The following is a 57671-nucleotide window of genomic DNA, read 5'->3' on the forward strand; positions in this document are numbered from 1 at the left end:
ACGATTGGACGTCCTACCTGGTCGATGATTTTCTGGACTAGCGGTTCAAGCATATTACTATCGTGAACATTTCCTGGAGTGACGATGTTTGCGAGTACAAATCCCTTCTCGTCCGTAGCAGCGTGAAAAGAATAGGCAAATTGCTTTGTCCGTTCATCCTTAACGTAATAACCACTCTCAGGGTCCGTTGTCGATTCTTTAATCTCCTTGTACTCTTCTGTTTCAAACTTTTCCGGTGGGAATGGTTTCTTCCCGTTCTTTTCACGATCAAGGTTGAGCTCCTCCTGGAGCCTCTTCTCATAAGCTCGCGTCTCTTTACGAACAACCTTCTTCTCGAACTTTCTCTTATTCGCACTCGCTTTAACATGGGTCGAATCAATGAAGACATGATCTGGGCTGAGAAGCCCACGATTTGTCACTTCGTTTAGAACTTTATAGAAAATCTGCTCGAACAGATCAGTATCTGCAAATCGACGGACATAGTTTTTCCCAAACGTGGAGAAGTGAGGAACCTCGGTATGAAAGCCAAAGCCTAGAAACCAGCGATATGCCACGTTCGTTTCAATTTCCTTGATTGTCTGGCGCATGGAGCGGATGCCGAAGGTATACTGAATGAATGTCATCTTGATCAGCACTACAGGATCTATGCTGGGTCTACCGATGGTCGAGTAAAGATCTTCAACTAATGGATAGATGAAGGAGAAATCAATAGCCGCATCTAGTTTGCGAACTAGATGATTTTGAGGAACCAACTGCTCTATGGTCAGCATTTCCAACTGTTCGCGCTCATTGATTTGATTCTTCGTCATCATATCCATCACCTCCTATTTTTAATAAGAAATACCGTTGATTGGAGCGTAGGGCGGCGACTCCTGCGGGAACAGCGCGAGCTGAAGACCCTGGACTGAGCACAGCGAGGGAAGCGGCTGAAGCCGTGCCCGCGGAACGCGTCCGCCCGAAGCGGAAATCAACTTTCCTAGGTTACCACTATTTTAAAAGAAAAAAGACCGTAGGCAAACACCTAAATTTCTGTGTTTGTCTACAGTCTGAGTCTCCAATTATTCATTGGAGACTTTTTGCTTTCGACAAAATTCGCAAATGGTTCCTAAGAAGATAGACAAAAAATGCCTTGACTGTTTTAAGAAAATTGATTACAATTCAATTCAAAGTGAATCAATCTGAATTATAAAAAGTGAATAGCGTTTCTTATCCAGAGAGGTGGAGGGACTGACCCGACGAATCCTCAGCAACCAGCAATACGAATTGTATGGTGCTAATTTCAGAAGAATACCGATGTATTCTAAAGATGAGACTGCTTTAACCGGTGAAAACCGTATTTTTAAAGCCCTTCTCATCATATGAGAGGGGCTTTTTGTGATTAGAAAGGAGGATATGGAGGATGAACCATGAGCAAGCGACGTTTGATTATATAAAAGAGGAATTGAAAAATATTGATTATGGTTCAATTGTCATTACGATCCATGATGGGAAAGTAACGCAAATTGATACGAACGAAAAAAAGCGATTTCCATTTGAAAAGAAAGCAACGAAGAAAAAGTAAAAGGAAGTGAATCAATTGGGTGTAGAATTGCATTTCCCAGATCTTGAATTTGTAAGAAAGACGAAAGAAAGATTTAATGTGAATAGAGGGATTTACAATACGATTGATGCTTGGTTTTATACAAACGGTTTTGATCATATTGTAGATCGAAGACGCCATATCATTATGTTCCTTGTGTATGCACAGAAAACAGCTAAAAATCAACTGCTGTTTCCTAACGGCTTAACGGCCAAGCTTGAGGAATATGTATATTCGCAAAAAAAGAATAGGGTTGGCCTACTAGACAACTAGCGGCCCTCGTGTGATGGAGAGTATTTTAATCATTACATGAGGGCTTTTTTATGGAAAATAGGTGGTGCTAAGACCACCACCTATTATTTGCGTCCTTTTACCACGAAAATAATGTATAAGGCAATTGAGCAAAGAATGGATAGCGCTGCGACCTTATAAATGGAACTGTAGCCAAATAAATAAGCAATTTGTCCGAAAAGAATCGCCCCAATTCCAATTCCTAAATCAAAAAAGGAGAAAAACGTAGCGTTCGCCATTCCTCTTCGGTTCGGAGGAGATTCTTTGACAGACCATGCTTGCAGCGCAGGCTGCACAGTTCCAAAGCCTAAACCATACAAAATAGCTGCAATGTAAAGCGTCAAACTATTTGGCAGCCACGCTAATAGAATCATAGTAATAAAGATTAATAACGTTCCAGGAATAAAAACGAGCCCGTGTCCATGTTGGTCATATATTTTCCCTGCGAACGTACGTGAAACCATTAAGGCAATTGCATAAAGAAGAAAATACCATTCAATTCCCATAATTCCTTTTTGCGCCGAATAGGCCGGTAAAAAGGCGGCAATACCTCCGAAAGTAAAGGTAATGAAAAATACAAGCATAGACGGTGGAATGGCTGTTTTCTCATATACATCCCATTTTTTTAAAGCAACCGTCTGTTTTTCTACCTTTTTATAACGAACTCTTGTCGCCAATAAAAGTGCAGTAAGTCCCAGAACGGCACTAATTAAAAATAGTTGCGGAAATGAAATGACTCCTACTAAAGCGAGGCCCAATGTTGGACCAAAAGCTAACGCCAAATTCCCTGATAGGCCAAAGTAGCCCATACCTTCCCCGCGCCGATTGGCTGGAATAAGATCTGTGGCAATCGTTCCAGACGCTGTCGTTGAAAAGCCAAACCCAATCCCTTGAACAAACCGAAGCATTAATAAAAAAGCTAGGCCTGTAACGAAACCAAACGTTCCGATGGAAACTACAAAGATCCCAAGACCGAGCAAATAAACAAAGCCTCTTCCTCTTGTTTCCAATATTCGCCCGGCATAAGGTCGAAAGAGAAGGGCTGAAAAAGTGAACATCCCAACAACGATTCCAATGACTTGTTCATTTCCACCAAGCTCCCCAACAAACAAGGGGATCGTCGGTAGGGTCATTTGGAATCCAAGAAAAACAAAAAAGTTGGACAGAACGACTAATGTAAAGTCTCTCGTCCAAATCTTTTCGGACGTCTCCGAATGCGGAGCTCCCTTTATGAGCTGCTGACTCAATCAGATCCTCTCCCTTCATCGTAAATTGTTCGATACACTAAATATTATTTTACACGAATTCAGGTAACAAATCTAAAAGAAACACTTTCTATTAATTCGGAATCTTGGGCGAATGGGTTTTTGCTTCCTAGCGAGCGGATTTGTCTATTTTACGAGCCACATTCCCATTTTTATAAGCCGGTTCTCCTATTTTACAAGTCGCTTTCCCATTTTTACAAGCCAGTTTGTCTATTTTACGGGCCACATTCGTATTTTTACACTCCGGTTCTACTTTACAAGCTGCATTCCTATTTTTATAAGCCGGTTCTCCTATTTAACAAGCCGCTTTCCCATTTTTACAAGCGAGTTCTCCTATTTTACGAGCCACATTCGTATTTTTACACTCCGGTTCTACTTTACAAGCTGCTTTCCCATTTTTATAAGCCGGTTCTCCTATTTTACAAGCCGCTTTCCCATTTTTACAAGCCAGTTCATCCATTCAACGAACTACCTCGATGCTCCAACGACGGTTTTGCACCTCACCGCATCGTCCCATCAATAAAGGGATATCTGCCAGCAGATATCCCTCAATCATTAAACCATCACTTTACACATATCATTCGTAAATTCGACTGGATCTTCAATTGGCAATCCTTCGATTAATAACGCTTGATTGTATAAAAGATTTGTATATAAATTTAATTTCTCACGGTCTTGCTCAAATGCGGATTTTAATGATTGGAACACATCGTGGTTCATGTTAATTTCCAATACTTTTTCCGCTTGGACATTTTGATTATCAGGCATGGCCCGTAAGATTTTTTCCATCTCGATCGTTACTTCGCCATCTGCGGACAAGCAAACAGGGTGGGAGCGCAATCGTTTCGATGCACGTACATCCTTTACTTTATCAGCTAAAAGTTCCTTCATATAATCAAAAAGCTCTTTGCTTTCTTCCGCTTTATCAACATCTTTTTCCTCGTCGCTATCCTTCTTTTCAATGCCTAGATCGCCGCTGGAAACGGATCTAAATTCCTTTTCCTTGTAAGACATAAGCATTTTAATCGCGAACTCATCGATTTCGTCTGTGAAGTATAAAATTTCATATCCTTCATCAGCGACAAGCTCTGTTTGCGGTAATTTATCAATTCTTTCAATTGATTCTCCAGAAGCGTAGTAAATGTACTTTTGCTCTTCAGGCATTCTTGACACATATTCATTTAAGCTTACAAGTTTCTTCTCTTTAGAAGAGTAGAACAATAGTAAATCTTGCAATGCATCTTTATTCGCACCAAAATCGCTATACACACCGTATTTCAGCTGTCTGCCAAATGCTTCGTAAAACTTCTCATATTTTTCCCGGTCATTTTTTAACATGCTTTGCAGTTCGCTATTGATCTTCTTATTAATATTATTTGCGATTCGCTTTAACTGACGGTCTTGCTGTAAAATTTCCCGTGAAATATTTAATGATAAATCTTCGGAATCAACCATCCCTTTTACAAAGCTAAAATAATCAGGAAGGAGATCCGCGCATTTACTCATAATTAAGACGCCGTTTGAATAGAGCTCCAAGCCTTTTTCATATTCCTTCGAATAATAATCGAATGGAGTCTTTTCAGGGATAAATAAAATCGCGTTGTAGCGAATCGCTCCATCAACACTCGTATGAATATGGGCAAGTGGTTTATCAAAGCCATAATGCTTTTCCGCATAAAAATTCTCGTAATCTTCGTCTTTTAATTCTGAGCGATTCTTTTTCCAAATCGGCACCATGCTATTGATGATTTCTTCTTCTGTATATTCTTCGAATTCATCTTCGCTGCCATCTTTTAAGCGGCTTTTTGATACATCCATTTTAATCGGATAACGAATAAAATCTGAGTATTTTTTAATAATCGAACGGAGGCGATATTCTTCTAAATACTCGTCATATTGCTCGTCTTCCGTATTTTCTTTAATTGTTAAAATAATTTCCGTTCCGACGGATTCTTTTTCCGCAGGCTCAATCGTATAGCCCTCTGCGCCTGTCGATTCCCATTTAAATGCCTCGTCGCTTCCTAACGCTTTACTAATTACTGTTACTTTATCAGCAACCATAAAAGCGGAATAAAAACCAACACCGAATTGGCCAATAATTTCGTGACCATCCTTTAATTCGTTCTCCGTCTTAAAGGCTAAGGAACCACTTTTAGCAATGACACCAAGATTTGTTTCTAACTCATCCTTCGTCATCCCAATTCCTGTATCAACCAAAGTTAATCTTCGATTCTCTTTATCCGCTGCAATTTTTATGTAATAGCTATCACGATCAAATGTGAGTGAATCATCCGTTAATGCTTTGTAATAAATTTTATCAATCGCATCGCTCGCATTGGAAATTAACTCTCGTAAAAAGATTTCTTTCTGCGAGTAAATGGAATTGATCATCATTTCCAACAATCTCTTCGATTCCGCTTCAAACAATTTTTTCTCCATCATTGTTCTCCTTTCAAATCGTTTAGCACTCATCAACGAAGAGTGCTAATTACTAAATATCACATATAAGAGATGATGTCAATGCATCATTAACATTGAGTGTCTAGTGAAAAAGCTTTTAGATCATTGTTTTAAATGGAAAAGCAATCTGATTAAAAAACATGGATATTTTCATCAAGCAGTTATACGGATCATTTGGGAGGAATTTGTAAGGATTGCTTTATTTTTTAAGATGTAATTCATGCTGAGTCGATCATATGTACAATTTTGCTAAAATATTGGATTTTACAGACAATTTATAAAGCGGTATGGTTGATATACACATGTGATGAAATGTAGCGCTCGGATCCGACGTGCAACGGACTGAAAACAAATAAGGAGTGTTTCGATGCCTTCCGATCAGAAAAAAGCATCACTACGTTATTCAATATTGATTTTGTTAATTGTGGTTACGATGATTTCCATTGGTATGCTCGTTTTTCATGCATCCATACAGCTTATGTTGTTTATGACGATTTTAACGATGATTCCCTTTGTCATGAGGTTAGGATATACGTATGAAACGTTAGAGAAGAAGATTTTTTCTTCCATGCTTAGTGCATTACAACCCGCACTTATCCTTCTGGCGGTCGGAATGCTCATCGGTTCATGGATGGCATCTGGAACCGTTCCGGCGCTAATCTATTATGGGATTCAAGCAATATCTCCACAGTTCTTCTTATTAACTACTCTTATTTTTTGTTCGATTGTATCTCTAGCAACAGGTTCCTCCTGGGCTACTCTTGGAACGGCGGGGATCGCGATGATGGGAGTGAGCCAAAGCTTAGGAATTCCAGCAGGTGTGACAGCGGGAGCGATTATTAGTGGCGCTTATTTTGGGGATAAAATGTCGCCATTATCCGATAGCACCAATTTATCCGCTGCTGTTGTCGGTGCAGACTTGATGACACATATAAAACATATGTTATGGACAACAGTACCCGCCTATACAATTACAGCGATCATTTTTACAGTGATGGGCTTTAAATATGGGAACCAAACGGTAAATTCAGCAGAAGTCAGCACATTAACAGGTTATTTAGGGGAGCATTTTCACTTAGGAGCTATCCCGTTCATTCCAATTGTGATCCTTTTTCTACTTCTTATTTCCAAGAAACCAGCGATTACCTCGATTTTTATTGGCTCTCTGGCAGGAGCGCTTGTCGCTATTTTTTACCAAGGTGTGGATGTAAGAGAAATACTAAATATCCTATATAACGGTTTTTATGTGGAATCAGGCATTGAAGTTGTCGATACGTTGCTACAACGAGGCGGGCTCATTAGTATGGTTGAATTAGTGATTCTATTCCTCTTTGCCCTTGGTCTAGGTGGACTGCTTCAAACATCTGGAGTACTTGAAACGATTGTCCAATCGATTACAAGTAAGATTAAAAGTAAGGGCATGCTAGTATTTGTCACGATTCTGACTGCCTATTTCACATTGGGAATGGGAGGGGCTTTTTCCTTTTCAGCGGTTATGACAGGGACATTAATGAAGCCATTATTTGAAAAATTTAACCTATGCCCTGAAAATTTATCAAGAATTATTGAGGATACAGCTACGCAAAGTTGTGCGTTGCCGCCATGGACAGCGAGCGGATTATTTACGGCGGCAGCATTAGGTGTGTCACCATTGGTATATATCCCGTTTTGCTTCCTAGCGATGATTACCCCATTATTCAGCTTGGCATACGGAATTATTGATTTTACGATAAAAGAAAAGCCGGAGAAAGTGAGCGGAAGCTATGCGTTAGAGGTATAAAAATAGAAGAGGAGTTCTGTCTAGAACTCCTCTTCAACCTTATCGAATGGCCGCAATGATTCCTTGTTCATCATCGAGAATTAATTCAATTCCCGCATACGGGTCTTCGTTTATAAATTCAGCAAGCCAAATGCGCAGCGCTTCAATTAGATTGGCGGTAATTAACACTTGCTTGCGCTCATCTACATATACTTCCGCAGAAAAACCATAATCATCATGAATTAGCTCCACTTCAACCTCTTCAGGCTTGACCTGTTTTTTGCGGGCAATATAGACACAAACCGCATTAATAATATCTTGTTCAGGAATGATTAGCCTCTCCATGGATTTGTATCCTCACGTTTCTTTTCCTTGAAAAAGTGAAAGATTTTACGAATGATTGAAATTAAAACAACGATCGCTAACACATTAACGAGAAGACCAAGGAAAGAACCGAGTGCTCCCATGTTTGCAAATAAGCTACCGAATAGCAATCCAGCAATCCCACCCATGAGCAAGCCTTTCATTAACCCACCAGATGCCATTCCGCCAGGCGTATTCGTTTTCGTTGTAGATGCTTTTGTTGTTGTCGCATCGTCTTGTTTCTTTTGTGTATTAGTTTGATTCGTTTTACTATTATTCATGTTAAAGCTTCTTTTTCCTGACTTATATCCTCGCGCTTCAACCGTTGTTGAATGATCTTGAGAAAGAATGTCACCAACAGGTGAGAAGATAAGTGTGAGTGCAAATAAAGCAGCAAAGATTTTTTTCAAAATATTATTCCCCCATGCAATTCATTTCTTTTAATTTTACTATTTTTACTTAGAATAGCAACAATCGTGAACAATGGTTGAATAATTGTCATATATGGAATATAATTTGAATAATTTCATAGTTATCTAGAGTGACCGAGAGACCTGGTTCGATGACGTCACAGCAACCTGCTAATAGTAAGGTGCTCCTACCAGCAAGGCATATTGCTTTGGATGATAAAACGGCTCTCCCCTTTTGTATCCATTGCAAAAGGGGATTTTTGTGTTTCACGAAACGGTCGATTCCGAGCAGATGCAAAAATAGTCGCATTAGGAGGAAATGCAGTTGGAACACTTCATTAATCAAAACAAAGTAGTGAAAAGATTCACAAGAAAAAAGTTATCACAATTTAGTGGAGAGGATGATGCGGAATCTACAATCAACGCCAAGGAATCAGGAATTTGGAAAAAACAATGGTATGAAAGATGCATTAAACCGCTGCTAGTGGATGAATATCGGGATGAATAGATAAGGGGGATTGGATTCGCTGAAAAGCCCGAATCGTAGCGAAATCTTTCCCCCACCTCTAATGGTTATGTGCATTAAGAAGATTAAACAACTCCTATTTTCTTCTCGTGTCTAACACCGGGAAGGGATAAATGTACGGTGTCCCCATGCTGGTAGCGCTTGGATGAGATTTGGTCGTGAACGGTAATTGTGTCTGCACCGACTTGGATTGTATAATGAATTTCTTTTCCTTGATATTGCACCGTTGTAACTGTACCTGTGATTCCATGCCCAAATGAAGAGAGCTGCCATTGTTCAGGGCGGACAGGACAAATATTTTTCTTTTTCAAGGAATCTGCAACGTCTAAATGCGTCCAATTTTCTCCTGGTGCATGATTTGGGGTAAAGCTATCATTTATCCACTTTCCTTTAATAAGGTTATTTTTTCCAACAAACGTGGCGACAAATTCTGTCTCTGGTTTTGTATAAATGGTTTCTGGGCTTCCTACTTGCTCAATTTTTCCATTGTTCATAACAACGATCCGATTCGCCATAGCAAGGGCTTCGCTTTGATCATGGGTCACATACATGATTGTCGCCTTTGTCTTGCGATGGATATGTTGAATTTCCTTTCTCATATCCATGCGCAGCTCGGCATCAAGGGCACTCAGTGGCTCATCCATTAATAATAGACCTGGTTCTGGTGCAAGTGCCCGGGCAAGAGCAACTCGTTGTTTCTGTCCTCCAGAAAGTTCAGTTGGAAAACGGTTTGCGAAATTTTCTAATCCGACGAGCTGTAAAATAGCAGATACTCTTTGCTCAGGCTGAATTTTTAATTCCTTTCTTACGTATCGATGATGTTTTAAAGGAAAGAGTACATGGTCCCGAATATTTAGATGCGGCCAAAGGGCAAAGGATTGGAAAACCATGCCGATGTTTCGTTTTTCAGGCGGAATCATTTTTTTATGTGTGGCCATTGGTTTTCCATCCATGATGATTCTTCCTGATGAAGGAGACATAAAGCCAGCAAGCAATTTTAATAAAGTCGTTTTCCCGCAACCGGAAGGACCAAGGATGGCGATGAATTCGCCCGGATGAATGGAAAGCTCAATCGAATGAAGTGCCTGATAATCGCCATATGATTTCGATATATTTTCTAAAGTAATCATCGTGCTTTTAACACTCTCCTTGCCCATGTTTTTTCTAATTGCATGAATGAAATTCCTCCAGCAAAGATGGCAAACACGATGATGCTCGACAATGCTGAGGAGTAGCTCGTATAGCCGGCTTGTTCAAAATTAAAGATCATGACGCCAATCGTTTCATTGCCGCTTGACCAAAGCAGACTGGAAACAGTTAATTCTGTTAAAGCGGTTAAGAAGACTAATAAAGCACCGCTAATCAATCCAGGGAAGAGAAGGGGCAGCAGGATTTTTCTCCATTTCACCATTCCACTTGCTCCAGAAGTTTGGGCAGCCTCTTCAATCGATGGATCGATTTGAGAAAATGCAGTTAAGCTTGAACGAACTTGAAGGATTAAAAATCTCGTTAAATAAGCGATGACCATGATCCAAATCGTTCCATAAATTCCTGGGTTCCACCCTTGAATCGGCTGCATCCAAGTGAAAATCATGCTTAAAGCAAAGATCGTTCCTGGCAAAGCGTATGGAACGGTAACCATGCCTTCCATCCATTTAGTTATGCTATTCGGATGTTTATGGCGAATATAGGCAATCGCTGTTCCAATAAATAAACAAACGGCTGTTGTGATCAAGGCTAGCTTCACACTTGTACTCATTGCAGAATAGGTCCTTGGATCATTGAATAGTAAATAGTGATAACTTTTCAGCGACAAATTATCTGGGTGAAAAGGAAGCCCATATGCTTTTATGAAGGAAGAAGCTGCCATTGAGATAAATGGAATGAAGCTTGTAAACAGTAAAAAGATCCAAATGGCTGCCTCAACAGCTCTTCTTTTCATCGGAGATAAGAGGATGCGTGGCTCCGAATCAATGGTTGTTGTTTCTGTAATTTTTCCTTTTCTCATAATAAACCATTGTGCCAACATGCCGAATCCCGCGATGACGGCTAGGATAACCGATAAAACAGCAGCCCGTGAAAAAGCGCTTGGTCCAAAGCCAACAACTTGTTCATAAATATACGTGCTTAAGACGCGAATGTTTGCGGGAATACCAAGAAAAGCCGGAATACCGAAATTATCAAGGTTCGATAAAAAAGCTAAAAATCCGCCGCCAACGATTCCAGGTAAAGCAAGTGGTAAAACAAGCTTAAATAAAATATGTTTTTTATTCGCTCCACTTACTTGAGCAGCCTGTTCAAGTTCACGCGGAATTTTTCGAAAGACATTAACGGTGAGCAAATAAACAAGTGGATAATGAGATATACCTAATACAAAAATAATCCCGCCGACACTATACAAATTCGGTGCTGACAGCTCATGGGAAATAAACTGTAACACAGATTGGACGATCCCATTTTTACTAAACAATTGCACCCAAGCAAGAGTAGTAATATAAGAGGGAATAATAAAAGGGAAAAAGATAAAAATCTGCATCCATTTCTTATGTTTAATGTTCACGTATGCCATGAGCCACGCCGTTAATACACCTAGAAATAGCGAAATAAATGTTGATCCGCCAACAATTATTAATGTGTTTTTAACGGTGATCCATGTGCTTTTTTCAGACAAAACGGTCGTATAATGAGCGAGTGATAAGCTGCCATCCTGCTTGAAGCTGATGAAGATCAAGCGCAGGACAGGCGTAATAAATAATAGAAACAGCAAGATAAAGCCGATCAAGTAAATGATTCGTTTATTTTGAAAAAGAAGAGATAAAGGGGTGGGAGTCCCTGATCTCTCTTTTCTTGAAATATGTGCAGCATTCATATGTCTAAGTCACCTACAATCTTAATGTTGGCCGAAAATCTCACCGAATTTCGCTTTATCATCCTCTTTTTGATTCAATAATTCTTTCATATCAGCTTCCAAAACGGTCATTTCCTCGATTGTTTTCAAGCCTTCAGGAGCATCAATTCCTTTTCTGGCAGGTGTATAGCCAAGCTCAGCGGCTAATTCTTGTCCTTCTTCAGATAAAACAAAATCGATAAAAGCCTTCGCTGCCGCTTCGTTTTTTGTGTTCTTCATAATACCGATCGGCTCAGTGATCACTGGAACACCGTCAGCAGGGTAGATTAACTCTACGGGTGAGCCTTCTTTTTTCGCCTTGGCAACGATGTAATCAACGACCATTCCGTATGATTGTTCACCTGAAGCCACATCTTTAAGAACCGCGCCATTCCCTTTTGTTACAGTCATTCCGTTTTCCTTTAACTCTTTGTAAAAATCCCAACCGAGTGAATCCTCTCTTGTAAGTACGCCTAAATTATAAGCGGCTGCACCTGAATAAAAAGGGCTCGGCATAATCGTCTGATCTTTTGCATCAGTTGTTAAGAGATCTTCCCATTTTTCTGGCAAAGTTTTAACATTATTTGTATTGATAACGATGGCAGTAGCCATTACTTTTGTGCCGTTATACGTTCCATCAGGATCAACAAGTGTTTCCGGCATATTTTTGGCTTCAGGAGAGTGATAAGATAACAATAAATCGTCCTTTTTCAAGCTTTCAAATGTAATGGCATCGGCTACAAGCAGTACATCAGCTTGGATGTCTCCTGCTTCTTTTTCCGCCATCAGCTTAGCAATAACTTCCTCCGTTCCTGAACGATACGTAGAAACCTTCACATCTGGATAGCGTTTATTAAACTCACTAACTAGCTTTTGAGCATCTTCGTCAGGCTGTGAAGTGTAAAACTGAAGTGAGCCTGAAATCCCTTCGTCCTCATTTGCTTTGACTCCGGCGTTTTCACTTGCTCCCGACTTCGTATTTCCGCAAGCGGCTAAAAGAAGTATAGTGATGACTGCAAAAATAAGTGTAAATGTTCTTTTCATAATAGATCCTTCCTTCTCTAGTAATTTGATGTATGTTCTAACCTATTTAATGGATGATTGTGAAACCAGCGGCTGACTCTTTCTGATTTTCTTTTATTTTCAAATTGATATTCAATCGGTGAAATCGTTACAAACCCATCTTTTAAAAGTTGATAATCACTTTGATGATCGAGATCGGTTAATTGGACCCACTTATCCTTAAGCCAAAAATAAACATGACCATGCGGATCATTCAGACAAACATGCTCGTAACGGGAGACCTTCATATCTAAAGATGTGACGGCAACTCCTTTACATTCCTCTTTTGAGACATTTGGAAGATTAATATTTAAGAACACACCTTTAGGAATTTTATTATGTAAAATGGTTTCAATGATTTCGTATAAAAGCTGTTTCGTATGATTGAAATGGATATCGTCTTCATGAAAGGCATTTAGGGAAATAGCAACTGCTGGGATTTGAAACATGGAAGCCTCAACTGCGCCCGCTATCGTCCCTGAATAAAAGAGATCCCTGCCGACATTTGGCCCGAAATTAATTCCGGAAAAGACAATATCTGGCGGCTCTTCCATAAGCACATCAATCGCCACCTTCACGCAGTCTGAAGGGGTACCATTTAAGCACCATGCAGCCTTAACCTTCGGAAACATAGTAACCGGTTTTGCTTTTAAAGGATTTCTCAATGTAATCGAATGTCCGATCGCACTTCGTTCTTGATCGGGACAGCATACGTACACATTGCCAAAATGCTGTAAAACTTCTGTTAATATCTCGATACTTGGGGAAAAAATCCCATCGTCATTTGTAATTAATATATTCAAATAATTGCCTCCTCCTTCCTTATTAGAACTGCCTCGATGTATTGAAGATTTCTTCTCAAGCAAATGAAAGCAACACTGCGATCAAATCCTTCAATAACGACCGGAGCATCTTTTATTTGTAAAAAATGTTTCAACGTGTTTGCCCCTAATAAGCCATCACCAAGCGGAATATGAAGCTGCTGCTCATTCACATCACTAATATGAATTTTGTTGATGTGCAACGTTTGACGAAATTGTTGAAATGGATCTTGTTTTAAAGAAATATGAGCAACATCAAAGGTTGTTTGTAAATAGGGATGGAATCCTTCCGTAATCCGATTGATTGCATTCGGAGAAATGATAAATTCTTTCGGAATGGCTTCCATTAGCTCTAATGAGAGAGTGGCACCCTTTTCTTTTGCATAGTTGCTTAGCACTTGTAAAGACTCTAATAAGAGGTCGATAAAAATCGACTTTTCAAGTGTTGTGAGAGTCATTTTTCCAGGATGGAGCGTAATATTATTTGCACCAATTTCACTAGCCAAATCGATCGACCTTTTTATTTCCCCGATCGATTGCCTGCGAATGCCATCATTCAAGGCGGTAATATTTATATCCCAGCTTGCTGCATGCATTGTTAAATCAAGCCCCAGATTTTCCCGAATTTGATTGACTTGTCGCGGATCTGAACCATGGTGCCAAAAATGATCAGCCCATACCTCAACACCAGCAAACTTAAATCGCTTGGCAATTTGCAGCACATCCTCCATCTTGTAGGACCAGCATAATGTGGATGCCATATAAAGATGATTCATCGCTTCCTCCTTCATTCACATTTATTTACTCCATAGCCTTATCATAGTTGAGCGATATTAAGGACAAATCAATTTATCTTGTAAAGGTTGTAAATACTTTGTTAATTTCAAAACAGCGTGTTTACGGGGGAAAATGCTTACAAATGGTTGAGAAGTGTTAATAATTTACAAAATGTTAATATACATTTTTGATTGCTTGAAACAGAAGACGGAGAGTGTAGGCCAAAATTTAATTAAAGGATTATTAGGAATCTCTTTCGCTCATACTACTAATGGTGATGATTATGCCCTGCAAATCGAGTGATGAATTAAAGGCATTAGTAAGAGAAGCGAAGACCTACACGAAAAATGGCAAGGTTGCGGATTATATCCCTGCACTTGGAAAAGCAAATCGAAATGATTTGTCCATTGCTATTTACTATCCTGACGGACAATGTATTTCGGCAGGAGAGATCGAAAAAAAGATCACACTCCAAAGTGTCTCAAAAGTGATAAGTTTAGCCCTTGTTTTGATGGATAGGGGACAAGACTATGTATTTGAACGTGTTGGAATGGAGCCGACCGGAGACCCATTTAATTCGATCGTTAAATTAGAAACGATGACTCCCGGGAAACCGTTAAATCCGATGATCAACGCGGGGGCACTTGTTGTGACGCATATGATTAAAGGCAAATCTGTTCATGAGCGATTTCAACGGCTTTTATCCTTTATTCAGGAAATGACCAATGATCCAACCGTAGGTTATAACGAAGAAGTGGCGCGTTCAGAATTTGAAACAGCTTATTTAAACCGAGCATTATGTTATTTTCTAAAGCAGCATCAACTGATCGATGAGGACGTCGAACAACTAATGGATTTATATACGAAGCAATGCGCCATAGAGATGAATTGTTTGGACTTAGCCAGGATGGGCATGGTGTTTGCGATGGATGGAGTCGATCCGCAAAGCGGAAAACAAATCATGCCGGCAGATGTCGCCCGTATATGTAAAACATTTATGGTCACATGCGGAATGTACAATGCATCTGGAGAGTTTGCGATTAAAATTGGTGTGCCAGCAAAAAGTGGGGTTTCTGGCGGGATTATGGGAACGGTTTCCGGGAGATTCGGGATCGGTATTTTCGGTCCTGCATTAGATGAGAAGGGAAACAGTATCGGCGGAATGAAATTATTGGAATTGTTATCGAAGAAATATAAGTTAAGTTTGTTTTAAAAAAGAAAACGGGGAGCCTATTCTTTATAGAGGAGACGGGCTCCCTGTTTACTATACAGAGGAGTTATAAGTTAATGTTATTGGCATTTATAAATATAATTAAATTTACTTATGAGAATTCATATTATACATTTAAATATAAGGTTGCTAAAAGGGGGATCCGAAATGAATTATATCAACCTTATTTTTCTAAATGTTATATTACCTATTTTGATTTTAATGGCAATTGGAGTGTTTGCGCAGAAAAAACTTCGCCTTCAATTGGGGCCCATTTCCAAACTTCTTACATACTGCTTTATGCCTGCAACGGTTTTCTTAAATATGTATCAGGCTCAATTTGATTATCGATTATTGAGTCAGCTATTTTTTTATTTATTGCTCTTTTCTTCTAGTTTGATAGTTCTAAGCAGGCTACTATCAAAAGTTTTAAAGATTGAGCGAGAGGAAAGCATCACTTTAAAAAATAGCATTTCTTTAATGAATTCGGGAAACTATGGTCTCCCTGTCAGTCAGCTTATTTTTAGTGCAAATCCTCTAGGTGTTTCCATTCAAATCATTGTTCTCATTTTCCAGAATCTCCTTACATACACCTATGGAATTTATAATCTATTATCGGCTACAAAATCAGCAGCAGATATATTGAATTCATTTATCAGACTACCGATTATTCATGCGCTACTTTTAGGAATTATCTTTCGACTTTTTAATCTTTCGCTTCCAACTTTTGCGCTTGTGCCAATTGAACACCTCTCAAATGGGTTTGTCGCATTGGCATTATTTCTGCTTGGAGCCCAGTTTGCCGATATTAAGCTCAATTTATTTCACCGTGTCATTGCCTGGAGCCTAGTTGGCAGATTAATTGCCGGTCCCGCATTGGCATTCCTGTTTATTACTCTGCTTCGCATTGACGGCGTCATGGCTCAATCGCTGCTTATAGCGAGCTCATTTCCAACATCAAGAAAAACAGCCACATTGGCTCTTGAACACGACGTTGCACCAGAACTAGCCGCACAGGTTGTGCTATATTCCACCCTATTAAGTGGTGTAACGGTGACGGTTGTTATATATTTGTCGAAACTTTTATTCTAAGCATTTCGCTTTTAAATACCTCAGCATAAAGAAACCCAAACTTTTGGCTCACTTTATGCTGAAGGTCTATTAAAATAGAGAAGATATTGTTAGAATATAATTAACGGATGGAATATTCAGAATTTTGTCGAATCACGTCATTTATTAGGAAAGAAGGTAAGTAATATGAGAACTAATTTTTTTGCCAACTACAAAGAGTTCATTATTTACCCGAAGGAAAAAGAGAAAGAAAAAGAATTTGATCCGAAAGACTATGCCACACATTATATTCTTACATTATCATTAAATGACCCATCCATATCAAATTGGGAGGAAGCAAATAAATACGAAATCGAAATAGAAAAAAGTATTGAACAAGTATTAGAAGCATTTAATACATCACAAAAAGGAATCTACCACCTGTTATTACTTGAAATTGAGGATGATCAATCATACTTTGTTTTGTCCTTATCTTGCAAAACAAAAATTGAAAGTCAGGAAGCAAATGATCATGTTTCTTACATAATGGATAGAATCGTTTCAAACCCTTTTTATGTGGGCCAATCGTGGTTCCGGCTTGTCGGCGATAAAGCGAGAGGTGAACGTAGACTATTCAACTATTCATTCAAAGAATATACAGTTTCGGAGAGTGAGAAACATACATGATAAAAGTCGCAATAATATTATGAAGACGCATACATAATTAATCTCGTACTAAAATAGGAAAACACCTTTACTTTGATTTGGAAATCCCGTATAGGAAGGATTTCTTTTTTTGCTGGATTATATACTTTTTAGCATTGATAAATTACCAAGTATTGTTTTACTTCATATCAGGTAGAATTCGCCACTTTACTATTATCCCAGTTCTTTATATCTTAGCCAATCACACCTGCTTTTTCCTACCATTGTTTTATTCTCTTTATCTCGGGTAATAAGCTAACATGCACCATGATTATTAAATCTTAGGAGGAAATAATACAATGGCTGACAAGATTTTTGTAGGTACCTTTCAATCACAGAATCAAGTATTAAATAAAATTAATGAGTTGAAAAGACAAGGATATTCCGAAGAAGATATGTATGTTGTTGCCGATCATGCAGATTCATTATCTATCGTGCGGGGACGGACAGATGTTACAGTGAAGGACTCAGAGGGAAATTGGCTAAATCGTTTCGTTGCCTTCCTTAGCGGAGATGAACCGGTTAAAGGTGCATTTAAGCAAATGGGTTTTACGGAAGAAGAATCCTCCCGTTTTTACAGTGAGATGAAAAGAGGAAACATCCTTCTATATGTGAATGAAAATTTTACCAACGTATTTTTAAATGACGGCAATGCAGAAAGTGAAAACCGGGATATTGACCCGAATCTAGCATCCTATGTACCGTTCGTCGGATCAGATTCCCCGTCGAGGGGTCAAGAAGGAGGAAATATCGAACCGGAAGATGAAGTGCATTTTAACCTCCCAGACATTAACAATAAAGACCATGTGCAGAATAAGCATACTGTAGAGGATGAGTAAACGATAAATGAAAACGTCCTTCGCGAAGAAGCAGATATTGACTGGACCGATGATGCTGTGAATGAAAAAGCGGATAAAGCAGTGAAAAAAATCCTAAACAACTTAAAGCTGTTCTGATTTTGCATCAGAAGATGCTTTTTTTAAAAGCTTCCCTACTTATGGGAGGCTTTTTTGATCGGAAATACTTCCCTAGCAAAAACATTCGATAAGAAAATAGTCGTTGGGGAATTTAAAATAAAGCGATTTAAGTTCTGAACGAAAAGCTTAAAAGGAAAAAATAAAAACCATCATTTCCTTTTTGGAAGTCATGGTTTTTGTGTTTCTTCATATAAAGTCTATCTTTTTTCGTTTTCGCCCTTCTCGTTCCCATATCAGCAAACGCGAATGGGCTTCTATTTTCTTCAGGATTTCTTCGACCTTCACGAGTTATTTTTTGTCTATGCTTTTTTGCCTTTGAAGATGACAAATTAACCACTCCTTTTTCGTAGTATACAGTGATTATACATGAATGGCCAAAAATAGTGAGGCATTTTTAGTAGAAAAGCATTCGTTGATAAGTGCCTTGCTTGAAAGCCTCATTTCTCAAAGCAAGCCACTTCATAAAATAGGGTTGATCATTTTTTTGAGGCGTTTGCATTAGAAATAACGGGCACTTGTAACAATCATAGTTGTTTTACTAAATAATGATAAAAATGTTGCTTGATCGTTATTGTTTTCTTATATGAAAAACCAAGCCGCTCATAAAGTTTACGCGCCTTATGATTGGACTCCTCCACATTTAACGAAACAGAGGGATAACCATGTTCCTTTGCATATGTAATGAATGACTGTAAAAGCTCCGTTCCGAACCCTTGCCCGCCAAATTGTGGATTCACACTTAAAGTATCTAAATAAAAATCCGTCTCATCTGCTTCCTGATCAATTATCGGCATCTCCCCAGTGATTTCCTTAACATGTGCACGGATAGGTTCATCGAGCTCATAAGAAACCTTTCCATGATAGGCTACAATGATGCCAACAGGGACATGATCAACAGTTTTGACTAGGCAATTACGATAACTTAAACGATTATCTTCCTGGCAAAAATAACGCCCCAATTGTTCAAGCACTTTTACCTTCTCTTTTTCCCCAGTCAATGCATAGGCAATATCATGAATGGCATCAAGTATAAGCACTGATGCTTCTTTATAATCGCTTTTTTTTGCTTGTCTAATCATTATGTAAACTCCATTTCATACTTCTTTCTGTTTAATTCCTCCATGATATCACAGATCCTATAGATTCAATAGGCGATCAAATCGATGAAAAGGCTGCCTGCAATGCATTCACATTCTTGGAATCCAAAAATGATATAATAAAGTTAAGAATACGTAGTAGTATGTAGAAAGCGAGATTAATATGAAAACAACGCAATCCTATTTTTATACATTTTTAGAGTCAATATCGAGGGAGCTGGCATATTTAGCTCGCGAACTCGAAAATAGTATATATTCCAGTCCACGCACAATGTTGACGCATGCACGTACGTTTGTTGAAGTCATTCTTCAAAGGGTCATTCGTGCGGAACATTTGAACGATGACTCCTTTATGACATTGAAAGAACGGATCGACACATTAAATGATAAAGGTTATCTGACAACTGAAATAAGAAATGCGCTGCATCACGTTAGACTTAGCGGTAACAAGGCTGCACACGATATAAGAAGATTTCGATATTCAGAGGCATTACTTTCTTGGGAAGCGATCTATATGATTGTTAAGTGGTATATCGAAGTGTATGGTCCAGTCGACATGAATGTGCCAGAATATCAGGACCCTGAACTGGATATAGGTGATCAATATGATATGGCAGAGCTTGAGGTGAGGCTTAAGAATCTTGAAGAATTATTAAAAATTTCTTTAGGGCAGGAGATAGTGGTCCCCGAACATGCAGAAACAGCGGCAACGGTTGAGGATGAAACTCAAGAAGCACCGGGTTTTACTTCTATAAGGAAAATTATATATAAAGATAGACAGCTTGACATCCCTTATTTTTTGCGCGACGCATTCTTATTGCCCCAGCGATTTTCTAAATCGGAAAGATTTCTTATTAAGCTTGGTGCGGAACAACAGGCGAGACTCATGAGTGAATTACCCAATAATCTTGAAGGATTGTACAAACATGTAAAACGTTACAACGATAAGAATGATGAAAATCTTTTCAATGAACTAAAAATTTATATTGAAGAGGAAAAGGTGAGAAGAAAATTAGCACTCGAACGCCCGGGAGAGCTTTTTCTTTTTTATAAATCGGACTATATCGTCGTTACAGAGAACTTATCCCAAATACCACTCACAACAGCCGAATTTACAGGAAGTCCTAGTCTTTTCAGGCAGCTGAGTGAAGACCAAATTAAAACGGTAGGACAATTACCTAGAGAGTTAGTTATCTTAGCAAAATACGAAAATGTAGGGATTGGAACGATTGAAAAATTGTTTGAACAGTTGAAGGTAAAGCAGGAGATTTGGGTTTAATCAAATGAACAATGCGAATTTTGGTTATCGAAAAAGGGTTTATGCGATTACCGAATACCTTGAGCAAGCCTTAATTGGTGATTAAAGGCTTATATACCTATCAGCAAAAATTCAAAAGTAGCACAAATAAGTTTTTAAGTTTTGATTTAAAAGCATAAGGGGAAAAAATAAAAACCATCATTTTCTTTTTGGAAGTCATGGTTTTTGTGTTTTTTCATATAAAGTCTGTCTTTTTTCGTTTTCGTTCTTCGCGTTCTCATATTAGCAAACGCGAAGGGGCTTCTATTTTCTTCAGGATTTCTTCGACCTTCACGAGCTAATTTTTGTCTATGCTTTTTTGCCTTTGAGGATGACAAATGACTCACTCCTTTTTCGTATTATACAGTGATTATACATGAATAATCTAAAATGTTGTGGTATTTTGGCGGATAAGGCACACACGATATTCACCCAAAATGAAAAGAATTACGATTGCTGTCATCATTTTATTAAATGCCGCTAGGTAAACGCAGGTAATATGTATGAACTAGATGCCATTGCCGCCTGTGTAATTGGCAGAAGAGTGAAAATTGGTGTTTTAATTATGCCAAGTACTGATAAATGGTATGTGCATGAAGAACATCGAAACATTTTGGCAAAATATCTTTGAAGGTTTAATTTTATTCGTAGCCATCAAAAAGTAGTTATGTAAGTTAAGGTTTGGTACGTTGTATGTGCCCTTACTATTTTATAATTATTAAACTTAAGTGAACTCCATTGACTATTATTAAATTTATCAGTATAGCATGTAAATATAATTTAATAAAAAGATTTCTTATCAAGAAAGGCGGAGGGACTGGCCCTGTGAAGCCTTAGCAACAGACTTTTAATAAGTACTGTGCTAATTCCAGAAGCGTAATGCTTGAAGATAAGAAGAGTGCTAGATTGCATATGACTATGTGAAACCTCTTCTTACCGGAAGAGGTTTTTTACTTTTTGATAAGAACTCTGTGGAAAATTAGGGGGAAATGATGATGGAGAGAAAGAGTGGTTATGTTCAAACTGTGATTCGAAGTTTTACAGTTTTGACGTTTGTATTCATTATTTTGGCGGGTTGTGCAACCGACAGTAAGGTTGTACCTGCCAAGAACGAGGGAACGTCTCAACAAAAAGTCGCAAATGAAGTTGAAAATAATGCCATACGGGTTACACAATATGGAAAAGTCAAGGGGGATGTAGATGAAGCCGGTGAAACGATCATTTGGAAGGGAATTCCTTATGGTAAGGCACCTGAAGGAGAGTTAAGATGGAGAGCACCAGAAGAGCCCGAGGCTTGGGATGGAGAACTTGATGCAACAAAACCAGGTGAAACAGCCATCCAGCTTAATCAAGGGGAGGTCACTGGCGGAGAAAATCCTTTGAATCTTGATATATTCAGACCAAATACAAACGAGACTGATTTGCCAGTACTTTTCTATATTCATGGTGGGAATAATCAAATTGGAAATAATAGTGACTTAAATGGAGAATACCTTGCTTCGAAAATGAATGCGGTGATCGTGACGATTAATTTTCGACTAGGTGCATTAGGATTTAACCCATTACCTGCATTGAAAACGGGAGATCCACTAGAAAATTCCGGGAATTTTACGTTATTAGATATTAATCAGTCATTAGAATGGGTTGCCAATAATATCGAAGAATTTGGCGGAGCCCCTGATAATATTACCATTTCCGGGTACTCCTCTGGCGGACGCGATGTAATGGCCATGTTGATTTCTCCATTGTTTGAAGGTAAATTCCATAAGGCGATTTCCTTTAGTGGCGGAATGACACTTGCAGATGTAGAAAATAGCCAAAAGGTTTTTGCTAAAGCATTTGCCCCTCTAGTGGTGGAAGATAATATCAAAACGACTGAAGAGGAAGCGTATGATTGGTTGCTCGCGGATGACACGGAAGTAAGGGATTATTTATTCAGTATATCTGCGGAACGGATCGCGCCATTAATGGGTAATGCAGCCATTCGTATGTCTGTATTCCCTCATTTATATACGGATGGGGAGATCATTCCTAAAGAAGGATTTGAGACAGCTACATTTAATGAAGTGCCATTGATCATGTTAACCGGATCTAAGGAATTTACGTATTTTGCAAATCCAGATCCATATTTTAAAGATGTAGTAGAAAACGGTACAATTTTTACCGATTCAAAGAAGTTGGACGAATATAACTTTGCTGTAAAATACGGCAGTCTCTTATATGAATTATTCAATGCCCAGAAATCCGCCGAAAAAATGATCGATACGTACAAGGCTCCAATCTACACGGTAGATATTAATTGGGGATCCGATGCAGAGGTTGTCGGTGAAGAAATGGCAACGATAGTCGGTGCAACGCACGGGATGTGGAAACCGCTGTTAGTAAAGGATGGCAGCGGACTTCAAGAACAGTACCTAGACGCATTTAATCAAGCTGGCACAAACGAGCTAAATGAAGCTTTCATTGCATACCTATCTAATTTCTTAAGGACAGGTGATCCGAATGGTAATGAATTAGCTCAATGGCAACCGTGGGAAAGTAAAGAAAAAGGCCGGAATCTCTTACTCGATGCTAATAAGGACGAGGCGCTAATTGGCATGTCAGACGAGCGCATTGTTTATACAGATGTGTTGGAAGAAATGGATACAGATCAGACCATTTCTGAAGAAGCGAAGGATCAAATTATTCGTGAAGTATTGAACGGCCGTTGGTTCAGTGGTCAGCTGGATGAATACTTTGGTAATGAGAACCTTTGGGTGGAATAGTTTCGGTAAGATGGATACATTCTATTGAGGAATGGTGATTGGCCTTGCCGTCAATTGAACTTAGATAAGGATAAAAGCCTGGTTACGATTTTGTAACTGGGCTTTTTATATAGGGAAATGGAAAATATGAAATTATTAAAACTTGAAATGATGACTGGAACACAGCGAATTGCTAAGGCATTGCAAGCAAGAGAAAATTTGGGGGGCAAAAGCTGATTTCATTTATTTAACGAATGAATATGCAAAAGAAGATATGGCAGGTGTCCGCCATTTATTAAATATACCAATATTTCGGAAGAAAATAAGTTTCAAGTATTTGTAAATCATATCCCAGCTCCATGCAAGAATATCATTACAAATGAAAATCATTCGCACAAAGACGAATAGGAATCAAAGTAAATGCATTTGACTTAGATCCAAAAATTGCGATTCTAGTAAGAACATTAAACTAGGCAGGAGTCATGACCCTTGTGGACACTATCGTTATGAATCAAACCTCCAATTATCCGATGCATTTCAAGGGTTTGGCTTGAAGTCATTCAAGAGAAATATTTAAGCAAATGTGCTCTTTACTATAAGTGGCGCGCGCATTATGGAAACCAATCCAGTCCGCCATTGTCGCTGAAAAAATAGAAGGAGTGCCATTCGATATGAATTTGATCTTTCAAGATACAGTCCAAATTGCACAGCTACTTCAAAAACATGCGAAATTCGGGAGTTAAAAAAGATTACGCTTAAAAGAAATAGAAAGATGGAGCCTGAGGTATATGAGTGGATGCAAGATAAAAATTTCGCGGGGGGTGGGGGGGGGAGCGAATCAAGGACAGTTTTCTAAACTAGATAACTTAGAAGGCTATCAAGGTGAAGGGGAAACAATTTTATGATCCAATAGCCCAATTGATTTTACAGATCAAGGCCTATTTATGCAAACCAATACTTCTACAATACTTGGCAACCCAAACATAAAATACGACAAAGCACAGAGTAAAAAGTGAATTTTCAGATAGGAATTTAGAACTGTGGTAAAATAATATTAGGAAGCTAAATTTAACTTTTGATTATTTACTTTAGAAGAATTGGGTTAAGAAATTCTCAGCCCTTAAAAAACCACTATTTCATGTTAATCTACTAATAGACTTAAATTAAAAGGAGAATTGATTGAATGAAATTTACTGATATTGAATCAAAGATTTCGAATAAAAATTGGCTTTCATTTTTCTTGGATTTGGGCAGAATCTTTTATGATTCTAATAAAACAAGAAGTGAAAACCTACATCTATGTATAAGCGTACCGTTTCTAAACTATTTATCAATTGCTATTGGTTTGGGGATTTGCGATAAATTTTACTCTTCGTCGGCATACAATGTACATAAATTTGATGACTTAAAAGAAGGCACATTGGTTTTTCGCAGACCTCCTAATTCAAAAAAAGAACAATCCTATGTTTTTGTTGGCATCGACAGTGATGGATACCCTCAATTTAAAAGTAAACATCGTCCCCCAGTAACCCTAACACTTAGAAATCAAAATTGGTGGGAGGAAATTAGAATCGCCCCTGAACAGGTAAAATATAAAAGAAATAGGTTTTCAAAAAATGAAAGGGGTAAAGCAATAAGAACCCATTATGAAAGTCAACACGTTGATTCTATTCTGAGAAAACCAGATATCAAAGTATTATTCGTTGGTAATGTAAACCGTATTACCATGGAGATGGAAGAAAGCTTAATGGATGAATATACGTTTATAGATTGGTTACTACCAAAGTCTTTAGTCGGTGCCCAAAATTCTTATGTCACTGAAATAATATCGTCTAAGGCGAGTCCTGTAACTGAGGAGATAAATGCCGAAACGGTGATTATTTATGATGGCGTTCAAGCATTCAATCAATCACCATATAGGAATTATGAGAATGCTAGTATTATACTTCTAGAAAGAAATGCATCGGAAGCCTTGCTGGGTGAAGCTCTTCAGGATATTTATAATTATGAGGTAAATACAGATGAAGAATTTATTGAAATGGTTAGCCAAAGGAAAGGTATACCTAAAAATCTTGAAATATTGGCATGGAGAAGAGGTGGATAATTATGATTTCGCTTAATGAGTTATCTATTAATAATAAAAATTCACAAAATGGAAGAATCTATTATTATTCAATTACGGATTACTATTTTTCCAATTTTGATCGGATGTATAGAAAATTTCAGTCTACAATAGGCGTTGCTATAGAAACAAGAATTTATTCGAAGTTAAATTATGTTTTGAGGAAAATTAAATACCTATTATCTACTCAACCAGTTCCCTATAATAATATAGTTACATCTGAAATTATAAAGTCTGTACAGAAGAGTATTTCTGAAGTAATAAAAATAAACCCGGAGCACAAGGTATTGTTTCAAGATTTACTTGAATCAATAAAGGCGATAGGCAGTCATTCTTCTAGTGCATTAATAGATTGTTTGAAAAATAAAATACTAAAGTATTCTGCATTTACTTACTGTATTGTGACGAAAAGGGAAATAAATCTTATAGATAAGGAATACTTGAAAAATATATTTAGTGATTTCTCTATAAAATTTATGGATGAAAAAGATTTCAAAGATGATTTTTCCATTTTTGATTATATAGTTTTTATAGGAAATGAGACCTTTTTTCATCATTCGTTTAATAATAGTAATCGGTCCAAAATTGTATCTTTCATGAGCCGTGATTGTTATAGAAATGACCATTCCGAGAACAGCTTATTTATTCATTGGCGAGCACCGAAAATTAGTACAATGTATAAGGATGTTATCGATGAGACGGTTGACTATACATATACAGTAGGATTTTCCGATTTCGTAGAAAACAAAGATGCTATGGGGAAATTCAAAAACAAAAAGGAAGAAAGTATACTAGAACCTGAGATTTCATTATCAATGGTGGATAATATTCTACAAAATCTAAGTGAAAAACAAAGTAATAACGAAGTACAAGAAATAGTTAAAGCAAGATTATTTGAACTTCACGGGGAAAAGGCAATATTTATTAGAGATTCTAGGGGGCGACAGGATGTAATTACAAATCGGGGGATATTTAAAAGAAAATTATCTTCTGAAATTGTAATGGGAGATTACTTAGTGATTAATTCCCTTAGTGATTCCAAATTGTTGGAAGAATTTGCAGATAAATTATTTGAAAAACAAAATATAGCTTTCCATCGTAAACGACAAGCAAAGTTACAAAAGCTTATGGAAAAACTAGTTGATAGATATACAATTTCTAATTTATGCAAAATATTGAAATCAAAAGGTCTACCTAATATAAATGAATCAAAAATAAAAAACCTTCTAAAAACATCTTCGTTTAAGCTTCAAAATAATGAAGAGTATTTTCGCTTATTATTAATATTAGCAAAGAATAATGAAAAAGTAGCCCGCAATTATTATGATTCTAGCAGGATATTATCGGCGTTTCACATACAGGCAGGTCGGAAAATTAGAGATATACTTAGGGATAATTTAGAAAAAGCTGATATAACCAAACTGCTTACTAGTGGAGAGCAGGAGGTTGAATTGGAGGATATGCGTGGCGTAACACTAGAAATCAGAAAAGTACTTGTTGTTGGAAATACTGTCATGGAAATACCGGCTGTGTATGAGAAACGGGTAATAAATTTTTAATTGGGTGGTGGGTGAAGTATTATGTCTAAAAATATAATTGAATCCAATAAATTATTTAACAATATAAAAAATAGGGATAAGCTTGTTGAGGCTCTTAAAAATGAATTAGTAGGACCAATACCTGTAGATAAAAATCGAATGAAACCGTTAATGATAAATGAGAATGCTCCAGTAGTATTTAATAGCATTGAAGAGATGCGAGAACATTATTACAATGCTGAGAGCGAAGAAGAAATACTACAAATTAACATTCCTATAATGCAATATTCAGCTGGAATACTATTTCCTTATGAAGTAGAAAATGTTGCGATTGAAGAACAGCAAATTAATAATGAGCTGTATGAACATGAAGAAGGTACAACCGAAATAATTAGTAAGGAAGGAATAAAAGAGTTAGATAAGATTGATAAACGAAGTGTTAATGATTTTGATCAGGAAATACCGGATTTAATACCAGGTAAAAATGACTTTGCTCCATCCAGTATAGCACTTAGTTTTTATGCAAAATTGAACAATGACTGTCCACAGCTTAAGGTAAATTTTGAGGGCGGAATCTATCGTCCTTTTGAAGTGAAATTAATAAATGATTCTGATAAACCTTCAAGGTCTTGGTGGTACAGAATACCGGTCAATTTTACCGAAGGGACTGAAGGTATTCTTTTTGATTTAACCACGATTTTAAATAAGGAAAGAAGCGTAATTAAGAAGTTTGTTCAGTTCGAACATTTGTGTTTTCAACTTCAATTATATTCAAGGATTTCAGATGATGGTTATTTGATTACTATTAGTGCAACGAATATAACAGAAAGTGAGGAAACTAAGGATATGGAAAATATTTTATTTCAAAGCAAAATCTCAGTTGAATTAGTAAAAGACAACGATTACTTTGATGCATATCCATCTCATTTTCATACGTCTTTTGATGAGCATGATGAGGAAACATTATCATCAAATTTATTATATAGAGATGTAAAAAATTTTGCGCTTGGACATGGGTGTTCCGCAGATTGGATAATGATGGATGAAAAACCTACTCCGGTAAAACTTTTGTCAACATTTATGCCCGAGCATGAAATGAGGAATATGACACCGGATATAACGGATGAGAATGGAAACGAGTTCTCCCTTTCGATGCTGGAGCTTGCTGGAGTTACCAAAGATGCCATAAATGCCTCTACGATATTAAGTAAAATTGTTGATAGTTATTCACAATGGATAGAAGAAAGAGAAAATGAAATTAGTCATATCAAGGATCCGTTGCTTCAGGAAGCTGCGAAAAGACATATGAGCGAGTGCCGAAAAGCGTTGGAAAGAATGAATAAGGGACTTAAGTGTCTAGAAAAGCCAGATGTTTTAAAAGCTTTTCAATTAGCAAACTATGCTATGGCTATCCAACAAGTAATTGGTACAAAGGAACGTAAAGGTAAATTGGTAAATGGTCAGGTACATATGGATGACGGAAACTTGGAAAACTATGATATTCCGTCGGTCGAAAGTATTGTTAGTATTGGTAAAGGAAAATGGCGCGCTTTCCAAGCGGCATTCTTATTAATGTCATTGCCATCATTTTGTGGCGATAAGGAAGAAAGAGAAATTGCTGATTTAATTTGGTTTCCGACAGGCGGAGGAAAAACTGAAGCATATTTAGGAGTGGCAGCATTCTCCATGTTCTTTAAACGTTTAAAAGATAAAACTGATACTGGGACCGATGTAATTATGCGCTACACCTTAAGGCTTCTAACAGCTGACCAGTTTCAAAGATCCTCTCGATTAATCTGTGCTATGGAAATACTGCGTCGTAAAAATGAAGATCTAATTGGCGAAAAATCATTTTCCATTGGTATTTGGTTAGGTGGGGATACAACTCCGAACTCTAATTCCAAAGGCGATAAAAGTGCAAAGTCAAGATTAGATAAATGGAAAAAGGGTGATGAAAAACAGGCGTTAATGGTTAAGAATTGCCCTTGGTGTGGTGCAGGATTAGGACGGTATGATGAAATAAGTAGCACTAACAACCAAAAGTCTAAATTTTTGCGTGGGAGATTTCAAAAGGTCATTAATGATATCCAAGGCTATAAATTTATACGTGGAAACGCACATTTGAATATATATTGCCCTGATGCCCAATGTCCATTTCACAGTCGTTTACCTGTATATATTGTTGATGAAACAATTTATGAAGTGAGACCTACACTTATAATTGGTACCGTCGATAAGTTTGCTATGCTAGCGTGGCGTCCCGAAGCCAGAAGATTATTTGGACTTGAAGAGTCTGGTAGAAGAGATCTATCTCCTCCCAACTTAATAATTCAAGATGAACTCCACTTAATTTCAGGCCCACTAGGATCAATGACTGGCTTGTATGAATTATTAGTTGAAGAATTGTGTACAGATCGACGTAATAACAAAAGTACTAAACCAAAAATTATCTGCGCAACTGCTACTGTAAGAGGATATAAGGATCAAGTAAATGCATTGTATGCACGAGAAAAGGAACAAGTCGCACTGTTTCCAAGTCCTGGGCTTTCTCACGACGATTCATTTTTTGCAAAAACTCACTATGATGAAGAGGGAAAACCATCGCGCGGTAGGAAATATATTGGGCTTTCAAGCAATTTAGTCGGCCTGCAGACTTTGCAAGTAAAAACATATTCCACTCTTCTTCAAAAGGTAACTGAATTTGATGAAAAAGATCGTGACCCATTTTGGACGATGCTTAGTTTTTACAATAGTATTAGGGAGCTTGGCGGAAGTTTAACATTGTTTCAAACGGATATACCAAGTTATTTTCTTCAGTTAAAAAATAAACATCATATTACAGAAAAGGATTATCGACGGTACTTAAATAGTTTTAAAGAATTGACGTCGAGATTAAGTAATGGTGAGGTTACAGACGCAATCACCGAGTTGAAACAAACATATGAAAGCGGATCGTCAGTCGATGTTTGTTTAGCATCAAATATTATCGAGGTGGGGGTGGATATTGATAGAATGTCTTTGATGGCAGTAGTAGGTCAGCCAAAAAATACGGCACAGTATATTCAGGTAACTGGAAGAATTGGGCGTGCATGGTTCGAACGTCCGGGTCTTGTTCTTACAATGTATAAAAGCGCAATATCACGTGATAAATCACACTTTGAGCATTTTAAAGAATATCATCAAAAATTATATACGCATGTTGAAGCAACCAGTGTAACACCATTTTCTGATCCGTGTTTAAGAAGAGGGTTGTACGGTATTATTATTGGTTGGCTTAGGCAGTTTTATGATCAAGAAATTGCTAATAGTCCCCAAAATATTAAAGATTATAAGGCTGAATTAAATAAATTAAAAGAAATCTTACTAAATAGAGTAAAAAAAGTTGACGAGACTCAAATGGAAATTGCCGAAAAAATTTATGACTCATATATAAATAAAATGCTAACATCTGAAGCTCAAAGATGGAGTGCAGGAAATGGAGAAGTATCTTATTTTTTAATGTATCCAGCAGGGGCATATGTCGCAAATCGATATAAGCGAACCGCTAGTCCGGTATTGACATCAATGAGGAATGTTGATGCTTCTTGTAAGGGCGTTTTGACTAATGAATATGTAAGGGAGGATATTGATGCGGAACAATAAGATTGCTGAAATCCCATTAAGAAGGGCTGAACTAATCTCTCCGATGGGTGTAGGAGCTATTTGTACAAATAGTGAAGGTGTAAACATGATGACTGGTGCATTGGATAAGTGGTATGACATGTCTGAACATGTCGATGTTTCTGAATACGTATTTCAAGAAAGAAGATTGGAGAAGATTTTACAAGTAGATGAACTTAGATTGCCTCCTGATTACCGTTCCTCCTATAATCAATATGCAACAGATAAAACAAATATGGAAAATGAGATTCCCATGGTAAGATTCCCGACATGGCACTATTGTAATCATTGTAGAATAATGACCAAAGAAAGCTTTGCGAATTTAGAAAATAAAATATCGTGCAGTCATTGTAAAGGCAAAAATGCAAGAATGGTTCAAGTACCTCTCGTGGTAGTATGTGCAAAAGGACATATTGACGATTTTCCATGGGTAGAGTGGGTTCATAGAAGCACATCTCCAAATTGTAAAGGTCCTTTAAAACTAGTATCCACAGGTGGAGCTACATTGAGTACTATGCAAGTGCAATGTACTAGATGTGAAGATAAAAAGCGTTCTTTACAAGGTGTAACAAGTGGATATGATAAAGATCGGTCAATTTTATTCTCCCATTTGGATTCTCAGGGAGAGAAGTATATTTGTACCGGAAGAAAACATTGGTTTGGAACAGATGAATCATCGTATGAGTTTTGTGGAGAAATGCCGTTTGCTCTTTTAAAAAGTTCTACAAATGTATATTTTCCGAAGGTAATAAGTGCTCTTTTCTTACCGGGAGATAGAAAAGAAGAGTTGATGAATGTTATAGATATTCTCTTGAGGGATGATGTAAATGGAGAAATTGAATATTTGCAATCCCTAGGTCTACCTTTGGGTAAAGTCGCAGATGGACTAAAGGCAAGGTTTAGGGATAAGTTTGATCAAATTGATTGTGAAAATATACATTCCGCACTAAAAATGTTAGAACAAGAAAATCATGAAAATGATGAGGTTGAGTACAAAAGTATAGAAGTACAAATCAAAAAACAAGAACATGATGTATTGATCGAGGAATTACAGGGTAGCGAGCATTTGAAAATTATAAATGAATATGATGCATCTAAAGAGAAATCTTTATTACAATCGATGGGCATTACAAAAATAAACCTTGTTCCGACTCTAAGGGACACAAGAGTATTATATGGTTTTGATCGTTTAGTAAGTAATTCTGTTTTAAACGAAGAATCGATTAATCATGGTAAACAACTTTTATTTCACTATCCCGAAAGACAGAATAAAAGCTGGTTACCCGGATATAAAGTTTTTGGTGAGGGGATTTATATTGAATTTGACCATGAGTTGCTGAATATATGGGAAGAGAAAGTAATTGTATCTGAGCGTTTTCAAAAAATGGCCGAACGGATTCGTAAAGCGAAGGGTGACAGGCTTATGCTACAAAGTGAAATCTCACCCCGTTTTGTTATGTTGCATACTCTTGCGCACTTGCTTATACAAGAGCTGGTTTTTGAATGTGGATATAGTACAAGTGCTTTACGTGAACGTATGTACGTATCTACTGATCCTGATTATATAATGAATGGATTTTTAATATACACCGCTTCAGGAGATTCTGAAGGTACAATGGGTGGTCTTGTTCGCCTAGGAAAAAAAGATAAGTTGGAGGTCCTATTGAGAAAAGTTATTGAAAAAGCTTCTTGGTGTTCTTCAGATCCTGTTTGCAATGAGATTGGTCTGGCTAGCGGTCAAGGAGTACATCATTTAAACGTTGCGGCTTGCCATAATTGCTCATATATTCCGGAAACATCGTGTGAAGAATTTAACCGTTTTTTAGATAGAGGGTTAATTAATATTTATTCAGAAGAAAATCAGGGATTCTTTTCAATGCTAAAGGAAGAAATCTAATTAATTGGGTGTTGATGATTTATTTTATTTTTTATTTTTAAATTGTCAACATCTATTTTGTATTGGATATTTAAGAAAAGAATGTTAGAGTAGAGGTTTTGTGGGGTTGTAATAAAAAAACGACCTGGTATACTCATCTTATAAGGAGTGAAGAATAAGATGAACGTGATTGATCTCTTTGCTGGGGCAGGTGGATTATCAGAAGGCTTTAGGCAAGAAGGATTTAATATACTCGCCCATGTAGAGATGGATAAACATGCCTCATTCACATTAAAGACAAGAGAAGCGTATTATTACTTGAAAGATCACAAGCAATTAGATATTTATGAAAATTATTTGTTAAAGAATTTAAGTAGAGATGAATTATACTGTCATATTCCCCGAAAAATCCTTAACAAAGTGATTAATCAAGAAATAACAGATGATTCAATCGAAGGTATTTTTGATAAGATAGATTCTCTACTAAATGGAAAATCTGTAGATTTAATTATCGGAGGACCGCCATGCCAGGCGTATTCAGTAGCCGGAAGGTCAAGAGACCCTCAGCGCATGAAAGGCGATCCAAGAAATTACTTGTATAGGCAATATATCCGCTTCTTAACGAAATACAATCCGAATTATTTTGTGTTCGAGAATGTTGTAGGATTGCTGTCTGCACAAAAGGGAGCTATCTTTGCCGAAATTAAACAAGAAATGAATAAAGCAGGGTATGAAATTGATTATAGAGTATTGAATTCTAAAGATTTTGGAGTTATACAGTCGAGAAAGCGAGTAATCATAATTGGTTGGAAATCCGATATTTCCTTTAATTATCCGAGCTTTTTTAATAAGATATATTCCGATACCATTAGTGATTTATTTGAAGATTTGCCAACCCTAAATGCTGGTGATTCTGTTGGTCCGGGAAATAAATATATTTCAATACCAAGTAATTATACAAGGCAAAATAATATCAGAACATCTGATTGGAACCTGCTAACCCAACACGAAGCTAGACCCAATAGGGAGCTTGATCTTGAAATCTATCGCTATTGTGTAAACATTTGGAATAAGGAGAAAAGAAAAGTAAAATACAATGAACTACCCGAAAATCTAAAAACACATAAAAACACGAAGACCTTTTTAGATAGGTTTAACGTTATTCCGTATGAAGGCATATCCCATACAATAGTTGCCCATATTTCTAAAGATGGTCACTATTATATCCACCCGGATATTAAACAAAATCGCTCAATTACTATTCGAGAAGCTGCAAGAATACAATCATTCCCTGATGATTACTATTTCGAATCAAATAGAACGGCTGCATTTAAGCAAATCGGAAATTCAGTCCCCCCTTTAATGGCAAGAAAGATTGCTAGAAAGCTAAAAAGTGAGATCGATTTAGAAACTGCAAATAGACGTATTTACTCGGTATGAAGGAACCCTATATTATATGGGCTCCCTCTAAAATCATTAATCAATATTTATCCTTGTGATCGGGGAATTCGATACAGTTAGCTGCAAGATTTTCAGTATATGAAATAGAGTATTCGAAATTCTTCTTACTTTGGACAAAAAGGTAGTTTTGGCTCACATTTTAACAACATTGAATAAGGTTGGGCCTAACATCCAAAAGATGTCTATGGAGATATGTTTAACATATGTCAATTAATAATAATCCACGATTATAAAAAATGATAATAGATGAAGTTTTTAATTCAGGAAAGTTCCCAAACTCCTTTGGGACTTTGCTTGGCAGATAACAATCTGCCATCTTTCCTTAATTTTGTAGCGGCCCATCTAATATCGTATTGCCAAGTATAAAAAAGATCACCCGATTTTCGTAGTTCCTCCTCGTAATTTTTCCAAACATATTTACAAATATCTAAAAGTGTGGCGCTATTTTCATTTGCTTTTAAAGCTTCTATAATCCAATTTTGCAAAATGTCTTTATTTCCCACTTATTTCATCCTCTTTTTGAATTTTAGAAAACTGGTTAGGATTCCTCTTTTTTCCCCCTTCGTACCCATGCAACCTGTTTTTACATACGCCTCATCCACTTATCCGAAGGTTGCTCTTATTTTTATCAACCATTACATGAATTTGAAAAATATAATCCTCAAATGTGATTATTCCAATAGTTGAACCCCTTACTTAGTCAGTGGCATTCCTATTATCAAGGAAGCTATTTTCCTTTCATTATAATCTTTAAGTTGACTCTCTTCTTTTTAGAAAAGTCAATTCTTCTATATTCTTTAAGTGTTAATTAGTGATGAAGAAATGGTGCTGTTCCTTTGGAGTAATAGATTTTATCTTCACTTACCTACTTAGGAAAACATATAGAAAGTCACTACCGTTTTTACATTTATTCATACGTTTATTTTGCGATAGACAATACTCGTCTCGTCTACCTTATAGAACATTCTTGGTATCGAAGGATGTACTTTTTTCACAAAGTCCCTATTCAAAGTTATTTGCCCTCAATTTAATTTATATAACTTTCATTATATGGTATACAAAGTATAATAATTGCTCCTTTTCTTAATGATGAAAAGTTTTTACTAGGATGTAAGATTTTTATATCACTGCAACTTCCTCAAAATCCCCTCTTTCCTCTCAAAATGCCCATGCAACCTGTACTCACAAATCTGATTCGTCCACTCATACAACGTTTGCACATATTCATTTTCTACCGCCACATGAATTTGAAAAGTATTTTTTTTCAAATGTGATCATTTCATTAGATGAGCCACTCCATTTGGTCATTGGCATTCTTGCAATCAAAGAGGCCATTTTCTTTTCATTATATTCCTCAAGTTGTTGCGCTTCTTTCCCGGAAAAATCAATACGCTTTCTGTATTCTTTAGAAGTCAATAATGATGGAAGAAAGGCGCTGCTACCTCGGGTGTGATAGGTTCTATCCAGTCATTCGCACCTTTAGAAAGCATGTAAAGAAGCACCACCATTTTATAACTTTTATTCATACCCGTCTTTTCTACCTCATTAAACCAATCTTGGTAGTGGAGAAATGCTTCTTTTTCGAGGTTATTCAATTCACCGATATTATGAAAAAATCCAGGATAGGATCCGAAAAACTCTTTGACAGCTTTGCTTTCGGCATTTGCTTTTAAATGGAATTCCAAATAAGAAGGACGTCTTCCCAGCTCAAGCTTCAGCTGCTCATATGCAAAAATTAGCTGATCTTTTCGTGGAATTCTTTTCTTATTCATGACTGTTAATAGATCAATAGCCTCTAGGTCAAAATCCATACTACAGTTTGCTGGCACTGTTGGAATAACGGTCTTTCCCTTACGAATTGTACTAGGAGCGCTATCAAAAACTTGGAGCTTTATATCCGCATTTCGATAGTTTCCAATTTAATCAATAATGACGCAATGGCTCTTGCCTTCAGCTATACGTAAACCACGGCCAATTTGCTGGGTAAATACAGTGAGTGATTGGGTCGGGCGAACGAATAGAAGTGTATCAACAGATGGAATGTCGACACCTTCGTTAAATAAATCGACTGTAAAAATAATATCGAGTTTTCCGGACTCAAGATCTTTCATTACCTTACGGCGTGAATTGCCTGGCATTTTTGAATGAAGAGCAACGGTCCGCCAGCCTTTGCTATTAAAATAGCTGCTTAAAATTCCGCTTGCCTAATGGATGAACAAAATCCAATCGTTTTCGTTTGGCGATACTTTTTCCAAGCTACTTCGATTTTCTCCGACATTTCATCTTTTAACTGGACTTGTAGCAATTCCTCTTCATCGTATCTTGTACCGAGCCAAGTCAATGCAGAATAGTCTGTGTCGTCATAAATTCCAATAATGGATTGGAGCTAGCCATTGTTTCTGAATCGCTTCCAAGAAGTGAATTCGATAAGCGGTATTGCCTTCGCAAATGCTGTACACATCTTTATTATCCATCCGATCGGGTGTAGCTGTAATACCGAGCAAAAATGTTGGCTCAAAGTAATCTAAAACTTTTTGATAGGAATTGGCAGCGGCGTGGTGAAATTCATCGACAATAATCAGGTCAAAGTCATCTGTTTGAAAACTATGAAGATGCTGCGACAGGCCGAGGGTAGAGACAGAAGCAAACAGCATATCGGCATCTTTTTCCTTATAGTCGGCATTCAATATTCCAGCAAGTCTGTCAGGCATGACATGTGAAAAAGACTGCTTCGCTTGTTCCAATAATTCCTTTTGATGTGCAATAAATAATATTCGATTGAAGTTTTGTGCGAAAAAGGCAGCTAAATACGTTTTACCGAGACCAGTCGCCATCACAACGAGGGCACGATCATATTCTTCTTCCATCGTATTTTCGAGTGCTAAAAGGGCCACTTTCTGCGCTGGGCGTGGTTCAAGGGTTTCATGGTTAATAACGTAATTCCCAGGCGGCTCTGCAATGATTTCCGCCTGATCCTCTGGTTCCGAAAACATGATTTCTGTTTCTTCCGTTTCAGTCCAATATTTTACTACTGACTGTTTCTCGTGGAAATAATCATAACTTTTACGGTATTGTTTCACCGTTTCTTTATTCACCGGGATTGTAACTTCATGATAAAAAAGTTGTTCAAACTCTTCTAGTGCTTTACCAAAAATCTCGTCATCTACAGCCGATGGTGCATGAAGATTCCGTTCAACTCCAGATGTTAAAGCTGATGCAGACATATTAGATGAACCGACGATTACATGGCCTTTTTCTTTGAAACGAAATAAATATGGGTGAAAGGATTTACCACCGCTATTCCACATTCTTACTTCCGCATCTGGAAGTTCTTTAGTAAAAAGCTGAAGGGCATCCGGCTGTGTAATGTGTAAATAATCGCCGGTGCAAATTTTTATTTCGGCTCCTCTTAGGGAGACACTTTTCAATGCAGACAAGATCTTTTTGACACCCGAAAGCATAATGAAAGATGTTAAAATGTAAATTTTATCTGCTTCCTCAGTCAGCTTGTTGATTGTGTCAACGAGATTTGCGGTAATTAGCCGAAGCTTACTCATCTTCAACCTCAATTAAAAATATCCGCTCATTAAAGCCGCCGCGTTTTTCAGCTTTCTTTTGCCGAATCTCTTCAAGTTGATTATAAGTAGCTCCGTGTATGGATGTTGCAGCATGAATAAGCTCTAGCATATCTGCAAGTTCTTCAAGAGCATCTTCATTACTTTCTGTCTCCTTGTATTCTTTAAGCTCCTCATGCATTTTTTTAAGAAGTTCATCGTGGTATTCATTTTCATCAAGGATGCGCGTGCTAAATGACTTCCCTGTATTTTCAATCACTTCAGGTATACGATCACGAACGAGTTTGTTATATATAGGCATTATTCCCACTCCTAATTTGGTCTGTGCTCTTATTTTACCAGAATATGAGTAATTATAGTTTATTTGTAAGAGTTTGAGATTTAACAATATATATCATGAATAGTAGAATTATCGCGAATCAATTTTAAAGAGTCCACTAGCTCCCCAATTTCATGAACCTTATTGTCAGTCGCTTCGTATTCCGTGTGTACTACGTGTAATCATTTTCATTTAGTGTTCGATGATAATTGACTTTCCCGTTTTTTCAATGATTTTAGCTATTCAGTCACGGCCTATCTGTAGTAGATAGGTATATTTTCACACAGTTCTGTCACTATTCCGCCAAATTTAATGTATTATGGAAGTAGTGAAACTTTATTACAGGAAATCCGTAATAAAGATAATTATTTGAATTATTAAAATTATAATTACCATTCAGGATACATAATTTGTTTACTTTAAGTGGCTTCATATTACTTAGTGTGGAAGGAGGATAAATTCCCCCAGGAACGGCATTTACTACTAATAAATAGGAGTTATTTTTGGGACAAAGGGACAGGTAATTCCAAATAATGGTGGGACATATAATGGTGCCTGACCCTAGTGAAGTAATACATTAATACACTTAGGGCAGGTACCTTTTGTTAAAGGTACACAAAGAGTAAGGGGAACGTTGGTAATTGGGAAAGTAGTGAAATAAGGGAGTGTCAGCCATGGAGCGATCTTTTCGCCGAATCATCGAGTCGTTCTTATTAGAACGAAAGCAATTGGGATTTACGTTAGAGGCATTAGAAGAATATGTAATAGGTCAAACAAAAAACATGAATACCTATATTGATAGAGGCGGTAACGGGCAATTAAAAAAGGACATTCTTTCATTCCAGGAAGAATCCAAAATCACGCCCGTTAAATCCAAAATAAAAGAGATACATCGCGCTTTATTGCTCCCAAATCATTGGAGAAAGAATAAAGAAAAGACAGAAGAAACCTGGACTAGGTCGTATGTTCTCACTAGAATGACCAAACTAGATCTAAAACATTTCATTCGGTATCCAGGGAATCAAACGGCTCTCAACAAAGACCGAATCGATGCGATTTATTCTTTTTTGGAAACACCGAATCGGGAATTAGTTTCAGCAGAGGAACGGATGTATGAACTGTTTAAAAAAGAGAAATGGTTATTGCCGGAACCGAATGGGGAAAACGGACAAAGATTTTTATCAAAAATAAAGATTAGTTTGGATGATTTGAAAGCTAAAAAATTCCCTGAACCCATCCCATACGAAACGAGAAACCGAATGCCGTTATCTGAGGTACAAACGGTTCTCATTATAGAAAATAATTCTTTTTACCATTCGGTCAGAAGGAGCCTCGAAGTACAAGAAAACATAGCAGGTATTCCTGTAGATATGATAGTGTACGCCAGAGGAAAGCAAACCATTGCCAATTTAGAATATTTGTATGCGCTTTTCGAACAGCCAACCCAAAAACAATATTACTACGTCGGGGACCTTGACCCTGAAGGCTACAGTATTTTTGCTCAAATAAGACGAAAATATGATGATTTGTCGATTAACATAGCCAAAAACATTTATGAGTGGATGTTGCGAGAAGAACCGAATCCTCCGGTGGTGGGGAAAGGTCAACGGAAAAATCGACAGGATTTCCAATTGTTCCTTCACCAATTTGATAAAGTAGGGAATGCTGAGGAACGAGCCAAGCTAGAAAACATGTGGAAAGAGAACAAACGGATTCCGCAAGAAGTACTGAATTATGAGAAGCTAACGAGAAAGAAGTGAACAAAATGCTGAATCAAGATATTTGGGATGGGTACGAGGGGCGAATGCGGCTGTTAAATCCATTCTTTTCGTTCGGAAAAGGGATACAAATTACTCCTTATTTAAATCCCTTCATTGAAAATATCCTTTTGGCGGTGTTACTTGAATTGTTCTACCGCGAAGTCCGGAACAATGACGCAAGAACGGAAGGAGACATTTTGGAAATCGTTCAAGAGGTGCTAGGGGAAATGAAATTGGAATCCTCTGAAAAAGACTCAGAACGACTCGTTACTGGATTATTATATTCCAATCCACAGACATTGGAAGCCTTTCAAGGGCATTACTATTCAGTCAAGAATCAAACCTTTGAGGTGCACCAGTTTAAATATTTAATTCCAGATTTAGAATTGATGAGCGATAATGCTCCTTCCATCATTTATAAATTATCGGACGACGCCCAGTTCATCCTGTTTTCGAGCCGAGAAATCACGTCCGAGCTATCCATTTCATTGGAGCAGCTTTATATGATTCAGTTGTTGAGAAAAGGAAACATTGAAGGGGTTTTGAAACAAACGGATTTTTTATTGCAACGGGTTCGCCACCTCATTGCAAAGGAAACTGCCTACGGAAGAGAAATCATTCGGGAGCCCAAGATAATCCTTCGAGAAGGGTTCGATGATAGAAGCAAACGAGAGGAAGAAATACGGATACAATTTCGGGAGGAAGATGAGAATTTCCGACATATGCATACGTTATTATTCCGCATTGAAGAGAGAAATGAAGGGCTGTACGACGTAGAGGCAAAGAAAAAAATGAATGAGATTCGAGACCGCCTCAATCAGACCACGATTAAACATGCAGAATTTAATACGATGGTCACAAGAAATATTGCGCTTATCCTCGATATCCGAACTAATCGTCCGGATTTATTGATGCGAAAATCGTCCAAACGATACAAAGAAGACGTGTGGGAAAAACTGATTTGGGTGGAAGGGGTTCCAGATGGAAAGGTCTTTCAGGAAATCCTTAGTCCTTTATTTTCTCCACAATCCCCCGCTTTGTTTTCACTTGATAGAGTATGGGCAAAGCAACGAATTTTAACAGAAAGAGTAGTAACTACTCAACCAGTGGAACAAGAAATATATGAAATGAAAGCCTTTGAATATGTGTTGTATTGGGGAAACATTTTAGAAAAATGGATACCGATACTTGACGAATTATTGAAACATCAGACTTTTACCCTTCAATCCCTTGAAAGTTTAGAGGGCTGGTCAAAGGATGCGATTGAACTATGGATGCAATTTACCAAAGAACAATTTACGGTGCCCATCAAGGTTTTTACGAATCAACCGTATAAGGATGAGCGAGAAGAATTCATTAGACAAGCCATTCTTCAAAATCCTAAATACGCCATGTTAGAAGGAAGTATTTTTTACGTGGAAAACCACTACAGTGAAACCATACGATACAATGATTCCGTTTTGCTAACAGATGGGACGCTTCGATTGAAGTTAGCTCGGAAGGGAGAGTAAGGAATGGGGCAAGAAACAACTTTTAAAGAAGGGCTCAGAATCTATTTTACTTTAGTGAAAAATGGATACATTTCATCCAAAGAGGAAGAAGGGGTACTATACTTTTCGGATGCTAGAATACGAGAATTTGTCCGTATGTGTGCCACACAGTCAGGGACCGAAATATTAGAAGCAGCAGAAAATATCCATTTGGTTACCGCTGGAAGCGGGTCCCTCTTTGATACTCCTTACCATCTATTGAAAGAAAAAATAGGGTTTCAAAATCAAGATGAATTCCATCTTTTGTGTTTAATAGCCCTTGTCTATTTAGCTGAAGTTGATGGGAATTTAGTCATCCAAAGTAGTGCGGAGCGGGACGGCATCTCCTATACGAAGCTCGCTAAAGAAATAGATAGAGTCCTAGAGGAGTGGCAAGAGAAGATGAAAGAAAATCCAAAGTGGGAAGAACAATGGGGCATCAACATCAAAACAGCAGCAGAATTATACTTGAATAAGAATTTGCGAGATGAAAAAGTCAGTCGATTGGTTCCCTCGTTTCGGACGAAATGGGGCATTATTCATAAAGTCATGACCTTTTTAAAAGACCAAAAACTGGTTCGTTTTTTTGAATCCAGCGGCAATTTTTTGGTGTATCCAACCGACATTTTATATGAACGGCTGGAATTTGCCTATCGAGAGGATACCCGGTATGAGAATATCAAGAAGCTTATACTCACAGCGAAAGGAGACCTATAAGAGATGGCAGCCATAGCCGAGATTCGAGTGGTTAACTTGCATTACGCTAAACAAAATAATTATTATGATGATTTAACCTTCCATTTTTTAACCGAAGCGGGGATTCCAAGTAATGGAGCCATTACTTTCCCAAACGGGAATGGAAAGGGTGCGCTAATTCAAGCGATTAACCAAATCTTTTTACCGGAAACCGCCTGGGGAAACAACGATGAAAATACCTCTTTGCATTACTTTATGAAAGGGAACAAATTTGTCCCTTATACGTTTTACATTATGATTGAATGGTGGATTTCTTATACTCGCCGCCTCATGACAGGGATTGCGATGACCGCAGAGGAAATCACAGACCCAAAACCAGAGTATCGAATTAGGTATCGATTATTCGGGAAAAAGTATGTTAAAAACGAATATGCGATTCAACAATTACCTGTATGGGATAAGGAAAACAAAACGGTAATGGACTTTTTTACATTTGAAACTCATGTCAAAGAGCAAAAGGGAATGTTTTCTTATGCGCCGAGTGGGAAAGGAAATTTCTTCAAAGAATGCCGTACCCACGGTGTCTTTGAAAGTGATTGGGCAGAGCTAAAGAAAATCAACCGGTATGAAGCAGGAATTGGTCCTTATTTTGAGCAAAAAAAAGCCACGAAGAATGAAACCTTTTTCCGGCATCTATTAATTCCTTCGATAGTGGAAAGAAATGAAATCGTCAACGGGATTAATATCCAATCGCAACTTAGCCAACAATTTAAAGATAGTGCTACGATTGCCAATAATTTACCGCATTTGCTAGCGCGAGAAAAATATCATTATGAGATATTAGAAATGGTCTCGCTTTTTGACGGTCCCATCAAAAACTATGAATTTGCCGAAAAGCAAATAATAGAGCATAAACGAACTGGTGAAAATATCTTAGGAAATATAGACAAGAAACTGCAAGAGTTAGAAAATCAAGCGGAGGAACTTAATAACTGGGGGGCGGAATTGGAAAAGCAGCGGGATGAAAACGGATGGGAAAAGGATAATTTAAAATATGTGAAAGCGGTACGAGAGTTAAGAGAGAAGCAAGAAGAACAGGAACAAGCAAGTTTAGACCAAAAAGATGCTGCTTTTGATAAGGAAAAGGCCTATAAAAAGCGACTGGAAGCAGAGAAGAAGCTACTGGTTAAGAAATACCGAGAAGAAGAGAAAAAGTATCAAACGATTGAGGCTGACATTAAGCGTATAGAAAAATCGACGGAAATGATAGAAATATCAACAAAGGAACGAGCCATCAAACAGCCCCTTGAAAACCGATGGGCAGAGGTCGAAGAGGAATTGCAAAAGGTTCAAGCGCAGTATCAAGGGTTTACCCAACAAAAGAAAAAGGAAGCCACTAAGCTCGTTCAGGAAAATCGAGAATTAGCTACTGCTATAGGAAGGTTAGATGTGCAGCTTTCGTCTGTGACGAATCGAATCGAAGAGTTTGGAACTTTACTCGAAAAAATGAAGCAGAAATTTGGTTACTCGGTTCATGTCAAACCAGAACAGGCAAAAGCGTTACTCCAAACAGAAATAGAAGAAACTCAATCATTGCAAAGGAAAGCCGAACAGGAGGAGCTTTCCTTACTAGCGGAGCAAGGGAAACTTGCCGAAGAAGTTTGGACGTTAAATAACGAGAAAAGCACGATTGAGACACAGCGAGGAGAAGTAAAAGGGCGAATTCCTCAACAACAACGAAAACAATTTGAGTGGATGAATCAAACTTCAAGGCTCTTAAAACTGACTCTGGAAGAGTGCGAAGCCACCTATGACTGGCTATATTCAGTTTTTCCAGCTCTTCAAGATTTGCGTGAAAAAAGGGGGAAACGAGAGAGGGAATTGACGGTGGAGCTTTTAAAGCTGGAGCAACAACTCCAAATATCAGATGCGGACCGTTTCCTTTTTAATACCGATATTCAAAGAATTAGTGAAAAGCTGGCTCACTACAATGTCTATCATCAGACGGGTTCCGAATTTCTTATGGAGTTAAAGGAAGAGGAGAGAGAACATTATAATCGCCAGTTTCCTAGTCTTAAATACAGCATTATCGTTCAAACCCAAAATTTGCAAGATTTAAGGCAAAAACTCCAATTCAACGACGAACTATTGCAAAGTCCAGTGAATCTTGTAGAAGCGAGACAACTCGACCAGTTATCCGATACCAGCTTTCTTTTTTGGAACCAGGCAGATGAGTTTGTAGAACAACCAGAAAAATGGAAAGAATTCCTACAAGCCTCTCTAGAGGAAAAGGTAAAGTTGGAAGATGAAATTCAAAAAGTTGCTCAAGAAATAGAAGAAATCCAAGTTTTGATTCAAGATGTGCAACGTTTCCCGCAAACAGACAGTGCGGACTTTCTCGCGCAGGAACTTATCCGGTTGAATGAAAGCTACGAACAATGTGAAAAGGAGCTAACCGCAAAAAGGGCGAAACAAACCGAACTCAAAAAGAAAATTGAAGAGAACAAAACAAAACAGAAAAACGCAGGACTGACCTTAAATGAAAAGGAAAAGGACTGGAGTGAATTAGAAATTTTCATTGAGCGTCTTCATCAACATCATGGGGATGTAACCCTTCAGTCCACTCTTTCAACGGAACTAACACAAAAACAATTGAAGCTAGAAGCGCTCATGCAACAAGCAACTAATATAGATGAAGAGTTGAAAAAGTGGCAAGATTATTATGCTGACTGGAAAGCGAGTATGTTTCAAAAAGTGGAACGCATTGCTAAAATTATCCCGAATGCAGTGTTTCCAAAAGAGGTAAGGGTTGAGGTGGGAACGGAAGAAATCCCTACACCTATCCTGCCGGATTTTTTGTTCGACAGTATCATGGGGAACGTGGCTCAGCATGAGGAGTTAACTTATACATTAGAACAAAAATCTACTAAAATTGCCGAGTTAAAAGGAATGAATAAGGTCAATATCGGTCTCTTGCAAGATGCTAAAGAAGAGTTATTGAAATGCGATCTAGAGGGATTATCGCTTTCGGAGCCGGTTGAACCGCTTGACTTCTTAAAACAACAGAAAGAAAGAGTAGTTACAAACGCCAAGCACGCGGCGAAGAGGTTGCAAAGTGCAGAAAAAACGCTCGAATCTCTGACAGCGGTGGCGGAAAGAATTGAAGAGCAAGTAAACGGGCTGATAGAAGATATCCGACAAAACCACAAATGTTCCGTCGATGACTGGGAGAACGTTGATTTAGAAGTAAAGGGAAAAGAAATTGCTGAAGAATCGAGCCGGATTCAAGTGGAATTGAGTGCCCAAGACAAGGCACTGAAAGAACTTCAAACTATGAAGAACACGTTAGAAAAGGGAAGACCGACGATTGCTGTTCAAATTGGGGCCCCTCCTATGTTGGTGTTTTCCATCAAGGAAAACATCGATGAGTTAATCGAAACCATCAACCAAGTGGTGGAAGAATGGAGCCAAGAATTTGAAAAAAGAAAAAGAAGACGAACCGAGGCGTTTAATGCGTTAAATCGTATCAAAAGAAAGAGCCTAGAAGACATTAAAGTATCCAACTGGGATGAAAAAACCAAACAAAATCTTCTTGAACAATATAACGCGATGGAAGTAGCCAATCTCCCTTCCACCGTGGAAACGATAGAAGGAATTCAGGCATTGTCCAAATATGAACTAGAAGTAATGGAAGAAGATAAGAAAAAAGGCGTAGAGGCTAGGGAACGATGGGTGAGGTATGCTGCTCAGTTTTCGTCTAATATCGTTAAAGCCATTATAGAAATGGCAGAGTCCATGGAGGTCAAAAATCGTGGCGGATTTACCTTCCCACTGGTGAAAATCCAAAACAAACGCAAACTATCCACCAAAGCAGATGATTATCAGGTTGCATTGGAGCGGTACTTCGATGAAGCCATTAAAAAGGCTACTCAAATGAACATACCGGTGGGGTCAATGACCATTCGGGAAATTAATCAAATCATTTACATCGCCGATATTGTGTATACCGCATTAGGGAACCAATATCCATTATTTGATATTTATTATCTCGATAAGGACAATGTTTTTATGTACGACTCCCCAAGACCCGAATATTACGTAGATTGGGAAGTGCTAAATGAAGGGTCAATAACCAATCCAGCAGGAAGCGGTGGACAGAGGGTCGCAGGACGGACAATTATGTTCCTGATGATGATGTCTCATAAACGGAAAGTAGCTGATAAGGACTGGCAATTTTTTTATATGGACAACCCGTTTGCTAATGCTATTTCCGCTAGTGTGGTAGACCCGATTTTCGCAATTACCGAAGCGTTGAATTATCAATTAATTGTTGTGGCTCCTCCTGAATTAATGAAAGCCGAGATTTCGATGAAGTTTCCATCTTTACATGATTTATCATTCGAAAAAGAAGCAACAGGGAAAAGTAGAGTCTTGGTTACGAGAAGACAATATTTATCGCCTAGCGGGTTTATGACGGAAGCATTTGAGGATGAAGTTATTGGTTTTTCAACAGTGAAAAACACGGAAGTGGAGCAAGGTGAATTTATCCTAGATTAAAAATAAAGTATTTTCTGAGTGAATAAACACTGTTGTATTGTACAAGAACCTGTAAAAAGCTTCCGGGTTCCGTTTACTATCATAAAACATTAATTTACAGCTTAAAGCGTGAAGTAAAAAGTAATTAAAAAGCACAGGCAATCTGAAGGGCTTGCTAGGGAAGCGGTAAGGAATAACCCCCACAAAAGCAGCGGTACTTTAATCTGCTGATTTATTTTCCATTTGAAAATATAATCAGGCTATGATATGAAAGGGAATTTTGTTATAGCCCCTATCGAATTTGAACTATGATAAAGCTATTTTTGCCACGGACAAATGCGTTTCCTTTGTATGATAGAAAAACCTATTGATATTTTTAAAATAAAAGAACTTTCCGGAGTCTTAGTGACGCACGTGCTGGGGCGAAGTATTGATCATTAACATTGCTCGAAGTAATATTAAGACAATGCGGAAAGGAAGACTATTTTGGATATATTGTGTTTAAAGCCTTCAAAAATTATATCTATTATGATACCCATTGCTATTAGTGGGAGCGTCAAGAAATTGTGAATGTACAAGATAAGAAATCACAAAATAAAATCCCAATTTCCCAGCATCATCGGGCCATTGGGATTTTCTTTGTTACGAGTTATTTCACCATTTCCCAAAACTTTGTTGCTGCTTTTGAAATGGGTGCATCTTTTAATTTCATCAGCACGGGTTCTACGTTAAAATCAAACTGACTGAATTCGTATATCTTTAAATGTTCAACAAATAGGGATTTGTAGTTCATTCTTGGGATAATAGGGATGCCTAATCCTCGATTGACAAGTGCAACAAGGAGTGGGATGTCTTTGCATTCGATAATAATATTGGGTTTGACCCCATGTTTTTCAAAGGCTTTTAATAGATCTCCATGAAAGGAGTAACCTTCCATCGCACCTAGCATAATAAAAGGAAGGTGAGCAATTTCCTTTAATGTAGGTTGAGTGGAGAGAGAGGTTGTCCAACGATTAGAAACAATAAGGATGTTAGGTTCTTCTTTCAACGTTTTCGTCTCATATTGCTCTGTATTACTTGGTCTTAGAAGTAAACACCGAAGAATTGCATCACCTTGAAGTTGCGGCATTGTATTATATTTTTACGTTGATATATTGATAGGAGTTTTGGGTGGATTTGAAAAGGTGCGAGAAGTACCGTCCCTTTTTAATTGCTTCCTTTTCAAAAATGTATTTGGTGGTAATGCAGTCGGAGTTTTTTTATAAGCAAATTACCATGGCCATTAAAAAAGCAAGACCCGAATTGGGCCTTGCTCGTTATTTGACGATTACTTTTCCAACCATTCCTTTGTTTGCGTGGTATCGGCATATCAATTCATATGTACCGGGCTTTTTGGGTTTCAAGGCAATGGTTTTTTCTATTCCCGGCTGAATTTCGACGTCAATTCCGAGCTTTTCTACTGTGAAGGAGTGCTCTGTATTACCTTTGTTTTTTAATATCAAAGTTGTTGTTCTTCCATTAGGAATAGTAATGACATTCGGATTAAAGTAATCATCGTTCAACTCGACCTCAACCGAGTTCACCGTCTGCATAGGCTGTGTTACGGTGCCGGATTCGGCAAATACGGCGATTAAGCCTGGAGTTGACACAACTACAGTCATCGCAATCAAAACGACCAATCCTGTTAACCACTTTTTCACAGGCATTTGCAATCCCTCCTTTCCTTGAAATGAAATGTAGGTAGACTCGAGCTAAAGGGTCAGTTATAAACTGGGGGCGAAATGCATGCACTTGCTCTTTTTACTGGTTCTTTTTTCGTTTCTTGCCACTGACTTTTCAGAAGAGAAGTGAATTATTGGTTATTCTATCTCCGCTTTTCGTCTACAAGAAAATCAGCTTACGTTTGAACAATAAACTTACTGTTAAAGATTATCTGTATTAATTCTGGGGATTTCTGGTTCAAGAGCCGCTGCTGCCTTAGCATTATCATTATGTCGGTCGTTTTTGGATCTATCTAATTTACTGTTACTTTCTATGTGGTTGGAATTTTTCTTTTTGTCAGCCACCTAATCACCTCCTACGGATAATATGTCCAACTTTTACCTCGAAAATAAAAATGGCTAACTTTGTTTAATATTTCGCTATTGACCGTTTCATCCTATTTGAAACTATTAAACGTTAAAGCAAATTACCGTAAAGCAACTATTTCGGAAAAAGAGGCAATCATTACCTCTTCAAAAACCTATCTTTATGTTTCAAAGTAGATTTTATTATCTTCATTAGAAATTTGCTATTTCATCATATATCTGTTATTCTAAGAAAGAATTATTTTTGTTCTATTTCAGATTGAGAATAGATTTTGTTTTTCGTCTAAGGTATTTGAGCAAGGATAGTAACATATTGTGTGGATATCCGCACTAGGAGGCAACAATTATGGAACAAGGTAAAGTTAAGTGGTTTAATGCAGAAAAAGGTTTTGGATTCATCGAGCGTGAAACAGGAGAGGACGTATTCGTACATTTCTCAGCAATCCAAAGTGAAGGTTTCAAATCTTTAGACGAAGGTCAAAATGTAACTTTTGAAATAGAACAAGGACAACGTGGCCTACAAGCTACAAACGTTCAAAAAGCTTAATAACGGCTAGAAAAAAACCCTACATGTAGGGTTTTTTTTATGTGCTTAATAAAGAATATGATTTAAGAATTATTTATAATTTTAAGGAATCCCGATATAAAGAGTGGCCGATGTGATAACTGCCAACATGGCGATTTAAAAGTATATACAAGATTCTAAGCTCATTCGCAAATGTAAAAGTTGGAATGACGAAGAGTGTTTACCCCTATCAGTTGATAGGCTTTATTTTTAATGTCTTTCACTTTAGAGAAATCATTCTTACAATTTTTGCAGATCATCCATAATCCAGGTAGTTTGTATGGTAATAATCTTCTCGGAAATAATAAAGCAAATCAAAAATAAAAGAGGGTATATGATGTTGAAAAACAGTTTTAAAGATTATTCCTTAAGTGATGAAATCACACACGCGCTTCATAGCTTAGAATATAGAACGCCAACAGAAGTACAGAGTAAAGCTATACCTCATGTATTAGAGAAAAAAGATCTTGTTGTGAAATCACAAACAGGGAGTGGAAAGACGGCATCGTTTGGGATTCCCATTTGTGAATTGATTGATTGGAAGGAAAACAAACCTCAAGCGTTAATTTTAACACCGACGAGAGAGCTTGCTGTTCAAGTGAAAGAGGATATCATAAATATAGGCAGATTTAAACGAATAAAAGCAACTGCGGTCTTTGGGAAACAACCTTTTGCCATTCAAAAAACAGAATTAAAGCAAAAAACACATGTAGTAGTAGGTACTCCGGGACGAGTGTTAGATCATATGAAAAGAGATACATTGGTCTTAGACCAGATTCGCTATCTTGTTATTGATGAAGCCGACGAAATGTTAAACATGGGATTTATTGAACAAGTTGAAGCTATTATTACAAAATTACCTCGAAATCGAGTGACAATGTTATTCTCAGCTACTTTACCTGCGGCGGTAAAAGATTTATCGCTTAAATATATGAAAACACCTATTGATATTGAGATTAAAGCGACTGGTCTCACGACAGACAAAATTGATCATTCTCTACTTCAAGTAGCTGAAGATGATAAATTTTCTCTGCTGCAAGATATAACGATTGTTGAAAATCCAGATAGCTGCATCATTTTTTGTCGGACAAAAGATCGAGTAGATACTGTATGTAAGCAATTATTGGAGTCAGGTTATAACTGTGATAAAATTCACGGTGGCATGGTACAGGATGATCGACTTGATGTAATGAAAGATTTCAGAAGGGGCAAATTCCGCTACCTAGTTGCTACTGATGTAGCCGCTAGAGGAATTGATATTGATAATATTACACATGTCATTAACTATGACCTCCCATTAGAGAAAGAGAGTTATGTTCATCGCACGGGAAGAACGGGAAGGGCAGGTCAAAAAGGAAAAGCTATCACGCTTGTTACCCCATTTGAAGATAGGTTTTTAACTGAATTGGAGGATTATATTGGTTTTAAGATCCCAGCCATGACCGCTCCATCTAAAAAAGAGGTTGAAAGTAAGAAAATCGCTTTTGATGCAAAAATGGATGCGAAACCAATGATAAAAAAAGCTAAAAGTGAACAACTTAACAAACATATTATGAAACTGTATTTTAATGGTGGTAAGAAAAAAAAGCTTAGAGCAGTAGATTTTGTTGGTACGATTGCTAAACTTAACGGTGTTACAGCCGAGGACATCGGTATCATTACAATACTAGATACTGGTACGTACGTTGAAATATTAAACGGTAAAGGTCCGATCGTGCTGACAAGGATGAGGAACAAAACAATTAAAGGGAAGTTGTTGAGAGTGTCCGTAGCTACGAAGGAATAATAAAGGAGTTCAAATATTTATGAAGTATACAAAATCACAAATGAAAAAGCTAATCAAAGAAAATAAAGAATTACAATTACGATTAAAAGAGTTGATGCAAGAACACGACCTTGAGAAAGACTTTGCTCTTAAAGCTTTATACCATTCAGAAGTTGCTGAAGGTGGTAAATATCAGTTATCATACCAAGAACTTGACTCACCCAAAGGGTAAGTCATTTTTTATAAAAGATCATGGAAAGTAGATAGCAAGTACATGATACTATTGGAGAGTCTCCTATTTAAATAAAAAGAGCTTAATGTACAAATGAATGTTACAGTTAGACAGAATATCTTAAAAGTGGGTAGGCGAACAACATGGTTGAGATAAAAACATCTCCGCTAAGTGATGGAGAATTCAATAGAGGGGTATTTGCTACATGTGATATCAAAAAAGGGGAGCTTTTACATGAAGCACCTGTAATTTCTTATCCAAACGACCAGCATCAATACATTGAGCACACCATACTCGCTGATTACGCTTTTGAGTATGGGATAAATCATTCTGCGATTCTTCTTGGATATGGTATGTTGTTTAACCATTCTTATGAACCTAATGCAAAATATAAGATTAATTTTAGAAATCACACATTTGACTTCTATGCTTTTACAGATATAAAGGCGGGAGATGAAATTCTAATCAATTATAATGGTGATGTTGATGACAAAGATCGACTGTGGTTTAATCAGGATTAATAAGGATAGTAAAATAAATCAGAACTTTGCCTTTGATTGAAAATACCTAACTTGTTTATAATCAGCGATGGAGGTGTAGGAGAATGAATAAACGATGGACAATCGATAAAATTAAAGAATTTGTTGAGAAAAATTCGGAAAGTAAGTTGCTAACGACGGAATATCACGGTTTTTCTCAAAAGTTACTATTTCAATGTGCATGTGGCAGCAATTTTGAAAAAACATTTACGAAATTTAAAAATAATCACCAACGAAAATGTGACGCGTGCCAAATGCCAAAACCCTCACGCTAAGCGTATAGCGAATAAACGAAGAGAGCCGATTTCTATTAAATAAAAGTTGGCGTTTTTTTCATTTCAAAAAGAAAAATAAATAACTGATTTCGCATATTGTTAATCCAGTATGTTATACTGTAAACAAGCCTTTGAAGCTTTAAATCTTTTACCATTACCTGTACCATCTCCCTACTCGAACGTTGAGTAGGGTTTTTTATTGAGTATTATAGAAAATCATAAAAAAACAGGCCCTATATAAAGAGCCTGTTTGTATAAACGATTTATGATTAAGCAATTTTTTGAACGTTAGCTGCTTGAGCTCCACGAGCACCTTGCTCAACGTCAAATGTTACTTTTTGACCTTCGTCTAAAGATTTGAAGTCGTCACTTTGTATTGCAGAGAAGTGTACGAATACATCGTCTCCATTTTCACGTTCGATAAAGCCAAAACCTTTTTCTGCATTAAACCATTTAACTGTACCTTGTTCCATTTTTGTTGCCCCCAGTGCGTTACCACACATTGTATTACTATCCTCGCCCAAAGTATCATCAAGATGAAAAGTTGAAATTCATACTATCCTTTACACCGAACAAAAATAATTCTTCTTTAACATATCAGAAAAAAGAAAAAATGCAAATTGTTACTAAAATAGTAAAAATCCGTGAAGGAAAAGAAGAGCAATCATGCAATACAAACAAAGAACTCATAATGACCTTCCTAATTAAGTTTTCTTTGTTGAACGGGTGCTGCTAGTTAAACAAGAAGCTGCTTTTAGGGGGGAGCTTTTCTTGTTGAACTGAAGTGGTTTGGTTCAACATGGATACAATATAATTTGTATTAGGAAGGTGGTTTTTTGTTAGGATACAAAAGTGAATAGAGAAAATGATTTACGGGATGCTTAAAAAAGATTCCAAAAGGAAGTCATTGTGGAAGTAGCAAATCTAAGTGTGTCAAGAGGGAAGAAAATGAAAGGGAATTTGAATGGGGCGTAAGAGTACGCCTATAACGACCATAGAGTACTAAAAGTTTTTAATAGAAGCATCATCAGCAGGACCATGGCTTATAAATATGTGATGATCAAGTGTGCTAGTACAAGCACACTTGGTTATGGTTGACATTTTCGGCAAAAAAAGAACCCTCTGCGCAGGGTTCTTAATTATAAACATCAATGCTTCATTTAAAATCCCCAAAAAAGCTTCCTCTAATCAATCAAGCAACTCTGCATTCCATTCAGGTTTTATTTCAATCCCAATCGTATCTGCTATCTTTTTATTAATGACGAATTTAAGGTTTTTTGGTGGTTGAGCAGCTATTTCAGATGGTTTGCTTTCGCCAGTTAAGATCTTAACTGCCATTTCGCCAGCTTCGTGGCCAACTTCAAAAAAGTCGACACCAAATGCAGCGAAAGCACCACGTTCAAGTGAATCAATGTCGGCAGCTATTAACGGTATTTTATTATCGTTTGCGACGGATACGACTGATTCGAATGCCGTTACAACTGTATTATCTGTGACGATATAAAGCACATCGACTTGATCTACAATGGATTCAGTTGCTTGTTTCACTTCAGCCGTTGTGGAGGCAGAAGCTTCTTTCAGCACCAAGCCAAGTTCATCCATTTGCTTTTTGATTTTATCAATTTGGGCACGTGAATTTTGCTCTCCTGTGTTGTAGACTGTACCGATTGTTTTAGCGCCTAATTCATCCTTCATGAATGCGAGCGTTTTGGCAATTGAATCAGGATGATGGTGACTCGTTCCAGTTACGTTACCACCGGGTTCCTCCATAGAAGTTACCAATCCAGCACCTACTGGATCGACGACTGATGTAAAAACAATTGGAATATCAGTGGTTTTGCTTAATGCTGCCTGAGCGCTCGGTGTTGAATTAGCGAAAATAAGATCAACATTTGCTCCAACAAAGTTAGTAGCGATTGTGTCATTGGCGCTGTTATCACCTTGAGCATTTTGAACGTCATACGTCACGTTCAACCCAGATTCCTCTATTGCCTTCTGAAAGCCTTCGTGCGCCAGATTAAGTGCGGGATGCTCCATAAGTTGTGTAACGCCAATCGTATATTGCTTATCTTCATCAACAGGTTTTGGTTCCGGTGAAGCGGAGTTACTGCCGCATGCAGCTAGAATGAATGCAGCACTTACGATTGAAAGAGCACTCTTTTTCATTGTCATTTTCACTATTAATATCATCCTCATCCTTAAGTTTTTTCACCCTCTAGCCATAGCTTACGGGCCTCTCATACAATATTGTTTATTTTATGTATATGGTGCAGAGGGTCTGAATTTTTCAACTATTCACAATGATAGTGAACGATGTATTTAATGTCAATAGATTTTTAATTTAGTAAGGTTACATAACGCTGAGAGATAGTCAAGTTAAAAAAATACAATAAATAGATAACTATTCACCTTAAAACTGCCTTAAATAGCTTCCATACTTATTAATTAGCTTGCTATTCGTACGGTCATCAACGATGATATCTTCACGTACTTTGCCTTGATTAACAATAAGAATACGTTCACAAACAGAAAGTAACTCCCTTAGGTCGGATGAGATGACTAGTACAGTTATTCCTAATTTTTTTAAGGTAAGGATATCTTCATAAACAGCCGTTTTTGATGTAATATCAATCGTTTGTGCTGGATTCATACAGATTAGTAGTTCTGGATTTGTAGCGACAGCTCGACTAAAGGTGATTTTTCTTTGTATGAGTCGGTTCATTGGGATTTCCGGTTGCGGTACATAGGGATTGATGTAGCCCTTAAGAAAAAGAGAGATCAGTTCGCCCGCTGTATACTTTAACTCTGAATTATTTAATTTCCCGAAAAGACTACTCTTAAATTGCAGGGAGGCAAAGAGGATATTTTCTTCAAGGGAAAGGTTCGTAAAAAGATGATCTTGTTCAGGAACGAAGGCAATACCAGCTTGGATGGCATCCTGTGTGTGTTTAAAACAAACAGGCTTGTCTTTATAGAGAAATTCACCTTTATCTATTTTAGATAAGCCATAGATGACTTCACTTATGGCATCACCTGAGCTACTATCTACATTAAAGATTCCTAGGATTTCATTTTGATAGATGTCGAAGCTTAAATTATCAAGGGTATGCTTTAGGTAAATATTTTTTAGGGAGAGTAGAACACCCTCATTAGGTTTCCGCTCATTGTTTAATAGTTGATCACCATCTTCCACTGGATACCCGATCATCAAGGAAATAACGAGATTATCATTAAGCTCCTCTTGGTCTAAAACACCGACGGTAGAACCATCCCGCATGACAAAGAGTCGTTGACAATACGGCTTTAAATAGCGTAATTTTGTGTCAACTAAAATAATTCCTACATGAATTGATTTTAGCAATTGAAAAATTTCATCAAGCTTTAAGAGGGCACTATCTGAAAGCCCATCAAGAACATTGTCCAAAATAATGAGTGTTGCATCATTCACAATAGCCCTGCAGATTTCTATGAAGAGTCTATTTTCATCGGAAAGATTACCCACTAATTCATTCATATCAACACGGATGTCCAAAAGGTTAAGAACATCCTTTGTTTTTTTATTTATATCCTCTTTATTAATAATTATTTTGCTTTTAATTGGTGTCATATATAAATTTTCAGCCACAGTAAAGCTGTTAATTAATGAAGATTTACGTTGAATAGGAAAAATCCCTAAATCTCTTGACTGTTTCATGGATTGTAATTGCACTTTATTTTCTTGGAAAAAAGAGCGACCTTGATCAAAAGGGAGCAAGCCTGTTATTCCACCAATTAATACACTCTTTCCTGAATTGTTAACACCAATTAATCCGACAACTTCTCCTTCAAATAAATTAATATTAGCATTATTAAGAAGTATCTTATTGCCAGAATAGGTGACGATATTCTCCATTCTTAATATTTCTTTTTGCATGATCGATCATCCTTCATTTTTTACCCTCAATCTACAAGTATATTTGGTAACACAGCCTCAACCGTAGTACGAACATCGGGTGTACTCATAATATTTAGACCATAATCATTGCCAAATTGAAGTTTAATTCTTTGATTTATATTAACAAGGGCAATTCCGGTATGTTCTTTACTTTGATTTTTTAATCCCTTTCCCTTTTCCATTAACTTATTATTGATGAGTGTTAACTGATCTTCTGGGATACCAATACCGTTATCCGTCACAACTATGACTAGACGTTTTTCTGTTGTATAGGCGGTAATTTTAATAATTCCTTTATTCATGCTTTTTTCCAGTCCGTGCATAATAGCATTTTCAACTAGTGGTTGTATGATTAAATTAGGGACATTACAATGATGAAGAATATGATCATCAATAGCCATCTTAAATTCGAATTTATTATTGAAACGAAATTGTTGGATCACCATATAATTATTAACGTTCTCTAATTCTTCATAGAGCGGGATCATTTTCCCTTCCTTGGAAATCATGTTCCTAAATAGGCTGGAGAGTGCTTCTGTCATATTAGCAATCTCGTCAACTTCGTGGATTAATGCCAATCCTCGAATGGAGTCCAATGTATTATAGAGAAAATGCGGATTAATTTGACTCTGAAGAGCTATGAGCTTGGTTTCATGGCGCAGCATTTCTGATTTATATTCATCTTCGATATTCTTTTTTTGTGCATTTAACAAAGCTTTAAACCTCATCTCTAAGGCTGAGTCTGAATCTGAATCCATTGCATCTACATCGTCATTTGAACCTTTGTTATTAATAGGACCGCCGTATTCTTTAGATACTTGTTCTAATCGGGCAATAGGCTTAACGATAAATATGATGTTAAGCAAAAATAGGCACACTAGAAAAAGAAACAACACGATGAGTTGAGTCGTTTCGTAGTGGACGGGATTGATATACTGTTTTATTGAATATACAAACAGAATGGCTAGGATAGGCAATAAAAAATTTAAACAGATAATAATTAATGTACTGGTTTTGTTGAGTTTTAACATGATAATAATATGTTTCAAGGTTTTGTTAGTCATAGTCTAGTTCCTATACTTTTCTTTATGAATATTTAATGGTGCGTTTACGGTATTCAGAAGGAGTAACGCCCATTTGTTTTTTAAACTTCTTTGAAAAATATCTTGAGTCTTGGAAGCCTGATAGGGTGGCTACGTCATTAATGTTGTATTTTACGTCCTTTAGCATTTCCTTTGCGGCTTCTATGCGGTATCGATTCAAGTAGTCTAAGAAATTGATGCCAACCTCTTTTTTAAATAGAATACTAAAGTAGACTGAACTAAGATTGACGATATTAGAGATGATGTCTAATGAAATCTCTTGTTGGTAATTTTCCATAATATAGCTTTTTGCAATGCGAATAGCTGGGACTAATTCAGTTTCATTTTCTTTCGTATATTTTTCGATAAAACCTTCTATTCGATCTGTTAAAGCGCGAGCTATATCTTTTGTATTCGTGCAATAATTAAGTATCTCATCAAAGTGATATTCTTCAATAAACACATCATAAGTGGATTTATACAGTTCAAATTGATGGATGTGCTTGTAAAATAGTCTGCTAATTGTATATACGATAGTTGTATAGATTAACGTATGGTCTTTATGATAGTTACCTGCTTTTAATAAAATATCATAAATAAGAGGACGTATATTCCTCGGATTAAAGGACTTGATGGCCTCTACTAATTTTAATTCTGTTTGTTCTGTAACTAATTTTTCGATGACCTTTTCATCAATTTTGACTTGATTGGAGGTAATGATCTGCCCAATACCTAGAGCTATACGGCTGTCAATACAGTGCTTTGCATCGCCATAGCTGTTATAGCTGCCTGATAATGAAGATTGTTGGCTTCCAATACCTACAGTAATAAAGAGCTGTT

The 57671-nt window shown here is 37.3% G+C and carries 47 protein-coding genes, 2 pseudogenes and 3 riboswitches (1 of these 52 cut by a window edge); of the genes and pseudogenes, 26 read left to right on the plus strand and 23 right to left on the minus strand.

What is annotated here, in order from left to right:
- Positions 1 to 812: pseudogene (locus tag KHA95_RS22920) on the minus strand (transposase); the annotation flags it as partial.
- Between the two features lie 391 nt (positions 813 to 1203).
- A riboswitch (SAM riboswitch) is annotated at positions 1204 to 1313 on the plus strand.
- 86 nt (positions 1314 to 1399) lie between these two features.
- On the opposite strand from KHA95_RS22920, the gene KHA95_RS08145 reads away from it, so the two are divergent.
- Positions 1400 to 1561 (plus strand): YezD family protein, encoded by a 162-nt coding sequence (locus KHA95_RS08145; RefSeq protein ID WP_213137014.1) that lies wholly within the window; start codon positions 1400 to 1402, stop codon positions 1559 to 1561.
- Between the two features lie 15 nt (positions 1562 to 1576).
- Positions 1577 to 1852, plus strand: coding sequence for a hypothetical protein (locus KHA95_RS08150; protein WP_213137015.1), 276 nt, complete (start codon positions 1577 to 1579; stop codon positions 1850 to 1852).
- Positions 1853 to 1935: 83 nt separating this feature from the next.
- Here KHA95_RS08150 and KHA95_RS08155 read toward each other — a convergent pair whose 3' ends face one another.
- From KHA95_RS08155 to htpG, 3 genes are all read right to left on the minus strand, one after another.
- Entirely contained in the window at positions 1936 to 3117 is a 1182-nt protein-coding gene (locus tag KHA95_RS08155; protein WP_249316721.1) for an MFS transporter, read from the minus strand.
- A 313-nt stretch (positions 3118 to 3430) separates the two neighbouring features.
- Positions 3431 to 3595, minus strand: coding sequence for a hypothetical protein (locus KHA95_RS08160; protein ID WP_213137016.1), 165 nt, complete (start codon positions 3593 to 3595; stop codon positions 3431 to 3433).
- A gap of 95 nt (positions 3596 to 3690) precedes the next feature.
- Positions 3691 to 5574, minus strand: a complete 1884-nt coding sequence (gene htpG, locus KHA95_RS08165) for a molecular chaperone HtpG (protein WP_213137017.1) — start codon at positions 5572 to 5574, stop codon at positions 3691 to 3693.
- Between the two features lie 388 nt (positions 5575 to 5962).
- Between htpG and nhaC the strand changes: the two genes are divergently transcribed.
- Entirely contained in the window at positions 5963 to 7375 is a 1413-nt protein-coding gene (gene nhaC / locus KHA95_RS08170) for a Na+/H+ antiporter NhaC (protein WP_213137018.1), read from the plus strand.
- 39 nt (positions 7376 to 7414) lie between these two features.
- On the opposite strand, the gene KHA95_RS08175 is transcribed toward nhaC, so the two are convergent.
- Both KHA95_RS08175 and KHA95_RS08180 read right to left on the minus strand, forming a co-directional pair.
- Positions 7415 to 7699: a DUF2653 family protein gene (locus KHA95_RS08175; protein ID WP_213137019.1), complete on the minus strand. Its 285-nt coding sequence runs from the start codon at positions 7697 to 7699 to the stop codon at positions 7415 to 7417.
- Positions 7687 to 8127 (minus strand): hypothetical protein, encoded by a 441-nt coding sequence (locus KHA95_RS08180; protein ID WP_213137020.1) that lies wholly within the window; start codon positions 8125 to 8127, stop codon positions 7687 to 7689. Before KHA95_RS08180 ends, KHA95_RS08175 begins: the two co-directional genes overlap by 13 nt.
- Positions 8128 to 8246: 119 nt before the next feature.
- Positions 8247 to 8350: riboswitch (SAM riboswitch) on the plus strand.
- 102 nt (positions 8351 to 8452) lie between these two features.
- Between KHA95_RS08180 and KHA95_RS08185 the strand changes: the two genes are divergently transcribed.
- Complete coding sequence (locus KHA95_RS08185) at positions 8453 to 8635, plus strand: hypothetical protein (RefSeq protein WP_213137021.1); 183 nt, start codon at positions 8453 to 8455, stop codon at positions 8633 to 8635.
- Positions 8636 to 8718: 83 nt separating this feature from the next.
- On the opposite strand, the gene KHA95_RS08190 is transcribed toward KHA95_RS08185, so the two are convergent.
- Genes KHA95_RS08190 through KHA95_RS08210 form a run of 5 tightly spaced genes read right to left on the minus strand, consistent with a single transcriptional unit; the run spans position 8719 to position 14199 of the window.
- Positions 8719 to 9783, minus strand: a complete 1065-nt coding sequence (locus KHA95_RS08190) for an ABC transporter ATP-binding protein (protein WP_213137022.1) — start codon at positions 9781 to 9783, stop codon at positions 8719 to 8721.
- On the minus strand, positions 9780 to 11522 hold the full coding sequence (locus tag KHA95_RS08195) for an ABC transporter permease (RefSeq protein ID WP_213137023.1): 1743 nt from the start codon (positions 11520 to 11522) through the stop codon (positions 9780 to 9782). Before KHA95_RS08195 ends, KHA95_RS08190 begins: the two co-directional genes overlap by 4 nt.
- A gap of 21 nt (positions 11523 to 11543) precedes the next feature.
- Complete coding sequence (locus tag KHA95_RS08200) at positions 11544 to 12584, minus strand: ABC transporter substrate-binding protein (RefSeq protein WP_213137024.1); 1041 nt, start codon at positions 12582 to 12584, stop codon at positions 11544 to 11546.
- Between the two features lie 17 nt (positions 12585 to 12601).
- Entirely contained in the window at positions 12602 to 13405 is an 804-nt protein-coding gene (gene surE / locus KHA95_RS08205) for a 5'/3'-nucleotidase SurE (protein WP_213137025.1), read from the minus strand.
- Entirely contained in the window at positions 13402 to 14199 is a 798-nt protein-coding gene (locus tag KHA95_RS08210) for a sugar phosphate isomerase/epimerase family protein (protein WP_213137026.1), read from the minus strand. The genes surE and KHA95_RS08210 overlap by 4 nt, the downstream gene beginning before the upstream one ends.
- 284 nt (positions 14200 to 14483) lie before the next feature.
- Between KHA95_RS08210 and glsA the strand changes: the two genes are divergently transcribed.
- From glsA to KHA95_RS08230, 4 genes are all read left to right on the plus strand, one after another.
- A complete protein-coding gene (gene glsA / locus KHA95_RS08215; protein WP_213137027.1) occupies positions 14484 to 15413 on the plus strand; it encodes a glutaminase A in 930 nt (309 codons plus the stop codon).
- 165 nt (positions 15414 to 15578) lie between these two features.
- The gene (locus KHA95_RS08220; RefSeq protein WP_213137028.1) at positions 15579 to 16502 is read left to right on the plus strand and encodes an AEC family transporter; all 924 of its coding nucleotides are present in this window, start codon (positions 15579 to 15581) and stop codon (positions 16500 to 16502) included.
- Positions 16503 to 16667: 165 nt separating this feature from the next.
- A complete protein-coding gene (locus tag KHA95_RS08225) occupies positions 16668 to 17147 on the plus strand; it encodes a hypothetical protein (RefSeq protein WP_213137029.1) in 480 nt (159 codons plus the stop codon).
- Positions 17148 to 17464: 317 nt separating this feature from the next.
- The gene (locus tag KHA95_RS08230) at positions 17465 to 18004 is read left to right on the plus strand and encodes a YflT domain-containing protein (RefSeq protein WP_213137030.1); all 540 of its coding nucleotides are present in this window, start codon (positions 17465 to 17467) and stop codon (positions 18002 to 18004) included.
- Positions 18005 to 18666: 662 nt separating this feature from the next.
- Here the strand turns inward: KHA95_RS08230 and KHA95_RS08235 are convergent.
- Positions 18667 to 19221 (minus strand): GNAT family N-acetyltransferase, encoded by a 555-nt coding sequence (locus KHA95_RS08235; protein ID WP_213137031.1) that lies wholly within the window; start codon positions 19219 to 19221, stop codon positions 18667 to 18669.
- 181 nt (positions 19222 to 19402) lie between these two features.
- Between KHA95_RS08235 and KHA95_RS08240 the strand changes: the two genes are divergently transcribed.
- From KHA95_RS08240 to KHA95_RS08270, 8 genes are all read left to right on the plus strand, one after another.
- A complete protein-coding gene (locus KHA95_RS08240) occupies positions 19403 to 20518 on the plus strand; it encodes a DUF4145 domain-containing protein (protein ID WP_213137032.1) in 1116 nt (371 codons plus the stop codon).
- A gap of 517 nt (positions 20519 to 21035) precedes the next feature.
- The gene (locus KHA95_RS23125) at positions 21036 to 21167 is read left to right on the plus strand and encodes a hypothetical protein (RefSeq protein ID WP_283248141.1); all 132 of its coding nucleotides are present in this window, start codon (positions 21036 to 21038) and stop codon (positions 21165 to 21167) included.
- Between the two features lie 162 nt (positions 21168 to 21329).
- A riboswitch (SAM riboswitch) is annotated at positions 21330 to 21432 on the plus strand.
- A gap of 99 nt (positions 21433 to 21531) precedes the next feature.
- Positions 21532 to 23301, plus strand: a complete 1770-nt coding sequence (locus tag KHA95_RS08245) for a carboxylesterase family protein (RefSeq protein WP_213137033.1) — start codon at positions 21532 to 21534, stop codon at positions 23299 to 23301.
- 1162 nt (positions 23302 to 24463) lie between these two features.
- A complete protein-coding gene (locus KHA95_RS08250; RefSeq protein WP_213137034.1) occupies positions 24464 to 25384 on the plus strand; it encodes a hypothetical protein in 921 nt (306 codons plus the stop codon).
- A gap of 2 nt (positions 25385 to 25386) precedes the next feature.
- Positions 25387 to 26961, plus strand: a complete 1575-nt coding sequence (locus KHA95_RS08255; RefSeq protein ID WP_213137035.1) for a hypothetical protein — start codon at positions 25387 to 25389, stop codon at positions 26959 to 26961.
- A 21-nt stretch (positions 26962 to 26982) separates the two neighbouring features.
- Entirely contained in the window at positions 26983 to 30582 is a 3600-nt protein-coding gene (locus KHA95_RS08260) for a helicase-related protein (protein WP_213137036.1), read from the plus strand.
- The gene (drmB, locus tag KHA95_RS08265; protein ID WP_213137037.1) at positions 30569 to 32497 is read left to right on the plus strand and encodes a DUF1998 domain-containing protein; all 1929 of its coding nucleotides are present in this window, start codon (positions 30569 to 30571) and stop codon (positions 32495 to 32497) included. Before KHA95_RS08260 ends, drmB begins: the two co-directional genes overlap by 14 nt.
- A 159-nt stretch (positions 32498 to 32656) precedes the next feature.
- Positions 32657 to 33916 (plus strand): DNA cytosine methyltransferase, encoded by a 1260-nt coding sequence (locus tag KHA95_RS08270; RefSeq protein ID WP_213137038.1) that lies wholly within the window; start codon positions 32657 to 32659, stop codon positions 33914 to 33916.
- A 281-nt stretch (positions 33917 to 34197) separates the two neighbouring features.
- Here KHA95_RS08270 and KHA95_RS08275 read toward each other — a convergent pair whose 3' ends face one another.
- The 3 genes and pseudogenes from KHA95_RS08275 to KHA95_RS08285 form a co-directional block, all read right to left on the minus strand.
- Entirely contained in the window at positions 34198 to 34440 is a 243-nt protein-coding gene (locus KHA95_RS08275; RefSeq protein ID WP_213137039.1) for a hypothetical protein, read from the minus strand.
- A 621-nt stretch (positions 34441 to 35061) separates the two neighbouring features.
- Positions 35062 to 37494 (minus strand): annotated as a pseudogene (locus KHA95_RS08280) (DEAD/DEAH box helicase family protein).
- Positions 37487 to 37813 (minus strand): nucleoside triphosphate pyrophosphohydrolase, encoded by a 327-nt coding sequence (locus KHA95_RS08285; RefSeq protein WP_213137040.1) that lies wholly within the window; start codon positions 37811 to 37813, stop codon positions 37487 to 37489. Before KHA95_RS08285 ends, KHA95_RS08280 begins: the two are co-directional and overlap by 8 nt.
- A gap of 692 nt (positions 37814 to 38505) precedes the next feature.
- On the opposite strand from KHA95_RS08285, the gene KHA95_RS08290 reads away from it, so the two are divergent.
- The 4 genes from KHA95_RS08290 to KHA95_RS08305 are packed head-to-tail and all read left to right on the plus strand — an operon-like array spanning position 38506 to position 46373.
- Positions 38506 to 39591, plus strand: a complete 1086-nt coding sequence (locus KHA95_RS08290) for a Wadjet anti-phage system protein JetD domain-containing protein (protein ID WP_213137041.1) — start codon at positions 38506 to 38508, stop codon at positions 39589 to 39591.
- Positions 39592 to 39596: 5 nt separating this feature from the next.
- Positions 39597 to 41102, plus strand: coding sequence for a hypothetical protein (locus KHA95_RS08295; RefSeq protein WP_213137042.1), 1506 nt, complete (start codon positions 39597 to 39599; stop codon positions 41100 to 41102).
- Positions 41103 to 41105: 3 nt separating this feature from the next.
- Positions 41106 to 41837 (plus strand): DUF6063 family protein, encoded by a 732-nt coding sequence (locus tag KHA95_RS08300; RefSeq protein WP_213137043.1) that lies wholly within the window; start codon positions 41106 to 41108, stop codon positions 41835 to 41837.
- A 3-nt stretch (positions 41838 to 41840) separates the two neighbouring features.
- Positions 41841 to 46373, plus strand: coding sequence for a coiled-coil domain-containing protein (locus KHA95_RS08305; protein WP_213137044.1), 4533 nt, complete (start codon positions 41841 to 41843; stop codon positions 46371 to 46373).
- Positions 46374 to 47001: 628 nt separating this feature from the next.
- Here the strand turns inward: KHA95_RS08305 and KHA95_RS08310 are convergent.
- The 3 genes from KHA95_RS08310 to KHA95_RS08320 form a co-directional block, all read right to left on the minus strand.
- Positions 47002 to 47481 (minus strand): LysR family transcriptional regulator substrate-binding protein, encoded by a 480-nt coding sequence (locus tag KHA95_RS08310; protein WP_213137045.1) that lies wholly within the window; start codon positions 47479 to 47481, stop codon positions 47002 to 47004.
- A gap of 187 nt (positions 47482 to 47668) precedes the next feature.
- Positions 47669 to 48058: a cupredoxin domain-containing protein gene (locus KHA95_RS08315; RefSeq protein ID WP_213137046.1), complete on the minus strand. Its 390-nt coding sequence runs from the start codon at positions 48056 to 48058 to the stop codon at positions 47669 to 47671.
- A gap of 216 nt (positions 48059 to 48274) precedes the next feature.
- Complete coding sequence (locus KHA95_RS08320) at positions 48275 to 48418, minus strand: hypothetical protein (RefSeq protein WP_213137047.1); 144 nt, start codon at positions 48416 to 48418, stop codon at positions 48275 to 48277.
- A 367-nt stretch (positions 48419 to 48785) separates the two neighbouring features.
- Between KHA95_RS08320 and KHA95_RS08325 the strand changes: the two genes are divergently transcribed.
- From KHA95_RS08325 to KHA95_RS08345, 6 genes are all read left to right on the plus strand, one after another.
- Positions 48786 to 48986 carry a cold-shock protein gene (locus KHA95_RS08325; protein ID WP_213137048.1) on the plus strand — a complete coding sequence of 67 codons (201 nt, stop codon included), beginning with the start codon at positions 48786 to 48788 and terminating at the stop codon, positions 48984 to 48986.
- Positions 48987 to 49064: 78 nt separating this feature from the next.
- Positions 49065 to 49145, plus strand: a complete 81-nt coding sequence (locus KHA95_RS23345) for a DUF8096 family protein (protein WP_481748430.1) — start codon at positions 49065 to 49067, stop codon at positions 49143 to 49145.
- Between the two features lie 196 nt (positions 49146 to 49341).
- Positions 49342 to 50790, plus strand: a complete 1449-nt coding sequence (locus tag KHA95_RS08330) for a DEAD/DEAH box helicase (protein WP_213137049.1) — start codon at positions 49342 to 49344, stop codon at positions 50788 to 50790.
- Positions 50791 to 50809: 19 nt separating this feature from the next.
- The gene (locus KHA95_RS08335; RefSeq protein ID WP_213137050.1) at positions 50810 to 51001 is read left to right on the plus strand and encodes a hypothetical protein; all 192 of its coding nucleotides are present in this window, start codon (positions 50810 to 50812) and stop codon (positions 50999 to 51001) included.
- A gap of 143 nt (positions 51002 to 51144) precedes the next feature.
- Positions 51145 to 51522, plus strand: coding sequence for an SET domain-containing protein (locus KHA95_RS08340; protein ID WP_213137051.1), 378 nt, complete (start codon positions 51145 to 51147; stop codon positions 51520 to 51522).
- Positions 51523 to 51605: 83 nt separating this feature from the next.
- A complete protein-coding gene (locus tag KHA95_RS08345) occupies positions 51606 to 51815 on the plus strand; it encodes a hypothetical protein (protein ID WP_213137052.1) in 210 nt (69 codons plus the stop codon).
- Between the two features lie 269 nt (positions 51816 to 52084).
- Here KHA95_RS08345 and cspC read toward each other — a convergent pair whose 3' ends face one another.
- From cspC to KHA95_RS08370, 5 genes are all read right to left on the minus strand, one after another.
- Entirely contained in the window at positions 52085 to 52288 is a 204-nt protein-coding gene (gene cspC, locus KHA95_RS08350) for a cold shock protein CspC (RefSeq protein WP_213137053.1), read from the minus strand.
- Positions 52289 to 53003: 715 nt separating this feature from the next.
- On the minus strand, positions 53004 to 53993 hold the full coding sequence (locus tag KHA95_RS08355; protein ID WP_481748422.1) for an ABC transporter substrate-binding protein: 990 nt from the start codon (positions 53991 to 53993) through the stop codon (positions 53004 to 53006).
- A gap of 232 nt (positions 53994 to 54225) precedes the next feature.
- Positions 54226 to 55728 (minus strand): ATP-binding cassette domain-containing protein, encoded by a 1503-nt coding sequence (locus KHA95_RS08360; RefSeq protein WP_213137054.1) that lies wholly within the window; start codon positions 55726 to 55728, stop codon positions 54226 to 54228.
- A 26-nt stretch (positions 55729 to 55754) separates the two neighbouring features.
- Positions 55755 to 56813 (minus strand): sensor histidine kinase, encoded by a 1059-nt coding sequence (locus KHA95_RS08365; protein WP_213137055.1) that lies wholly within the window; start codon positions 56811 to 56813, stop codon positions 55755 to 55757.
- Between the two features lie 22 nt (positions 56814 to 56835).
- Positions 56836 to 57671, minus strand: partial view of a response regulator transcription factor gene (locus tag KHA95_RS08370; protein WP_213137056.1) — the 3' portion only. It continues 796 nt past the right edge of the window; the window shows 836 of its 1632 coding nt (coding positions 797-1632); its start codon lies beyond the right edge, outside the window; its stop codon occupies positions 56836 to 56838.

Origin of the sequence: Bacillus sp. FJAT-50079, from assembly GCF_018343515.1 — a bacterium.
GTDB lineage: Bacteria > Bacillota > Bacilli > Bacillales > Bacillaceae_C > Lederbergia.

Excerpts from the sequence above, each read along its gene's own strand:
- KHA95_RS08145 (WP_213137014.1), top strand. The coding sequence starts at position 1,400 with ATGAACCATGAGCAAGCGACGTTTGATTATATAAAAGAGGAATTGAAA.
- KHA95_RS08160 (WP_213137016.1), bottom strand. The coding sequence starts at position 3,595 with ATGGATGAACTGGCTTGTAAAAATGGGAAAGCGGCTTGTAAAATAGGA.
- htpG (WP_213137017.1), bottom strand. The coding sequence starts at position 5,574 with ATGGAGAAAAAATTGTTTGAAGCGGAATCGAAGAGATTGTTGGAAATG.
- nhaC (WP_213137018.1), top strand. The coding sequence starts at position 5,963 with ATGCCTTCCGATCAGAAAAAAGCATCACTACGTTATTCAATATTGATT.
- KHA95_RS08175 (WP_213137019.1), bottom strand. The coding sequence starts at position 7,699 with ATGGAGAGGCTAATCATTCCTGAACAAGATATTATTAATGCGGTTTGT.
- KHA95_RS08190 (WP_213137022.1), bottom strand. The coding sequence starts at position 9,783 with ATGATTACTTTAGAAAATATATCGAAATCATATGGCGATTATCAGGCA.
- KHA95_RS08195 (WP_213137023.1), bottom strand. The coding sequence starts at position 11,522 with ATGAATGCTGCACATATTTCAAGAAAAGAGAGATCAGGGACTCCCACC.
- KHA95_RS08200 (WP_213137024.1), bottom strand. The coding sequence starts at position 12,584 with ATGAAAAGAACATTTACACTTATTTTTGCAGTCATCACTATACTTCTT.
- KHA95_RS08210 (WP_213137026.1), bottom strand. The coding sequence starts at position 14,199 with ATGAATCATCTTTATATGGCATCCACATTATGCTGGTCCTACAAGATG.
- glsA (WP_213137027.1), top strand. The coding sequence starts at position 14,484 with ATGCCCTGCAAATCGAGTGATGAATTAAAGGCATTAGTAAGAGAAGCG.
- KHA95_RS08220 (WP_213137028.1), top strand. The coding sequence starts at position 15,579 with ATGAATTATATCAACCTTATTTTTCTAAATGTTATATTACCTATTTTG.
- KHA95_RS08225 (WP_213137029.1), top strand. The coding sequence starts at position 16,668 with ATGAGAACTAATTTTTTTGCCAACTACAAAGAGTTCATTATTTACCCG.
- KHA95_RS08230 (WP_213137030.1), top strand. The coding sequence starts at position 17,465 with ATGGCTGACAAGATTTTTGTAGGTACCTTTCAATCACAGAATCAAGTA.
- KHA95_RS08235 (WP_213137031.1), bottom strand. The coding sequence starts at position 19,221 with ATGATTAGACAAGCAAAAAAAAGCGATTATAAAGAAGCATCAGTGCTT.
- KHA95_RS08240 (WP_213137032.1), top strand. The coding sequence starts at position 19,403 with ATGAAAACAACGCAATCCTATTTTTATACATTTTTAGAGTCAATATCG.
- KHA95_RS23125 (WP_283248141.1), top strand. The coding sequence starts at position 21,036 with ATGTATGAACTAGATGCCATTGCCGCCTGTGTAATTGGCAGAAGAGTG.
- KHA95_RS08245 (WP_213137033.1), top strand. The coding sequence starts at position 21,532 with ATGGAGAGAAAGAGTGGTTATGTTCAAACTGTGATTCGAAGTTTTACA.
- KHA95_RS08250 (WP_213137034.1), top strand. The coding sequence starts at position 24,464 with ATGAAATTTACTGATATTGAATCAAAGATTTCGAATAAAAATTGGCTT.
- KHA95_RS08255 (WP_213137035.1), top strand. The coding sequence starts at position 25,387 with ATGATTTCGCTTAATGAGTTATCTATTAATAATAAAAATTCACAAAAT.
- KHA95_RS08260 (WP_213137036.1), top strand. The coding sequence starts at position 26,983 with ATGTCTAAAAATATAATTGAATCCAATAAATTATTTAACAATATAAAA.
- drmB (WP_213137037.1), top strand. The coding sequence starts at position 30,569 with ATGCGGAACAATAAGATTGCTGAAATCCCATTAAGAAGGGCTGAACTA.
- KHA95_RS08270 (WP_213137038.1), top strand. The coding sequence starts at position 32,657 with ATGAACGTGATTGATCTCTTTGCTGGGGCAGGTGGATTATCAGAAGGC.
- KHA95_RS08285 (WP_213137040.1), bottom strand. The coding sequence starts at position 37,813 with ATGCCTATATATAACAAACTCGTTCGTGATCGTATACCTGAAGTGATT.
- KHA95_RS08290 (WP_213137041.1), top strand. The coding sequence starts at position 38,506 with ATGGAGCGATCTTTTCGCCGAATCATCGAGTCGTTCTTATTAGAACGA.
- KHA95_RS08295 (WP_213137042.1), top strand. The coding sequence starts at position 39,597 with ATGCTGAATCAAGATATTTGGGATGGGTACGAGGGGCGAATGCGGCTG.
- KHA95_RS08300 (WP_213137043.1), top strand. The coding sequence starts at position 41,106 with ATGGGGCAAGAAACAACTTTTAAAGAAGGGCTCAGAATCTATTTTACT.
- KHA95_RS08305 (WP_213137044.1), top strand. The coding sequence starts at position 41,841 with ATGGCAGCCATAGCCGAGATTCGAGTGGTTAACTTGCATTACGCTAAA.
- KHA95_RS08310 (WP_213137045.1), bottom strand. The coding sequence starts at position 47,481 with ATGCCGCAACTTCAAGGTGATGCAATTCTTCGGTGTTTACTTCTAAGA.
- KHA95_RS08315 (WP_213137046.1), bottom strand. The coding sequence starts at position 48,058 with ATGCCTGTGAAAAAGTGGTTAACAGGATTGGTCGTTTTGATTGCGATG.
- KHA95_RS08325 (WP_213137048.1), top strand. The coding sequence starts at position 48,786 with ATGGAACAAGGTAAAGTTAAGTGGTTTAATGCAGAAAAAGGTTTTGGA.
- KHA95_RS08330 (WP_213137049.1), top strand. The coding sequence starts at position 49,342 with ATGTTGAAAAACAGTTTTAAAGATTATTCCTTAAGTGATGAAATCACA.
- KHA95_RS08335 (WP_213137050.1), top strand. The coding sequence starts at position 50,810 with ATGAAGTATACAAAATCACAAATGAAAAAGCTAATCAAAGAAAATAAA.
- KHA95_RS08340 (WP_213137051.1), top strand. The coding sequence starts at position 51,145 with ATGGTTGAGATAAAAACATCTCCGCTAAGTGATGGAGAATTCAATAGA.
- KHA95_RS08345 (WP_213137052.1), top strand. The coding sequence starts at position 51,606 with ATGAATAAACGATGGACAATCGATAAAATTAAAGAATTTGTTGAGAAA.
- cspC (WP_213137053.1), bottom strand. The coding sequence starts at position 52,288 with ATGGAACAAGGTACAGTTAAATGGTTTAATGCAGAAAAAGGTTTTGGC.
- KHA95_RS08360 (WP_213137054.1), bottom strand. The coding sequence starts at position 55,728 with ATGCAAAAAGAAATATTAAGAATGGAGAATATCGTCACCTATTCTGGC.
- KHA95_RS08365 (WP_213137055.1), bottom strand. The coding sequence starts at position 56,813 with ATGACTAACAAAACCTTGAAACATATTATTATCATGTTAAAACTCAAC.